Here is a 42055-nt window from a genome sequence, read left to right on the forward strand (position 1 = left end):
CGTGCTCGACCGGAAGAGTCCCACCCTGCCCGTCGCGCTCTCGCTGCTGCAGTCCAACTACTTCGTCGACTACTCGATCGTGCTGGCCGGCGTGCTGCTCGCCACGATCCCGCTGCTCATCCTGTTCGCCTTCGCGGGCAAGCAGCTGGTCAGTGGGATCATGGCCGGTGCCGTCAAGGGCTAGGCCTTCCGCCTCTGCCTCAGTCATCCTGAACTCAATGCATCCAGAGAGGACCTTCCCCTCATGACGACCGCGATCCCGCGCGCCTTCCCGTCGGACTTCCTGTTCGGCGCCGCGACCGCCGCCTTCCAGATCGAGGGCGCCGCCCACGAGGACGGCCGCCGTGACTCCATCTGGGACGCTTTCTGCCGGGTGCCGGGCGCCGTCATCAACGGCGACAACGGCGACGTGGCGTGCGACCACTATCATCGCTACGCCGGCGACGTGGCGCTCATGAAGCACCTGGGTCTGCAGACGTACCGCTTCTCGACGTCCTGGTCGCGCGTGCGGCCCGACGGCGGGGCGGTCAACCCGCAGGGCATCGACTTCTACAAGCGGCTGACCGACGAGCTGCTGGATGCCGGCATCCTGCCGTGGCTGACGCTGTACCACTGGGACCTGCCCCAGGCGCTGCAGGAGAAGGGTGGCTGGGCCAACCGCGACACCGCCGACCGGTTCACCGAATATGCGCTGACGATGCACGACGCGCTGGGCGACCGGGTGAACGTGTGGACGACGCTCAACGAGCCGTGGTGCTCGTCGTTCCTGAGCTACACCGCCGGCCTGCATGCGCCGGGGCACTACAGCGTCGAAGAGGGTGTGCTGGCCGCGCACCACCTGCTGCTCGGTCACGGGCAGGCCGTGCGCGAGCTGCGCGCACGCGACGCGTCGCTGAAGCTCGGCATCACGCTGAACCTCACGGTCGCCGAACCGGTCGACGCGAGCGACCCGGCCGACGCCGACGCCGCGCGCCGCATCGACGGCCAGTTCAACCGGTGGTTCCTCGACCCGATCTTCCGGGCCGAGTACCCGGCCGACATCGTTGAGGACATCCGGAAGGTGGATGCCGCAGCCGTCGCCGCGTGGGAGTCCGCCGTGCGTCCGGGTGACCTCGAGACGATCGCGACGCCGATCGACACGCTCGGCGTCAACTACTACCACGGCGAGTACGTGGGCGGCCACGAGCCGGTGAACCCGCCGATCGGCGGAGACGCGCCGACCGACCGCCCCGGCCGCTCGCCGTACCCGTCGCACGAGGGCATCTTCTGGCACGAGCGCGGCCTTCCTCGCACTCCCATGCAGTGGGAGGTGCAGCCCGAGGGCCTCACCACGCTGCTGCACCGGGTGTGGGACGAGTACGCGCAGTCGGCCGGCACGGTGCTGTACGTCACCGAGAACGGCGCCGCGTACGACGACGAGCTCGTCGTCGAGGGCGACGAGAAGCGGGTGCACGACGCCGATCGTGTGGAGTTCCTGCGCGGCCACCTCGGTGCGATCCTCGATGCCGCGGACGCGGGCGTCGATGTGCGGGGATACTTCTATTGGTCGCTCCTCGACAACTTCGAGTGGGCGTGGGGGTACGAGAAGCGGTTCGGCATCGTGCGCGTCGACTACGACACGCAGGAGCGCACGCCCAAGGACAGCGCTCTCGAGTACCGCCGGATCATCGGCGCCCGCGCCCTCGACCTGGAGCCCGCGCGCGCGGCGGCCGTCACGTCGTAGCGTCCCGGACGTAGCATCCGGGAGGAGGAAGAGATGAGCGTCGAGGCGATGCGTTCGGCAGTAACGATCGAAGAGGTCGCCGCAGCGGCGGGGGTCTCGCGGTCCACGGTGTCGCGCGTGGTGAACGGCTCGACGGCGGTGAGCCCCGAGGCCCTGCAGGCGGTGACGCGGGCGATCGCCGAGCTCAACTACGTCCCGAACCGGGCCGCGCGGTCGCTGGCGAGCCAGAAGACCCACGCGGTCGCGCTGATCGTTCCCGAAGACACCACGCGGTTCTTCGGCGATCCCTTCTTCGCGGCCATCGTCTCGGGGATCAACTCACGCCTGAGCCGCTCGGACTACGTGCTCAACCTCTTCATCGCGAGCGACGACCCTGGCGACAAGACCACGAGCTACGTCCGCAGCGGGGCGGTCGACGGCGCGATCGTCGTCTCGCACCACACCAGCGACACCTTCATCGACCGCATCGCGAGCGTCGTCCCGGTGGTCTACGGCGGCCGCCCGGTGCGCGAGCGCGAACGCGACTACTACGTCGACGTCGACAACGTGCGCGGGGCCTACGACGCCACCGTCTACCTGATCGAGAGCGGTCGCAAACGGATCGCGACGATCACCGGTCCGCGCGACATGCCCGCCGGCGTCGACCGGCTGCAGGGCTACCGCGACGCGCTGGCCGCGTGGGACCTCGGTGAGATCGCCGTCGAGGACGGCAACTTCACCGCCGACGGTGGTGCGGATGCGATGCGCCGCGTGCTGGCCACCGGCGCGAAGCCCGACGCAGTGTTCGTCGCCAGCGATCTCATGGCCCGCGGGGTGCTGACCGTGCTCGCCGCGGAGGGCCTCCGCGTTCCCGAAGACATCGCGATCATCGGCTTCGACGACTCGCCGGTGGCGACGTCCGTCATCCCGCAGCTCACGACGGTGCGCCAGCCCTCCTTCGCACAGGGGGAGCGCATGGCGACGGTGCTGCTCGACCTCCTCGCGGGGCGGCATCCGCGCCACGTCACGATCCTCGAGACCGAGCTCGTCGTCCGCGACTCCGTCTAGCGCGGCGTCGCCGGCCTGGGTCAGCCGCGGCCGGGGACGGTGGCCTGCAGGAGATTTCGCCAGGGGTCGTCGAACGACAGGGTGCGACCGTCGTCGCGCACCTCGAGGCCGTGGTGCCGCAGGCGCTCGGCGAGCGCGCCGAGCGCGTCGGCGTCGGGCAGGGCGAGGTCGACGCGGCCGAGGCCGAGCGCCGGCATCCGTGGTCCGGCGCCGCGCGAGTTCCACACGTTCATCGCCATGTGGTGGTGGTAGCCGCCGGCGCTCACGAACAGCGCCTGGTCGCCCATCGCGGCGGTCTGGTCGAACCCCAGCGCGTCGACGTAGAACGCCCGGGCGCTCGCGACGTCGCCGACCGAGAGGTGCACATGACCCACGGATGCCGCGTCCTGACCGGTCGCGCCGCTCGCGGCCCGCTCGGTCAGGTGCTCGCGCAGGAAGGTGTTCGGGTCGAGGTAGAGCGTCGCCATCTCGATGCTGCCGTGCGTCCACGACCACTCCGTGCGGGCGCGGTCCCAGTAGAGCTCGATGCCGTTGCCCTCGGGGTCGGTCAGGTAGAACGCCTGACTGACCAGGTGATCGGCTGATCCGGTGAACGTCTGCGGGGCGTGCTGGGCGACGCTGTACAGCGCAGCCGCGAGGGCCTCCTGCGTCTCGAACAGGATCGCGGTGTGGAAGAGTCCCGCCGCACCCGGCGTCGCGTGCCGCAGCGCCGGCTCATGCCGCAGTACGACCACGGCGCGGCCGGCTCGTCCGAGCACGACCTCGTCACCGGCGGCGGTGAGCACTTGGAGCGTGATGACGTCGCGGTAGAACGCCGTCATGCCGTCGAGATCGCCCACGAGGAGGGTGACCGCCCCCATGGACGTGTCGGCGGCGAGACGGTCGGGCACCGCGGCTACTTCATGCATACGAATACATAACCCCGCGGCATCCGTCTGTCTTCCCTCCCTACGGTCGCCATGTCCCACTTTCGCGCCGAACCGAGTGTTCTTGCGGGCGAAAGTGGGACACGAAGGCCAGCAATCGGGACATCTGCACTCACGCCCGATGCGGAGACACCCGGGGGCGGGAGGGCAAGGCGGGCGGGCGGACGGGCCGGCGGGCTCAGCGAGGCTCGTCGATGTCCTGCGGGTCGCCGCCGAGCTGGCCGACGGCCGGGATCGGGCCGCCGTCGTCGGCGCCGGTCTTGCGCCAGCGCGCGATGGCGTTGCCGAGGTGGTAGATCAGCAGGGCTGCCGCCGCGCCGATCACGATCGCGCCGAGCTGGAAGTCGCCCCACTGCATCGTGAACCCGGCGATCGCGATGACGAGCGCGACGGCGCCCGTGTACTGGTTCACCGGCCGTGAGAAGTCCACGCGGTTGTCGACCCAGATCTTGATGCCGATGATGCCGATCAGGCCGTACAGCGCGGTGGTCACGCCGCCGAGCACGCCGGCGGGGATCGAGTTGAACACCTCGCCCACCACCGGCGAGAGCGACAGCAGGATCGCGAACAGACCGGCGACCCAGTAGGCGGCCGTCGAGTAGACGCGGGTCGCGGCCATGACGCCGATGTTCTCGCCGTACGTCGTCGTGCCCGAGCCGCCGAAGGTGCCGGCGAGCACGGTGGCGGCGCCGTCGGCGATCAGGGCGCGACCCGTGTACTGGTTGACCGACGACTCGGTCATCGTCGCGACGCCGCGGACGTGGCCGACGTTCTCGGCGATGAGCACGAGCACGACCGGGAGGAACATCGCGATGACGCTCCAGGTGCCCGGGTCGCCGAACGTGGGGAACGAGAAGGTCGGCAGGCCGGCCCACTGCCCGTTCGCGACGAGCTCGTCGACGGCGCTGAAGTCGACCTCGCCGCGCAGCAGCGCGACGACGTAGCCGACGATCACGCCGAGGAAGATCGAGATGCGGCCGAGGAAGCCGCGGAACAGCACGCTGAACAGGATGACGGCGACCAGCGTGATGGTCGCCGTGATCGGCGCCTGCTGGAAGTTGGTCCAGGCGACCGGCGCGAGGTTGAAGCCGATGAGCGCCACGATGGCGCCGGCGACCACCGGGGGCATCAGCTTCTCGATCCAGCCGAGGCCGGCGAACTGGACGATGAAGCCCACGGCGGCGAGCAGCACGCCGACCGCGACGATGCCCGCGAGCGCCGAGCCCATGCCCTGCGATGCGGTGGCGGCGGTCACCGGCGCGATGAACGCGAACGACGAGCCGAGGTAGCTGGGGAGCCGGTTCTTCGTGATGAGCAGGAACAGCAGCGTGCCGATGCCAGAGAAGAGGAGCGTCGTCGAGACGGGGAAGCCGGTGATCGCCGGCACCAGGAACGTGGCGCCGAACATCGCGATGACGTGCTGCGCGCCGATCGCGACGGTGGCGGGCCAGTTCAGGCGCTCGTCGGGCTTCACCACCTTGCCCGGTTCGACGGTCCGGCCGTTGCCGTGAAGGGTCCACGTAGGCATGTGCGTTCCTTGCGCTCGGGGGATGGTGCGAGCATCACCCTAGCGATCACCGGCGCCCCGGTGAGTTGCCCCGGCGACGCGGCATCCGAGAGGCTGGGGCGAGGCCTCGGCGCCTCGTCCGCGAAACCGATGTGACGGAGAGATGTGACCGACTCAGCGATTCCCCCCACGCCCCCTGCACCGGCGGTGGCGGCCGATGCCGTCGGGAACGGGTCTGCGATCCCCGGCGGTCCTGCAGCACTCGAACTCCGCGGCCTTCACAAGCGGTTCGGTCAGAAGGTGGCGGTCGAGAATCTGAGCCTGCGGGTGCCCGCCGGATCGTTCTACGGACTGGTCGGGCCGAACGGCGCCGGCAAGACCACGACGCTGTCGATGGCGACGGGCCTGCTCGCACCCGACGCCGGCCAGGCGCTCGTGCACGGTGTCGACGTCTGGCGGGATCCTGTCACGGCGAAGGCGATGCTCGGCAACCTCGCCGACGGCGTCAAGCTGTTCGACCGCCTCACCGGCGAGCAGCTCGTCACGTACAACGGCCTGCTCTTCGGCATCCCTCACGACGAGATCGCCCGTCGCACGGCGGATCTGCTGGCCCTCATGGACATGACGGATGCCGCGGGCGCGATGGTCGTGGACTACTCGGCCGGCATGACCAAGAAGATCGCGCTGGCGTGCGCCCTCGTCCACGCGCCGCGGCTGCTCGTGCTCGATGAGCCGTTCGAGTCGGTGGATCCCGTCTCGGCCGCCAACATCCAGGACATCCTCACCGGCTACGTGGCGGGCGGCGGCACCGTGATCGTCTCGAGTCACTCGATGGACCTCGTGCAGCGCATGTGCGACCACGTCGCGATCGTCGCCGCCGGCCGCCTGCTCGTAGCCGGGACAGTCGACGACGTGCGCGCGGGGCAGCCGCTGCAGGACCGCTTCGTGGAGCTCGTCGGAGGCCGCCGCCACACGGAAGGCCCCGAATGGTTGCGACGCTCCTGAGGCTGCGGTTCCGGGTCCTGGGCAATCAGCTCGCGCGCAGCCCATGGCAATTGGTGGGCTTCATCTTCGGCGCCGTGTACGGGCTCGGCCTGCTGGCCGGCATCGTCGTGGGGCTCGTGCTGCTCGGATTCGGCGACCTACGACTGGCGAGCAACGTCATCGTCGGCGTCGGGTCGGTCGTGACGCTGGGATGGGCGCTCGTTCCCCTCGTCGCCTTCGGCGTCGACACCACGCTGGATCCGGCTCGCCTCGTCGTGTTCCCCATGTCGCTGTCGCGCATGATGGTCGCGCTGACGCTCGCGGGGGTCTGCGGGATCCCCGGCATCGTCACCTCGGCTGCGGCGATCGCGACGATCGCGACCTGGGCCCACTGGCCGGCGGCGATCGTCGCGTGGCTCGTGAGCACCCCGCTGGCGGTGCTGACGGCGGTCGTCGCGTCGCGCACCGTCGCGTCGCTCGCGTCGGGACTGGGCAGCGGCCGCCGATTCCGCGAGGTCTCGGGCATCGTCATCTTCATCCCGCTGATCCTGGCCGGCCCGATCATCGCGGGCGTGGCGACCGGCTTCGCCGTGAACGCCGACACGCTGGCGTCGACGGTTCCGGTGCTGGGATGGACCCCGCTCGGCGCCGCCTGGGCGGTGCCGGCCGATGCCGCGGCGGGGGACCTGCCCGCGGCGGCGGCCAAGCTGCTGATCGCGCTCGTGACGCTCGCGGTCCTCTGGCTGCTGGGGCGCGCATCGCTCGGCCGCTCCCTGGTGCGACCCAGCCAGACGTCGGCGGCCCCGGTGAGGTCGGGCTCCATCGGCTGGTTCGGGCGCGTGCCCACCGGCGCGGCGGGCGCCATCTTCGCGCGGGCCCTGACGTACTGGACGCGCGACCCGCGCTACCTGCGCCAGCTCATCGGGGCGCCGCTCGTGCCGGTGCTGCTGTGGTTCTACGCCCGCGGCGGCGATCCGCTGATCGCGTTGACGTTCTCGGGCCCGATCATCGCGATGGTGATCGGCATCGTCGTCTACGCCGACATCTCGTACGACGGCACGGCGTTCGGCACAGAGCTCATCACGGGAGCATCCGGACGCGCCGACCGGGTCGGCCGCAGCCTCGCCGCGGCCGCGGTGGCGCTGCCCTTGGTGCTGCTCGCCGTGATCGTTCCCTTCGTCCTCCGGGGCGACTGGGCACAGTTCCCCGGCATCCTCGGCATGTCGGTCGGCATCCTGCTCACCTGCTACGGCGTGTGCGCGTTCACCTCCGCGCAGCTGGTGGTGCCCGTGGCGGCCTCCGGCGACAACCCGTTCAAGCGCGTGCCGGGCACCACGTTTCTCCAGGGCATGGCGTTCTTCGGCATCTGGCTCGTCGCGCTGGTGCTGTCGGCACCCGTCGTGATCGTCGGGCTGATCGGCTACTTCACGGGCAACGCGACGCTCAGCTGGGTCGCGTGCGCTCTCGGGATCGTGCTCGGCGCGGCGGTGCTCACGGGCGGCATCCTCATCGGCGGGCGCGCGCTGGACCGCACGGCACCCGTCCTGCTGTCGCGGCTGAAGGCGATGAAGAACGCGTGATCCCGGATGCCGCATCCGCGCGCATCCGCAACCGAGGCGGTGCGGCCTCGGCCGCGGGCGAGTGCGGGTTCAGGCGGCGGTGAGGCGCTCGAGTAGCTCGCGGTAGCGCGCGGTGGTGCGCGCCACGATGTCGGCGGGAAGCGCCGGCGGCTCGCCCTCACGCGGCGCGGGCCAGTTCGCCGCGAGCCAGTTGCGCACGATCTGCTTGTCGAAGCTCGCCATGCGCTCGTCGGGGGTGGTGCCCGACGCCCAGGCCGCGGCATCCCAGTACCGTGACGAGTCGCTGGTGAGCACTTCGTCGGCGAGGGTCATCACGCCGTTCTCGTCGAGCCCGAACTCGAACTTGGTGTCGGCCAGGATCACGCCGTGCGCCTCAGCCGTCGCCGCCGCGCGGGAGTAGATCTCGAGCGACAGGTCTCGCAGCTCGGCCGCGCGCTCGGCGCCGACGAGCTCGACCGTGCGCTCGAACGAGATGTTCTCGTCGTGCTCGCCCATCGGCGCCTTGAAGGCCGGGGTGTAGATGGGCTCGGGCAGCCGGTCGCCGTTCGACAGCCCGCCGGGCAGCTCGATGCCGCATACCGTGCCACTCTCGCGATATTCCGCCCACCCCGAGCCGGTCAGGTAGCCGCGGACGACGCACTCGATCGGCTGCATGTCGAGGCTCTTCACGACCATCGCACGGCCGATGACGGCATCCGGGATCAGGCTCTTGAGGTCGTCGGCGGTGTTGGCCTCGCCGTCGGCGCCGCGCGTGAGGGTGTGCGACGCAGCGAGATGGTTCGGGATGCCGCGCCCGCCGTCCGCGCCGGCGAGCTGGTCGAACCACCACAGGCTCAGGGTCGTGAGCAGCTCCCCCTTGCCCGGGATGCCGGGCGAGAGCACGTGGTCGAACGCGCTGACGCGGTCGCTCGCGACGACCAGGAGGCGCTCGGGCTGCGTCCCCTCCGGGGTGTCTTCCGGCACGTAGAGGTCGCGCACCTTGCCGGAGTAGGCGTGGCGCCAGCCGGGGAGCTCGGTCGTGGGGGTGGGGGTAGCCGTCACCCGTCCATTATCCCGGGTGGGTCCCGCGGAGTGCGGGCCGGCGTCATGAACACCCGGGATCGCATCAGGGTGTGATCGCGTCGACGTGCGCGAACGCCTCGCCGACGAGCGGAGCCCACCGCTCCGCGGCATCCGTCCCCACCGTCGCCCACTCGCGCATCGGCCTGCCGCGCATGACCGCGGGCTGCGCCTCGTTCGCCTGCGCCAGCTCGCCGACCCGGCTCTCGGGGAGCTTGACCATCAGCTCGCCCGCGAACGTCACGAAGGCGAACACCTTGCCGCGGACGTTCAACCCCTCCGAGCCGAACATCGCGCCGAGCGCGACGTCCGGACGAGCGGTCCATTCCGCCACGAGCGGGTCGAAGATCGCGTAGGCCTCGGGGAACTTCTCACGGCGCACGACGGCCTTGTCTGCCATGCGCTCACCGTACGACGCACCGCCGACACCCGCCAGGGAACCGGCATCCGGGTGGTGCGCGTCTCGACGTCCCGCGGGTGCGAATCAGCGCGATCAGGCGTATAGTCCACGTGGACTAATCGACATGGAGGGATCATCGTGACCGTCCCCACCACCCCCTCTCCGCGCGTCGCCGGCGCGACGGCCGAGGCCTCCGGGCCCGCTGGATCCGCCGTCGCGCGCCTCACTCCGCTCGGGGTGGCTGTCCTCGCGCTCCTCAGCGAGGGCGACATGCACCCGTACGAGATGATCCGGCTCATGCACCTGCGCCGCGACGACCGCCTGGTCACCATCACCAACGGCACGGTCTACCACACGGTCGCCCGCCTGCAGCGCGCGGGACTCATCGCCGAGGTCGGCGTCGACCGCGGGGGCAATCGCCCCGAGCGCACCACCTACACGCAGACGGATGCCGGAGCCGCCGCCGTCCTCGAATGGGTGCGGCGCGAGCTGCCCCGCGTCGACCGGCCGGCAGAGTTCCGCGTCGCGCTCGCCGAGGTCCACGGCCTCGAGCGCGAGGAGGCGATCCCGCTGCTGGGCGATCGCCGTGCGGCGCTCGAGGATGCCCTCGAGTCCCTCACCGCCGGCCGCCGGCACGCGCTCGACAAGGGCGTGCCGGAGCAGTACCTCCTGGAAATCTCGCGCGAAGAGGCGCTCCTGCGGGCGGAGCTCGCCTGGATGGACGCGACCCTCTCGCGCATCACCGATCCCGACTTCGCCTGGGGCCCCGACGCGACCCCGTCGGAACGCTACCTCGCCCAAAGAAAGGCAGCACGCCAGTGACCACCCCCCACACCCCGGACACCACCCGCACGGCGGGGGCGGCGACCGGAACCGCATCGGCGGCCCACCCGCCGACCGGCGCGTACGCCGCCGGACACAAGCCGCGCAGCCCGTGGCCCGCCCTCTGGGCCCTCGTCATCGGGTTCTTCATGATCCTCGTCGACACCACGATCGTCTCGGTCGCGAACCCGGCCATCAAGGCGGCGCTCGACCCCGATACCAACAACCTCGACAACGTCGTGTGGGTCACCTCCGCGTACCTGCTCGCCTACGCGGTGCCGCTCCTCATCACGGGGCGCCTCGGCGACCGGTTCGGCCCGAAGAACATCTACCTCATCGGCCTCTCGGTCTTCACGCTCGCGTCGCTGTGGTGCGGCCTCTCGGGAACGCTCGAGATGCTCATCATCGCGCGCGCGGTGCAGGGACTCGGCGCCGCGCTCATGACCCCGCAGACGATGGCCGTCATCACCCGCACCTTCCCGCCGAACCGACGCGGCGCCGCGATGGGCCTGTGGGGCGCGACCGCGGGGGTCGCGACCCTCGTCGGACCGCTCGCCGGCGGTCTGCTGGTCGACGGGTTCGGGTGGGAGTGGATCTTCTTCATCAACATCCCGGTCGGCGTCATCGCCTTCGTGCTCGCCTGGATCCTCGTGCCCAAGCTCGAGACCCACCCGCACCGCTTCGACATCGTCGGCGTCGTGCTCAGTGCCGTCGGTCTGTTCCTCATCGTCTTCGGCCTGCAGGAGGGCGAGAAGTACGACTGGGCGCCGTGGGTATGGGCGATGATCGCCGGCGGTGTCGCGGTGATGGCGCTCTTCGTCTGGACTCAGGCGCGCACGAAGAGTGAACCGCTCGTGCCGCTGCCGCTCTTCCGCGAGCGCAACTTCTCGGTCTCGAACCTCGCCATCTCGCTCGTCGGGTTCACGGTGACGAGCATGTCGCTCCCGCTGATGTTCTTCATCCAGCTCGCGCGCGGCCTCACGCCCACCGAGTCTGCTCTGCTGCTCATCCCGATGGCGGTGCTGTCGGGCGTGCTCGCCCCGTTCGCCGGGCGCCTGCTCGACCGGACCGATCCGCGCTTCCTGCTGGTCCCCGGGCTGCTGCTCGTCGCCGGGTCGCTCTTCTGGTACTCGTCGCTCATGAACACTGACACCCCCATCTGGATGTTCCTGCTGCCGTCGGCGCTCATGGGCATCGGAAACGCCGGCATGTGGGGGCCGCTCGCCACGACGGCCACGCGCAACCTGCCGCCCCGACAGGCCGGAGCCGGTGCAGGCATCTACAACACGACCCGCACGATCGGGTCGGTCATCGGCTCCGCCTCCATCGCGGCGTTCATGCAGGCCCGCCTCGAGGCGAACCTGCCGGGAGCGTCCGAGGCCACGGGCGGATTCGGCGGAGGCACCCTGCCGCCCTTCGTCGTCGACGGCTTCTCGCAGGCGATGGCCCAGGCGATCCTGCTTCCCGCCGCGGTGATGCTGGTCGGCGTGGTGGTCGTGCTGTTCCTGCGTCGCCCCCAGACCACCTCGACCGAGGACTGGCAGGCCGCTCACGCCGCAGACGCGGCCGAGTAGGAGTCGGCGTCTCGCGGAGCGGCCCTGATCGCTGATCCGCGAGACGCGGCATCCGCGCTCAGTCCGGGTCGGACGGATCGATCGGCGCGTGGTGGTCGAAGCCCGACGTGCCCCGCTTCCAGTACCCGCTGAGCGCCACCTGCTCGGCCGGCAGCGCGAGCGTGCGGCGCAGGTGACGGCGGAGGGGAATGAGAGCGGATGCCTCACCCGCCGCGAACACGAAGGTCGAGGCATCCACGCCGACTGCGTCGACCGCCGCGATCACTGCCTCGGGGTCTCCGGCATCGAGGTGGCGCACGGTCACGTCGTCGCGCCCGGACGTCGCGGCGATGTACGGTCCCACCCACGACCCGTCGTCCGCGGTGATCGCGAGGAGATCGACGGACGTGGCGGCGGGCACCTCCGCCGCCCAGCGCGTCGCCGAGGGCAGCGCCGTCTCGTCGCAGACGAGCACCAGGCGCGCTGCGCCCTGGGGCGCGCCCCGCGAACCGCGTGGGCCGACGATCACGAGCTCGTCGCCGACGCCCGCCTCGCCGGCCCAGCGAGACGCCGGGCCGGGCGAGGGGTGCAGGTAGAAGTCCAGGTCCACCGTGACCTCATCTGCCTCCGTGTGGACGCGCAGCGGGGTGAAGTCGCGCGCGTGCATGGGCCCGTCCGGCCGCACGATGCCGTCCTCTCCCGGGCCGGCGGCGATCGGCGCGACCAGTTCACCGGTCTCGGGATCCGGGAAGAACACCCGAACGTGGTCGGCGGGCCCGCCACTGGAGAAGTCGGCGAAGTCGGGACCGGTCACACGCACCCGCAGCAGCACCGGCGCGACCTGCTCGACCGAGACGACGCGCGCGCGACGGGCTGTGAAGCGGTTGCGGCCGCCGGCGCGGAAGAAGGGGGACGCGGGCGCGGCGCCCGGCGCACTCGCCGCGGCCACCGCCGAGGGCGTCGGAATCGGGGCATCCGTCATTTCGGTCTCCTCACGGTCGCGGTCGAGTTCCGCCGTCCCAGCCAACCACGGGACGGACGTGGTCCGCGCGATCGCGACGCTGCGGGACGCCACCTTGCGCGGTCGTGCCGGCTTGTCAACCCATTGGTGAGCGCACGGTGGTGGGCCAGGATCAGAGCATGACCGGACTCGCAGTGATCCTGCTCATCGTCGGAATCGTCCTGCTGCTGCTGGGCGTGTTCATCGAGGCGGCGAAGTTCCTGCTGTGGATCGGCCTCGTGATCATCATCATCGCGGTGATCGCCTGGCTGATGCGCTTCATCCGCCGCCAGACCTGATCCCGCCTGTGAACCCGCCCGGGCACTGCCGCAGTGCCTGACATCGGCGTAGCCTGGCCGGTAGGGACGTCCCAGACCCCGACATCCGCGGACCGCGCACGCGTGCGGCCGGAGGATCGGGGACGAGCACATGACCGACCAGTTCACCGGCGGCGTCCGCGCCACGGTGGCCCGAACGCCCCGAGCGGGCAACGACTTCACCGACCTCGCGAAGATCATCGGCAGCAGCGGTCTGATGCGCCGCCGCTACGGGTACTACTGGACCAAGCTCATCGGTGCCGTGGTGGTGCTGGCCGCAGCCCTGGTCGCCTTCCTCCTGATCGGCGACACCTGGTGGCAGCTCTTCACGGCCGCAGGTTTCGCAATCCTGTTCACGCAGATCGCGATGCTCGGGCATGACGCCGCGCACCGGCAGATCTTCGTCTCAGGCCGGTGGAACGACTGGACGTCGATGGTGCTCGGCAACCTGCTGGTCGGGATGAGCTACGGCTGGTGGCAGCACAAGCACACCCGCCACCACGCGAACCCGAACAAGATCGGCTCCGATCCCGACATCGAGCTGCCGGTGGTGTCGTTCACCCCCGATCAGGTGGAGCAGCGCGCGAAGCAGTACGGACCCGCGCTGGCGTGGGTCATGGCCCACCAGGGGATGTTCTTCTTCCCGATCCTCCTGCTCGAAGGCCTGTCGCTCCACGCGTCCAGCGTGCGCCGCGTCGTCGCGCGTGAGCCGCTGCGCCGCCGCAGCGTCGAGATCGTCTTCCTCGCCCTGCGCATCGGCGGCTATCTCGCCCTGGTGTTCTTCGTCCTGTCGCCCGGCATCGCCGCCGTGTTCCTGGCGGTGCAGCTCGGCCTCTTCGGCGTCTACATGGGCATGGCCTTCGCCCCCAACCACAAGGGGATGCCGCTCGTGCCCGCCGCGGTGAAGGTCGACTTCCTGCGCCGGCAGGTGCTGATGAGCCGCAACATCCGGGGGAGCCGGTTCCTCGACGTCGCGATGGGCGGGCTGAACTACCAGATCGAGCACCACCTGTTCCCGTCGATGCCGCGTCCTCATCTGAGGAAAGCGTCCGGTGCGATCAGGGACTATTGCGTCGCCCATGACGTGCGGTACACCGAGACGGGGCTGTGGGAGTCCTATCGGATCGTCACGCGCTACATCAACCGCGTCGGGCTCGGCGAGCGCGACCCGTTCGAATGCCCCCTGCTGCAGCAACGGCAGGCGGTCTGACCGGCCCTGGGGTCGGGTGCGTGAGCTCGGGCGTCGTCCGCGACCTGTCCGGGGGCCAGGTCGCGGACGACGGGTCGGTCTCCCGCCCGAAGCGCCGGCTCAGGCGTCGTCCGCGACCCGTGTGGGGTCGGGTCGCGGACGGCGGGTCGGCTCGGCCTGGAGCGGCCGGGCGGTCGCCCCGCCGCGAAACCGCGCCGCGAGCCCGTACTGTCGACTGCCGATCCGGTGCGCTGACCCGAGCGTCCAGGGCGCCTTCGCGGGTCAGAGCCCTTCGGCGACCCGGGCGGCGATGTCGGTGCGGTGCTGACCGCCGTCGAGCCGGATCTCGCCGAGAGCGCGGTAGACACGCTCGCGGGCCCCGGCGAAGGTCGTGCCGACGCCGACGACGTTCAGCACGCGACCGCCGGTGGCGACGAGCCCGCCGTCGGTCTCGGCCGTCGCCGCGTGGGCGAGGTGGACTCCGGGCACCGCCTCCGCTTCCCGCAGGCCCGACAGGGCCCGGCCCGTCACCGGCGCGGCGGGGTAGCCCTCGCTCGCGAGCACCACGGTGACGGCGACATCGGTGGCGAATGCGGGGACGGGGAGGTCTTCCAGACGACCGGATGCCGCGGCCAGCAGCAGCTCCGACAGCGGATCCACGAGACGGGGCAGCACGACCTGGGTCTCGGGGTCGCCGAAGCGCGCGTTGAACTCGATGACCTTCACGCCGTCGTCGGTCAGGATGAGGCCGGCGTAGAGCAGCCCGATGAACGGCGTGCCCTCGGCATCCATCTGTCGGATGACGGGCTCGGCGACGTCGCGCGTGACGAGTTCGACGAACTCGCGCTCGCTGCCGAAGCGGCCGTCGAGCCACGGCAGCGGCGAGTACGCGCCCATGCCGCCGGTGTTGGGGCCCTCGTCTCCGTCGAGCAGGCGCTTGTAGTCCTGGGCGGGGCTGAGCGGCAGGACGTGGTCGCCGTCGCTGAGGAAGAAGAGCGAGACCTCGGGGCCGGCCAGGAACTCCTCGATGAGGACAGGACCGGACGGCAGGTACTGATCGGCGTGGGCCAGGGCCGCTGTCCGGTCGGACGTGACGATGACGCCCTTGCCGGCGGCGAGCCCATCGGCCTTGACGACGTGCGGGGCGCCGAGCTCGTCGAACGCGGCCTCGACCTCGGCGCGGCTGGCGGCGCGCCTCGCGCGTCCGGTCGGCACGCCGGCAGCATCCATGATGCGCTTGGCGAACGCCTTCGATCCCTCCAGCTGCGCGGCCGCCTTGCCCGGCCCGAAGACCGGGATGCCGTGCTCACGCACCGCATCGGCGACGCCGGCGACCAGCGGCGCCTCGGGGCCGATCACGACGAGGTCGATGTTGTTCTCGTTGGCGAAGACGGTGACGGCCGCGGGATCGTTCACGTCGAGGGCGACGAGCTGCGCGTCCTGCCCGATGCCGGCGTTGCCGGGAGCCGCGAAGATCTCGTGCGCGGTCTCCTCCGACCGCAGCGCCAGGATGATGGCGTGCTCCCGCGCGCCCGAGCCGAGAACCAGGATCTTCACGCGCTCCAGCCTACCGACGCGCCCGGCCGGGTTTCGGGCGGTCGGCGTACGGTGGAGGCGTGGCCCGCAAGATCTCGACCGACGACGGTCGCGCCGCTCTGAGCGCGGTCGCGGCGGCGGCCGCGGCATCCGTCCCTCCCGCCCGCACCGACAACGCGACCGCCGTGCGCTACCTGCTGCAGCTGCTCGCCGAGAAGGCGCCGGGCAACTCCGTCGAGGTGCGGGTGCCGCCGTTCGGCGCGGTGCAGGTGATCGAGGGGCCGCGGCACACGCGCGGCACGCCGCCGAACGTCGTCGAGACGGATCCCGCGACCTGGATCGCGCTCGCCACGGGCGCCGAGCGATGGGCGGATGCGGCCACGGCCGGCCGGATCAGCGCCTCGGGCACACGCGCCGACATCTCCGACCTGCTGCCCCTGCGCCCCTGACCGCGCCGGCCGTGCGCCACCCACGATCGCCGAGACCCCAGCCGACGGACGAGACCCTGGGTGAACCCCGCCGTCTCGTCCGTCCACCGGGGTCTCGCGGAGAAGGTGCGCCGGGCGGGCTCAGCGCCGGGGCATCACGACCGGCGTGCCGGTGCGGGGGTGGGGGAAGACGTCCACGGGCTGCCCGTACACCTCCTCGATGGCTGCGGCGGTGAGCACGCGGGGCGGCGCACCCGAGGCCACGACGCGCCCCTGCGACAGCAGCGTCACGCGATCGGCCACGTCGAGCGCGGCGTTGAGGTCGTGCAGCACGACGGCCACCGCCGCGCCCTCGTCCGCCCGGACGCGCGCGATCCGCAGCACGTCCTCCTGATGCTTGAGGTCGAGGGCGGCGGTCGGCTCGTCGAGCAGCAGCACGTCGCACGTCTGCGCGAGCACCCGCGCCAGTGCGGCCCGCGCGCGCTCGCCGCCCGACAGTGATGTGATGCCGCGACCGGCGAGACCGACGAGGTCGGTGGCCTCGAGCGCCCGGGCGACCGCGGCGTCGTCGTCATCCTCGGCGGGCGTGCGCGCCCACGGCGCCCGCCCCATCCGCACCACCTGCTCGACCGTGAACGGGAACGACACGGCGTTCTGCTGCAGCAGCACCGCGCGCTGCCGCGCCAGCACGCGGGGTGGGATGCCGCCGAGCGGCGCACCGTCGAGGCTCACGTCGCCGGCATCCGGCGTGATGTCGCCCGCGAGCACCCCGAACAGCGTCGACTTGCCGGCGCCGTTCGGGCCGACCAGGGCGTGGAGCTCACCCGCGCGGACGTCGATCGCGGCGTCCGCCAGCACCGGTCCCGGCGCTCCCGCCGGGGTCACGGTCACTCCTCGCGCCGCCAGCCGTACGCCGCCCGGCACGCGCGCCACTTCCGAGTCCGGTCCGCCGCGGCGTCGCGTGGCCGGATCGAGCGCGCGCCCTGTCGGTGCAGCGAGTTCGTCCGTCCCGCTCATCCCCAGCCCCCCGCCCGGCGACGCGTTCGCAGCAGCAGCCACAGGAAGAACGGCCCGCCCACCAGCGACGTGATCATGCCGATCGGCAGGTCGGCGAGGGGCACGGCCGTGCGGGCGATGAGGTCGGCCATGGCGATGAGCAGCGCTCCGCCGAGCGCGCTCGAGATCACGAGCGGCAGGTGCGCCGGACCGATCGCCATGCGCATGAGGTGCGGCACGACGAGCCCCACGAAGCCGATGATCCCGGCGAAAGCCACCGCCGCGCAGACCAGAAGCGCGACCATCACGATCACCGTGACGCGCAGTAGCTCGACACGCACGCCGAGGTGGCGTGCGGTGCGCTCGCCGAGGGCGAAGAGGTCCAGCCGTCGCGCCACGGCCACGGCGGCCACGACGCCGATCGCGACCAGCGGTGCCACGAGCGCGATGTTCTGCCATAGCGCGCCGTTGAGGCTGCCGAGCTGCCAGAACACGATCTGCTCGCGGCTCGCAGTCGTGCCCAGGAACGTGAGGAACGCGAGGCCGGCGCCCGCGATCGCGTTGATCGCGATGCCGGTGAGCAGGAGCGTGACGACCTCGGTGCGCCCGCCGGACCGGCTGATGAGGTAGACCGAGAACACCGCGACGAGCCCGCCGGCGAACGCGAAGGCCGGGGTCGTCCACATGCCGAACACCGCGAGCCCGAAGGTGAGGCTCGCGGCCGCGCCGAACGCGGCGCCGGACGAGACGCCGACGACGGCCGCATCGGCGAGCGGGTTGCCGAAGATGGCCTGCATCAGCACCCCCGAGACCGCGAGGGCGGCGCCGACCAGCAGCCCCAGCACGATGCGGGGGAGCCGGATGTCGAGGATCACGCCCGCCGCCATCGGCGCGTCGGGCGCCCACGACGTGTCGACGCCGACGGCTTGCAGCAGTACGCCCGCCACCTGGGCAGGCGCGAGCCAGAATTGGCCGAGGCCGAGCGACACGATGACGACGAGCGCGATCGCCGCGGTGAGGGCCGCGACGACGATCGCGAACCTGCGACCGCGGTGCGTCGTGGGGACCGCGGTGACGACCTCGGCCGTCGCGACGTCGGCCGTCACGATGCAGGGTCTTCGGTCTGCGTCGCGGCGGTGGACGCGGATACCGGAGCGTAGACCGCTCGCGCGAGGGCGCGGATGACGTCGGCGGTGCGCGGTCCGAAGCTCAGGATCTCGGCATCCGCCATGTCGACCACCCGGCGGTTCGCGCCGGCAGGGGTCTGCTGCAGAGCCGGAATGCGCTCGAGCAGCCCGTCCACCCCGCCGACCGACGCGAGACCGTCGGTCATCATCACCAGCACGTCCGGCTGCGCCGCGACGAGCGCCTCAGCTGTCATCGGCTTCATGCCCTCCCAGCCGATCTCGCTCGCGACGTCGACGCCGCCGACCGCCTCGATGAGTGAGTCCGCCCCGGAGTCCCGGCCGAAGATGTAGTAGACGTTCGCGCTGCCCCGCACGTAGAGGAACAGCATGCGCGGACGATCGGATGCCGCACCCGGTGCCACCTCGCCGACCTCTGCCACCGCGGCCGCGACGTCGGCGGCGAGCCGGGCCGAGAGGTCGTCGCCTCGCTCGGGAACGCCGAGCGCCGAGGCGATCTCGTCGACCAGTTCGGCGACGGTGTCGGCCCGGCGCTCGCTCGAGACGACCACGACGGCGATGCCGGCATCGCGAAGCTGCTGGCGCACCTCCTTCGGGCCGATCGAGGTGTCGGTCAGCATCACCGTCGGTGCGAGCTCGAGGATGGCCTCGGCGTTGAGAGTGTGGCCCGACTTCGTCACCAGCGGGAGGTCCTCGGTGCCGTCGAACGACGTCGACGAGTCGCGTCCGACCACGGCATCTCCGAGTCCGAGCCCGAACACCGTCGCCGCGATCGTGCCGGAGATGTCGACGGGCAGGATGCGGCTGACATCGGTCACCTCGACCTCCCGGCCTTCGGCATCCGTCACCGTGACAGGCAGTTCGGGCGCCTCGTCGCCGGCAACGGGCTCGATCGCATGCGAGGCCAGGCATGCCGTGGACGGACCGGTCGCGGTGCGGGGGTCGTCCGCCAGGGCGAGGGACGCCAGCGGCTGGTCGGCGGCGGGGCAGTCCGTGCGGGCGGGCTCGGCGGCGGCGGCGGCGCAGCCCGACAGGATGACGGCGGCCGTGAGCAGGGCGATGCCGCTCACGAGACGTGCGGGGGCGCGGCGAAGAGAGGTGGTGAAGAACATTAGGTGAGCCTTACCTTAGGCTTGACGTCGGCTGGGAGAGTGCCCTACGTTCGGATCGATATTAGGTTAGCCAAACCTAAGTAACCAACCCGAATCGCATTGATGCGCCGGAGCGCTTCGGCGACCGGCGCCGGAGAACACCGTGAACACGCAGCCGTTCCTCGAACGCAGCCGGGCGCCGCTGGCCGCCCTCCTCGCCTTCCTCCTCGTCGTCGCAGGAGCACTGACCGCCGTCCCCGCCTTCGCCGCCGGGCCTTCCGTCTCCGCATCGGAAGCCCCCCGGGCCGGAGGTACGGTCACCGTCACGGGCTCCGGCTTCGCCGGCACCGCGCCGGGCGTCTACCTCGGGATCGGACGGGCGGGTCTCGCCGGCTTCTATGCCGGCTCCTCGCAGATCACCGACGTCGTGTGGATCGCTCCGGGCAATGCGGACGGCTCGTCCGGGATGGGCCGCACGGCACCCATGACCCCGGACGGAAGCTTCAGCGTGCAGGTCGCTGTCCCCGCCTACAGCGAGGGTGCGCAGTACGCGGTCTACACCTCGAAGGCGCACGGACAGGGCTTCGCCGACCCGAGCCAGAACACGACGACCTCGCTCGAGTGGGAGGCGCTCCCCGCCGTCGCCACAGCGACGACGCTGACGGTCGACCCCGCCGGATCGAGCCCGGTCGGTGCGAGCTTCACGCTCCGCGCAGGCGTGGAGCCTGCGGCATCCGGAACCATCACGTACTTCGACGGCGAGAAGGCCCTCGGAACCTCCGCCGTGGGTGGAACCCTCACCGCGAGCATCCCGACCGCCGGCACGGCTTTGCTGAAGGCCGTGTTCACGCCGTCCGACGCGGCGGCCTTCCTCGGGTCGACGTCGGCTGTCGTGCCGTACGAGATCACCACTCCACCGGTCGAGCCGGAGCCCGGAGTGCCCACTCTGTCGGTGTCGAAGACGGCGGATCTCGCGCGCACCGGCGAGACGCTGACGATCACGGCGGAGAACTACGACGCGAGCGCCGCATCGAGGTACACGACAGGCAAGGCGGGCTTCTACCTCCAGGTCGGCTGGATCTCCGAGACCTGGCGCCCGTCGGCAGGCGCACCGTCGTCCGCTCGCACGAACGCCTACAGCACCTGGGTCGCGGACGCCGCGAATCCGGCCGCTCCCACGAAATGGATCGACAACGGCGACGGCACCGTCGACGTGACCTGGAGCGTCACCGTCACCGCCGAGGATGTGGGTGCGAAGAAGATCCCAGGCGGCACGCTCGCCGTCTTCTCGGTGGGTGCCGGCGGTGTCGTGCAGGCCGGGGCAGAGCTCGCGGTGCCCATCTCCTTCGCGACGGCCGCCCCCGTGCTGTCGGTGTCGCAGGCGACGGGCCTCGAGCCCGGCGGCCAGACCCTCACGATCACCGCAGAGGACTTCGACGGCTCGGCGGCGTCGAAGTACACGGCGGGCAGGGCCGGGTTCTACTTCCAGGTGGGCTGGCTCGCCGACACGTGGCGCCCCTCCGACGGTGCGCCCTCGTCGGCTCGCACCAACGCGTTCAGCACATGGGTGGCCGATGCGGCAAATACCGCCGCCCCCACGAAGTGGACCGAGAACTGGGACGGCACCGTCGATGCCACGTGGACCGTCGACGTGACCAAGGCCGCGCTCGATGCGAAGGCACTGCCGGCCGGCACGCTCGCGGTGTTCTCGGTCGGAGCCGGCGGGGTGGTTCAGGCAGCGGTCGAGCACGCGGTGCCGATCTCCTTCGCCGATTCCGAGACCCCCACCGACCCCGAGACGCCGGTCGACCCTGAGCCACCGGTCGATCCCGGCACGCCGGCGACCCCGCCGCCGGCGGCACCCGGCGGGGGCTCGCTCTCATGGGCGATCTCGTCGAGCTTCGCGAGTTACATCACGGGTGACATCGCGCACGGCAGCATCGCCGTCACGGGCGGCGCGACGCGCGCCGGCGGGGTGTTCCAGTTCGGCCAGGCGACCGGCAGCACGTACGACGCCGCGACCGGCACGGGCACCGTCTCGTACAACGGCTCGGTCCGCTTCGCCGGCCACGCCGGCGTGCTCGACGTCACGATCGCCAACCCGCAGGTGCGCGTCACGTCGGTGGACGCGGCGACACTGTACGTGACGAGCGGCGGCTCGCAAGTCGCGTTCGCGACGCTCGACCTCTCCGCCGCCGTGCGCACCACGGCGAACGGCACCGTCACCTACTCGCGCGTGCCCGCGGCCCTCACCGCGTCGGGACGCAGCCAGGTGTTCCAGGGCTATACGACAGAGCTCGACGCGTTGACGTTCACCATCGGCGTCGCCGCGGCCGCCCCCGCGGGGTCGACCGGCACCGTCGCGACCGCATCGGCCACCACGACGCGGACGACGTCGCTTCCTGCGACGCCGCCCGCCGCCACGGGCATCGAACTCGACGACGACGTGCTCGCCGCCCTACGGAAGGGCGAGCCGGTCACGGTGTCGGCCTCGGGTTTCGCGGCGGATGAGAAGGGCATCCAGGTCGTTGTGTACTCGACGCCGACCCTCCTCGGCGAGGTGACAGCGGACGCCTCGGGCACCGCCACGTGGACCGGCTCGCTGCCGGCGACCCTGCCCGACGGAGAGCACACGTTGACCTTCCAGGGATCCGTGGACCGCGGCATCCGCTTCACCCTCGCGCGTGCCGCGGTGGCCGCCGGCTGCGTCGTCGACGCGGCGAGCCTCGATTGGGGCTTCAAGGAGAGCTTCCGGACGTACATCGAGGGCATCGCGGCGGGCGGTTGGGAGCTGGCCGGCGTCGCCTACGAGTACCCCGGGTTCGTCTGGAGCGCCGGCAAGGGAGCGGTGGATGCCGAGGCCCGCACCGGGCTGGTGACCTACGGCGGCAGCATCCGCTTCACGGGGCATCAGGGTGCGCTCGACACGACGCTGGCGAACGCGAGGGTGGAGCTCGCGGGCGACACCGGCTACCTCGTGTTCGACGTCAGCGGCACGACGCAGGCCGGCGAGCCGGTCACGGCGGCCGGCATCCGGTTCGCCGAGTTCTCGGTGCCCGACCTCGAGGTGACCGACGACGGGCTCGTGCTCGACGCGCTTCCCGCGACGCTCACCGAGGCAGGCGCCGCCGCCTTCGGCACGTACGCGGCGGGCGAGGTGCTCGACCCCGTGTCGGCCGTGCTCCCTGTGGCGGCGGACTGCGCTGTCGCTCCGGTCGCCGTCGAGGAAGAGACCCCGGTCGCCGAGGCCACCGAGGCCGAGGCGATCTCCGCCGACCAGACGGCGGCGCCCGTGTGGCCGTGGGCGGTCGGGGGGATCGCCCTGGCCCTCGGCATCGGCGCCGTGGTCTGGATCGTGGTCACCCGCCGCCGTGCGACGGCAGGCGGCAGTGGAGACCAGACGGCCGCGTGAGGTCGGCCGTCAAGGGGACGGTGCCCGCGCGGCTTCCGCGGGCGCCGTCCCTTTCTCATCCCCCGGCGCGATCCGGCGCGCCGAGTGGGACAATGGACGCATGCCCGAGCACAGCCAGGACCACATCGAGACCGTGCGCGTACGTCGTGCACCGAAGATCTCGGTGTTCCTCGTCCTCGGCGCGGCGCTCGGCGTGCTGGTCGCGATGATCCTCACCTTCGCCTTCAACGGCACCGCAGAGGCCAGCCCCAACACCGGCGTCGAGTACACGCAGGGTCAGGTGTTCGGGTTCCTCGTGCTGATCTGCGCGCCCATCGGACTCGCGCTCGGCGGCATCGTGGCGCTCATCTTCGACCGCCGTTCGCGCCGTCACACGCACGAGGTCGCCGTCGGCCACTCGTCGGTGCATGTCGACCCCGAGCCCGGCACGAACGGCCACGGCTCGGCGCACTGACGCCGCGCTACGCCAGCTCGGCGATGATCGGGTGGATGGCGGTGTCGAAGGCCGCGACATCCCCCCGCAGTCCGTCCGTGACCGCGACGGTGAGGGATCCGATCCACCACACGCCCCGCTGACTCAACGGCAGCACCTGCACGTTCAGCTCGAACGAATGCGCCCGCCGCCCGACCTGTCGCTCGTGCTCCGCGATCGCGCCCGCGTACGCCCGGTACGACGTGCCCGTGCTGTGCGAGGCCTCCTTGCGGTACCGCTGGTTCGCCGCGCGCGCGAACGCCAGCGCCTCGGAGGCGTGCGGGATGAACGCGGCCCGCAGCTCGTCGCAGCCTTCGATCGGCAGTGCCAGCACGGTGTCGAATCCGTCCACGAGATCGAGGGGGACGGTCGACGGATGCGCCTGGGGCTCGACGGTCATCGCCCAGTACTGTCGCCATTGCCGTTCGAGAGTCGCCTGAGCCTCATCCGACCGGTCGTTCGCCCGCGGCGGGATCCCGCGCAGGTGCGGCAGCTCCTCCGGAGAGCGGATGCCGAGCACCTGCCGCAGATAGAGCGCAAGAAGCACCGGCTGACCGGCGTCTTCGCGGATCAGCCACTCCGGTGCACCGGCGCCGCCCATGCCGTCCATTCTAGTTCCGGCCTTCGCGCTCGCGCCCGTGCGCGCCGCATCCCTATGCCCGGGATTCGGCGCATCCGTCCGCCGGCCGCAGCGTAACGACCGGGACCCCCGGCGTCCGCTCAGCCACGCCGCCGGTAGGCTGGTGACCGTGGCCTCATCCGAACGCGATGCCCCCTCCCGTCCCGCACAGCCCGTGAACCCGTACACGGCTGCCGGCGTCGACACGGCGGCGGGCGACCTCGCCGTCGAGTTGATGAAGTCCGCGGTGCGTCGCACCCACGGCCCCGAGGTCCTCGGGGGAGTCGGCGGGTTCGCCGGGCTCTTCGATGCGACCGCCTTCAAGGCGTACGACAAGCCGCTGCTGGCGACCAGCACCGACGGCGTCGGCACGAAGGTCGCGATCGCCCAGGCCATCGACAAGCACGACACGATCGGCCAGGACCTCGTCGGCATGGTCGTCGACGACATCGTCGTGGTCGGCGCGAAGCCGCTGTTCATGACCGATTACATCGCGTGCGGCAAGGTCTTCCCCGAGCGCATCGCCGACATCGTCCGCGGCATCGCCGCCGGCTGCTCGGCGACCGGCACCGCCCTGGTCGGCGGCGAGACCGCCGAGCACCCCGGTCTCCTCGGGCCCGCCGACTACGACGTGGCGGGCGCCGCGACCGGCGTCGTCGAGGCGTCGCGCGTGCTGGGCGCCGAGCGGGTGCGAGAGGGCGACGTCGTGCTCGCGCTCGCCAGCTCCGGCCTGCACTCCAACGGCTACTCCCTGGTGCGGCACATCGTCGCCGGCTCCGGCATCCAGTACGGCGACAACGCCGCCGAGTTCGGCACGACGTGGGGCGAGGCCCTGCTCGAGCCCACGCGGCTGTACACGCTGCCGCTGCTGCGCCTCATCGCCGAGACCGGCGACGCGGTGCACTCCCTCAGCCACGTCACCGGCGGCGGCATCGCCGCCAACCTCGCACGCGTGCTGCCGCAGGGCACCTGGGTCGAGGTCGACCGCTCGACGTGGTCCCCCTCGCCGGTGTTCCGCGTGCTCGCCGACCTCGGACACCTCGAGATCGAGGCCACCGAGGGGACCTGGAACCTGGGCGTCGGGTTCCTCGCCGTCGTGTCCGCCGACAAGGCGGCGGCCGCGGCATCCGCTCTCTCCCGCGAGGGCATCGCGACCTGGCAGGTGGGCATCGTGCAGAGCGGAGAGCGCGCCGACGGCCACTGGGAGCAGGGCGCCAAGGGCGTCGACGGCGGCGCCGTGCGCCTCGTCGGCGCGTACGCAGACCACTCGGCTCACTGAGCCGGCAGAACGACACAACGGAGCAAGCGACACCCATGTGCGGAATCGTCGGAGTGGTGGGCCGTGGGTCCGCCAACCAGGAGATCTACGACGCCCTTCTGCTCCTGCAGCACCGGGGACAGGATTCCACCGGCATCGCGACCGCCGAGCGCAGCGGGGTCGTGCACCAGCACAAGACCCGCGGCCAGGTGCGCGAGTCGTTCCGCACCCGCGACATGCGGGCGCTGCTCGGCGAGATCGGCCTCGGTCACGTGCGCTACGCGACGAAGGGCACGGCCTCCAACGAGGAAGAGGCCCAGCCCTTCTACGTGAACGCGCCCTACGGCATCGTGCTCGTGCACAACGGCAACCTCACCAACACCCGCGAGCTCACCGAGGAGCTGTTCCACAAGGACCGCCGCCACCTCAACACGTCGTCCGACACCGAGCTGCTCGTCAACGTGCTGGCGAACGAGCTGCAGGCGTCGATCTCGGGGCTCGAGCTCGACCCGACGCAGGTGTTCCAGGCGGTGAGTCGCGTGCATGAGCGCGTCGAGGGCTCGTACGCGGCCATCGCCCTGATCGCCGGCTACGGTCTGCTGGCGTTCCGCGACCCGTTCGGCATCCGTCCGCTCATCCTCGGCACGCGCAAGCACGCGGACGGCCACTACGAGTGGGTCGTCACGAGCGAATCTCTGGTGCTCGAGAACGGCGAGTTCGAGATCGTGCGCGACGTCGATCCGGGCGAAGCGGTCTTCATCGACCTCGAGGGCAACCTCCACACGCAGCAGTGCGCCACCGACCCCCAGCTCGTGCCGTGCTCGTTCGAGTACGTGTACCTGGCGCGTCCCGACTCGGTCATGAACGGCATCTCGGTGTACGAGGCGCGCCTGCGCATGGGCGACCGGCTCGCCGACACGATCGCGAAGTACACCCCGCGCGAGGCGATCGACGTGGTCATGCCCATCCCCGACTCCTCCCGCCCCGCGGCTATGCAGGTGGCGCGCAAGCTGGGCGTCGAGTACCGCGAGGGCTTCTACAAGAACCGCTACGTCGGCCGGACCTTCATCATGCCCGGCCAGGCGGTGCGCAAGAAGAGCGTGCGCCAGAAGCTCAACGCCATGTCGAGCGAGTTCAAGGGTAAGAACGTGCTCCTCATCGACGACTCCATCGTGCGCGGCACGACGTCGAAGGAGATCATCCAGATGGCGCGGGATGCCGGGGCCAAGAGCGTCACGTTCGCCTCGGCGGCGCCGCCCGTGCGCTACCCGCACGTGTACGGCATCAACATGCCCTCGCGCCACGAGCTCGTCGCCCACGGCCGCACGATCCCGGAGATCGCCGATGAGCTCGGCGCCGACTTCGTCGTCTACCAGGAGGTCGAGGACCTCAAGGCGGCGATCCTCGAGGGCTCCGATGTCGAGGACCTCGACATGAGCTGCTTCGACGGCCGCTACATCACCGGCACCGTCACCGACGAATACCTCGCCTGGGTCGAGGGCTCGCAGGAGAGCTGACGCTGGATCCCGCAGACGAGCGGTGACGCTGACCGGTCGCGCGGCGGTGCGGAGTCAGGCGTGGAGGAGCACCCGCACCTGACGGCGGATGTCGTCCACGATCTCGTCGACCGTGAGGGCGATGTTCACGGTGGCCGCCATGCTGACGAACATGACGGCGGAGATCACGTGGGCGAGCGTGGCCGCGTCTTCGGGGGTGCTGCGCCGGTCGCGCTGCAGGACGGACGCGACCGCCTCTTCGGTCTGCACGGTGAGGGCGAGAGCTTCACGGTGGTGAGGCTCTTCGGGGTCGCCGAAGACGATCTCGCGCAGATAGGTGCGCCCGTTGTCGATCTGCACGCGGTTGCATTCGACGACCGCCCGGATGATCGCGATCACAGCCTCGAGCGGATCCTCGACGCCTTCGGCGGCGGCTCGCCCTTCGGCGAGTGCGTCGACGTAGCTGGAGTTCTGCACGAGCAGGAGCAGCTCGCCCTTGTTCTTGGCGTACAGGAACAGCGTCCCCGTGCCGATGTCGGCCTTGTCGGCGACCTGCTGGGTGGTGACGTCGTCGACGCCGTGCTCGGTGAAGAGCTCGCGGGCCGCGGCGGTGATGCGCTGGAGCTTGTCCTGCTTGTTGCGCTCGCGTCGACCGACCGGCTGGGTGTCGATGGCCACGTGATCCTCCGGGAATAGACTCTGACTGACTTCAGTTCTGATTATAGTCAGAAATGTGTGGACTCGGATGAGCCTCGGTTCATTGTCCCACGGACGATCCGCACCACCCCGGTGCCGGTCTCGCTCAGCAGAGAAGAAGGAATATGAACATGCCCTCACTCAACGGAGCCGTCGTGCTCGTCACCGGCGCCAACGGCGGGATCGGGACCCACTTCGTCCGCGACGCCCTCGCGCGGGGCGCGAGCAAGGTGTACGCCACCGCCCGCCAGCCGCGCGCCTGGGACGATGACCGCATCGTTCCGCTCGCCCTCGACGTCACCGACGCGGCATCAATCCAGGCGGTTGCAGAGACGGCCGGCGATGTCACGGTGCTGATCAACAACGCCGGCGCGCTCCCGGAGACAGCCAGCCTCCTGACGGCCACCGCCGCCGACATCCGCGCGACCATGGAGACGAACTTCTTCGGGCCCGTCTTCGTCGCCCGCGCCTTCGCACCCATCCTCGCCGCCGCCGGGCAGGGATCCGTCCTCGTGGACGTTCACTCCGTCGCCAGCTGGTACGCCATGGGCGGGATCTACAGCGCCTCCAAGGCCGCCCTCTGGTCGGCCACCAACTCGCTGCGCGTCGAGCTCGCCGCGGCCGACGTCCACGTGATCGGCGTGCACATGGGCTACGTCGACACCGGCATGGCGGCACACGTGGAAGGACCGAAGATGCTCCCCGAGGAGCTCGTCGCCCAGGTCTACGACGGCGTGGAGGCGGGTGCGTACGAGATCGTCGCCGACGGCATCTCCGCCCACGCGAAGGCGGCACTGAGCGGCCCCGTCGAGGCGCTCTACCCGGAGCTGCACGCCCCGAAGGTCGAGACTCGCTGATGGCCGCGACCGCGCCGGTCGTGATCGGCGGAAGCCGGATGCCGAGCTGACAGTCGTCGGATCGAGCGCGCGAACCGGGGGCCCCAGCGGATGCTGCGGCCCCCGGTCTCGGTGTCTGCTGCCGGGCAGCAGACGGCGGCCTACTGCCGGTAGTGGGGCAGGATGACGCCGCCGCTGACGTAGGTCAGGGCTGCCGACACGTCGTAGGCGTGGATCGCCGAGACATGCGGTGCGAGCGCGCTCGAGAGCCTGTCGACCTCGCGGCTCGCGAAGAACGCGGCGCGGGCCCCCAGGTCGTCGAAGCCGAGCATGACGGAGGCGTGGAAGCGCTGATCCGAGGGGTTGTCGTGGGCGACGTCCGGCGTGTCCCAGAGCTTCTCGTTCCAGGGCAGGAACGTCTGGGTCCGCAGCTCCCGGAGCGCGCCGGTGCCGGCGAGCGCGGGCGCGAGCTCTCGGGTGACGAACGTGCGGAAGGCGCGTCCGCCGACGTCCGGCCGCCTCCGCAGGTAGACGAGGGCGCGCGCACCCGGCCTTCGGCCGGGCTCCGCCACGTCGTACCACCGGGCGGAGTACGGCGGCCCCGCATACAGAAGCGTGCGCCGGAAGACGTTGATCTCGTCTGTGAACGCCAGCCTGGTCTGCGCGCGACCCCGCAGCGGCGAGAGGACCGACCGGAACGTGACCTCGGCCACGCCGTCGATCCTCCGGTCTGCGGGGATCGCCGTCTCGACGCCTCGCGTCTCGGGCCAGAGTCCGGGATTGCGCTCGGCGAGGTGGATCTGCCGGTATTCCTCGAGCCCCGGGGTCGCCGAGATGATCCCGGAGTGCGGATCCCTCCAGTAGTCCATGCCGGTCTGGCGCGGCTGGTCGGTGCGGACCCACAGCAGGATCGATGACGCGAGGGGCTTCCTCTGATAGGGGGCGCTCATGTGGTCATTCCTCTCAGTGACTCGGGATGCCGGTCAGTGGGCGAGGAAGCCGACGGCGACGGGCGCGAACTGCTGGTGGAACTGGAAGATGCCGCCGTGTCCGGAGTCGCGGTAGATGACCAGCTCGGATCCCTCGATACGGCGGTGCAGGTCTTCCGAGAGCACGGAGGGCACCATGCGGTCGTTGTCGCCGTTCGCGATGAGGGTGGGCTGGGTGATCTTCGAGAGGTCGGCCGGCGCCGAGCGCCCCCACCTCTTGATCGCCTTCAGCTGCGTGCGGAACGCCTTCGTCGTGATGGAAGCGTCGCGGTCGACGGTGCGCTCCTGGAGACGCTTCACGAAGGCCTTGGCCGCGGGCTTGCCGGTGGCGTTGCGGTTGAAGAAGAGGAATTCCTTCGGGTCGGACCGCGTCAGCGTGGCGCGCAGGATGTCGTAGTACGTGGTGCCCGCCACCTTGTCGATGTCCTTGCCGCCGGCGGGGCCGGTGCCGGTGAGGACGAGCTTGCGCACGAGCTCGGGGTGCGCGACGACGAGCGCCTGTGCGACCATGCCGCCGAGCGAGAAGGCGAAGACGTCGATCTTGTCGAAACCGAGTCCGCGGATGAATGAGTAGGCATCATCGGCCATGGCTTCGACGCTGTCGGGCACCTCGCCGGTCGAGGCGCCGACGCCGCGGTTGTCGAAGGTGATGACGTGGTGATCCTTCGCGATGGGATCGACGATGCGCGGATCCCAGTTATCGAGGGTCGCGGCCAGATGGACGAAGAAGACGACGGGGACACCGCCCTTCGGCCCCAGCTCGCGGTAGGCGAACGTGACCCCGCCCGCGGAGAGGGTGCGGGTCGGTGCCTGCGCATACGACGTGATGACCGGGTCGCTGCTCGTGGTGCTCATGATGGTCTCCTTCGGAATCCTGCGAAGTCGGGTGCGTCGGCGCCGGATCTGACGTCGAGTTCACTCAAGTATGAGTGCACTCAGTAATAATGTCAATGGCTGCCCGAACGTGCGGGAGTCGGGGGGCCGGCTCCGGGTTCGCGAGCTTGTGTCTTCCCGGGCCGCCTAGGGTTGTTGGGTGAGCTCCCCCTCGTCCCGACCCCTCTGGCAGGGGCGAGCGCTCGCCCTCGTGGGCATCGTGCTGTTCGCCTTCTCATTGCGCTCGGCGGTCGCCTCACTGTCGCCCCTGTACGACCACATCGCGGTCGACTTCGACGTCCCGGCAGCGGTGATCGGCCTCATCGGCACCGCACCGCCGGTCTGCTACGCCGTGTTCGGACTCCTCACGCCGGCCCTGGAACGGCGGTTCGGGCTCGAACGGCTGGCGGTCGTGGCGATGGTCGTCGTGGCGATCGGGCTGGTCGTCCGCAGCCTCGCACCGGGCGCCGGACTGCTGCTCGCCGGCACGGCTCTGATCTTCGCCGCCGTGGGCGTGGGCAACATCCTGCTCCCGCCGCTCGTGAAGCGGTACTTCCCCGACCGTGTCGGTCTGATGACGACCGTCTTCTCGACGACGATGGCGCTCGCGACGTTCCTGCCTCCCCTCGTGGCGGTGCCGGTCGCGGATGCCACGGACTGGCACGTCTCGCTGGGGCTCTGGGCCTTCTTCGCGCTGGTGGCCACCGTGCCCTGGATCGGGCTGGCCCTGCGCCACGCGGCCGCCGAGAAGAGCCGCGCTGCAGCGGCCTCGGACGACGACATCGAGCAGCCGAGTCCGCGTGTGTTCGGACGCATGTGGCGGTTGCCGATCGCCTGGGCGCTGCTCGTGGGCTTCGCCGTGTCGAGCACCCTCGCCTACACGGCGTTCGCGTGGTTGCCGACGATCCTCGTCGACATCGCGGGCGTCACGCCCGCGATGGCCGGCGTGCTGCTGGCGCTGTTCGGGTTCATGGGCCTGCCTGCGTCGCTGGCGGTGCCCCTGCTGGTCACGCGGGCCCACGCGACGCGCGTGCTGTTCGGCGTCGCTGTCGGGACGGGCTTCGCCGGCATCGCCGGGCTGCTCTTCGTCCCGACCGTCGCCCCGTGGCTGTGGGTCGCGCTCTTCGGCCTCGCCCCGCTGCTGTTCCCCATGATCCTGGTGCTCCTGGGCCTGCGCACGCGCACGCACGAGGGCGCGGTCGCGCTCAGCGGCTTCGTGCAGAGCGGCGGCTACGCGATCGCGGCGCTCTTCCCCGTCGGCATCGGGCTCCTCCACGATGCGACCGACTCGTGGACCGTGCCGCTCATCGTGCTCGCCGCCGTGGTCGCCGCGGCGATCCCCGCCGGCGTCGTGGCGGCGCAGCCGCACACCGTCGAGGATGACTGGGAGCGGCGACACGGCGCCTGGTGAGGCATCCCGTGGCCGGCGTCGGGGCCGCGTTCGTACGGCCCCACCCGCGCTCGCACACTCTCCGCGCGAGCGCGGAGAGTGCAGGGCTCGCCCGCGCACTCAGCGCACGGCGAGAAGTCGCGCACGCACGAGCGCACGGCGAGAAGTCGCGCACGCAAGAAGCGCACGGCGGAGTGCAGCAGACCTCGATCGGTCAGATCACCGAAACGGTGACCGCGGTGCGAGCGGTTACGCCTGCGACGACGAGACGGGCGAGGTCTCGTCCTCGTCTTCGTCGTTGTACTGGTCGGCCCACTTGTCGACGAACTCGTCGTCATGGTGACCGAGCTCGCGCTCGAGTGCCGAGTAGTTCACGTTGTACGTGTCGTACTTCAGCTCACGGGCGATCTTGGTGTGCTTCGCCTTCTGACGGCCACGCCCCATGCGAGACCCCCTCATTTAAGGTCGCGGGCTATTCTGCGGGCTCTGGGCCGCGCAAACCCGGGCATTCACGAATCCGGCTTCGAACCGGTAAGAGTAGCATTCAGGATAACACGGAGCCCCGGTAACCCGGCGGCTGCGGCCCCACCGGCGTAGGAGGAGTGCGGACATATGACCGATGAGGCATCCGAACCCGAAGGCGATGCGACGAGCAACGAGAGCCTCCGCGGCGCCGTGATCGCGGGAGTGATCCCCGACCAGTCGCCGCGCGTCCTCAAAGAGGCCGCCCGCTACGCGAAGCTGTTCCAGGCGCCGCTCGTCGTCGTCCACGTCGACGTGACGCGCTTCGTCACCTACGAGGACCCCGACGGGTACGTCCACTCTGCGCCGATCGACATCAACATCGCGGCGGGCGAGGGTGAGCTGGCGAAGGTGCAGGATGCCGCGGCATCCGTTCTCGGCGATGCCGGGCCGCACTGGACCGTCCGCCAGCTGGTCGGCGACCCCGCGATGGCGATCAAGCACTTCGCCGACGAGATCGACGCCCGGTTGATCGTCGTCGGCACGCGCAAGCGCGGCTTCGGCGAGTCGGTCCGCGAGTTCTTCACCGGCTCGGTCGGCGCGCGCCTGGCGCACCGGCAGCACCGCTCGATCCTGATCGTGCCGCTCGGTGAGCCTGTGCCCGACGACGAGGAGATCTGGCCCGCCTGAGCAGGCAGCCGCACGACGCAGAAGGGTGGTCCCGCCGACGGCGGGACCACCCTTCGCGCTTCCGAGGAGACTGCGGAGCAGGATGCCGCGGCTCAGCCGCGCAGCGTGCGCGTGATGTCGCGGGCGACGCGGTCGAGTTCGCTCGCGACCTGGTCGACGAGGGAGGCGGCGAGCTCGCCGCCCCGCGCCACGTGCACACGGACGTCGCCGCGGACGTTCGCGCGGAACTCGTTGACCGCGGCGTCGAGCCGCTGCATCTGCTCGCGGCTCTGCACGCGCGGGTCGTCCTCGCGGGACGGCTGCGGCGTCGTCTTGCGCTCCTCGCGAGAGGCCGCAGCCAGGTCGGCGCGCAGGCTCTTCATCGCCTCGCGGACGCTTCCGCGCACCTCGTCGGCGATGAGCCGCACCGAGTCGGCCAGCCCGGCCTCGATGCCCTCGAGGTCCCCCGCGCGCGACTGCACCTCGGCGTGGCCGGCCTCGGTGATCGCGTACACGGTCTTGCGGCCCTCGACGGACTTGGTCACGAGCCCCTCCTCTTCGAGCTTGGCCAGACGTGGGTAGATGGTGCCGGCGCTGGGCGTGTACGTGCCCCCGGTGCGGTCGGACAGGGCCTGCATGATGTCGTAGCCGTGGCGCGGCCCTTCATCGAGCAGGTTCAGCAGGTACAGGCGCAGATCGCCGTGCGAGAAGACCGGAGTCATCACACTTCTCCTCGGTCGAAGCCGGCCGCCGCTTCGCGCGCGGTCGACTCGTCGACCGCGGCCGCGCCGGGAGCGGCGTCGGGTGCGGACGTGGTGACGGGCTCGACTGCCGGGGCGTCGGCCTCTGTCACCGGGGTGGCCGCGCGGCGCAGCACCGTGATGTCGCCCGACACGCTGTGCGCGCGGACGTCGGCGAAGCTGCCGCTCAGCTCGCCGACCGAGCCGGCGTAGTTCGTGGTCGGTCCCGTCCCGTTGCCGCGGCGCACGACGCCGTCGACCTGGACGCGGCCGCTGACGCTGCGGATGACGTAGTTGGCCGGGTAGCCCTCGTCGAGCCGCACGGTCGCGCTGCCGCTCACGGTGTTGATGCCGACCGAGAGGATGTCGCCGGTCGAGTCGACCAGCACAGCGCCCGACACCGTGTCGATGGTGGCCTTGCGCAGCGTGCCCGTCGCGGCGACGTCGCCCGAGACGCTGTTGGCATTCAGTGCGCCGACGAGTTCGCGCACCTGCACGTCGCCCGACACCGCGTTGACCGAGAGGTCGCCCGTGAGGCCGTCGACGATGATGTCGCCCGAGACGGTGTTGAGCGACGCGTCGCCGCGCAGGCCCGAGACGAGGGCGCTGGCGCTGACGACTCCGAGGGTCAGCGCGACATCACGGGGGACCGCGACGCTGATCTCGGCCTTGGGGCCGCCGGCACCGAAGTTGCGGAACACCTCGAGGAAGTTGTCCCAGCGCAGCTGCGGGTGGTCGATCTCGACGTGATCCTCGGCGACCTCGATGCGGAGGTCCTTGACGGTGACGTCGTGCACTTCGATGCGGATGCCGGGCTCGTCGTGGGCGATCACGTCGATCTGTCCGCCGACGAGTCCGATCTTGAGCGTGCGCACGGTCTCGATGTCGATGACGCGCGTCTCGCCCGGGTGGATGATCCACTTCTCCAGGGTCATGACTGTTTCTCCTGCGTATCTCTGGGGTGATCCATGTCGCGATATATCGCGTATCAGGAGAGTAACACGATATATCGCGACTGCGTCAAGCGTGGAGTGGATTTCCAGGTTGACATTGCCGCTACGTCAACCTTTAGCGTGGTGAGCGAACCACGAGAGGAGGAGTGACATGGACGAGCAGGAGTGGTCGATCCAGCAGATCGCGAAGCTGGCGGGCACCACCAGTCGGACGCTCCGCCACTACGGCGACATCGGGCTGCTCCCGCCCTCGAGCATCGGCCACAACGGCTACCGGCACTACGACCGGACGGCGCTCGTACGGCTGCAGCGCATCCTGCTGCTGCGGGAGCTCGGACTGGGGCTCCCTCAGATCGCCGACGTGCTCGAGCGCGAGACCGGCGAGGAGTCGGCTCTCGAGGCCCATCTGGCATGGCTCCGTCAGGAGCAGGACCGGCTGACGCGACAGATCGCGTCGGTGCAGAACACCATCGATGCACTGAGAGGAGGTGAAGGACTGATGGCAGAGGACATGTTCGACGGCTTCGACCACACGCAGTACAAGGACGAGGTCGAGCAGCGCTGGGGAAAGAAGGCGTACGCCGACAGCGACCGCTGGTGGCGCGCGATGAGCGCCGACGAGAAGGCCGCGTGGCAGCAGCGCGTCGCCGACCTCGGCCGGGATTGGATCGCGGCCGCGGAGGCCGGGATCGCCCCCGACAGCGACGAGGCCCAGGCGCTCGCGAAGCGCCACGTCGAGTGGCTGACCGGGATCCCGGGAACGCCGGCCGCTGCGGCCGGCTCCGGCGGCGGAGACATCAAGGGCTACGTGCTCGGTCTCGGCGAGATGTACGTGGCAGACCCCCGCTTCGGCGCGAACTACGCGACGAGCGAGGGCGGCACCGGCGGCGCCGAGTTCGTCCGCGACGCGCTCCGCGTGTACGCGGAGGCGCAGCTCTAGTTTCGCAGAGAGCCCCCACAAGACAGACGGATGCCGCGGCCCACTCCGGCCGCGGCATCCGCTGTCTTCACATCTGTGGTGCAGATCAGGTGTTGCGGTTCCCGCTGATCACTCTGAACAGGAATGCGATCAGCGCGATGACTCCGACGATGATGGCCACCCACAGCAGCCAGCTCAGTGCGGAGTTGAGGCCGCCGACGATCGCGAGCACGATCGCGACGACGATGATGATGATCAGGGCGAGGTTCATAGGAAGTTCTCCTTCTGCGTCGTCGATGCACGGGATGCATCGCATGCCTCGTGGGCATGAACCGAGATTGGCACCACGCCGTCGCCGCCCCCAGGGGGTTGACGACGCTGCTTTTCCGGTGATACGTGGGGCGGCCGCACGGCGGGTGAGGCGGAGCGGCGAGGATGTCAAGCCCCATGAGAGCATTCGTGCCCACCCGTATTTTCGCCGTCATGAGCACATCCCCGTCCACTGATCCGACGACCGCCCATCACGACGGCTCCTTCCCCCCGCAGGAGCAGGAGCAGCCCGGCCTGACGGACGAGACGAGCCCCGAACCGGACCACGGCGAGCGCTCGTATCGGGGCTCGCTGCGCCTCGCGGAGCGCCGGGCCCTCATCACGGGCGGCGATTCCGGCATCGGCCGCGCCGTGGCCATCGCGTTCGCGCGGGAGGGTGCCGACGTCGCGCTGACGTACCTCCCCGAGGAGCAGGAAGACGCCGACGAGACCGCCCGCTGGGTCACCGAGGCCGGTGCTCGTGCTCTGCCGATCTCGGGCGACCTGCGCGAGGAGGACTTCTGCGCCGACATCGTCGATCGTGCCGTCGGCGAGTTCGGCGGCCTCGATGTGCTCGTGCTCAACGCGGCATACCAGAAGGACCGCGACGGCATCGAGAAGATGGAGACCGCCGAGTGGGACCGCGTGTTCCGCACCAATCTGTATGCGCAGATGTTCACCGTGCGCGCGGCGGTGCCGCACCTCGAGCCCGGGTCGTCGATCATCGTGACGACCTCGATCCAGGCGTTCAACCCCTCGCCGGGGCTGATCGACTACGCCATGACCAAAGCCGCGCAAGTCGCCTTCATCAAGGCGCTTGCGCAGGAGCTGGGCCCGAAGGGCATCCGCGTGAACGGCGTCGCCCCGGGACCCATCTGGACACCGCTCATCCCGGCGACGGGGTGGGATGCCGAGCGCCTCGAGTCGTTCGGCCAAGACACGCCCCTGGGCAGGGCGGGACAGCCCGCCGAGCTCGCCGGTGCCTACGTCTACCTGGCGAGCGACGACGCGACGTACACGTCGGGCGCGATCCTGCCGGTCACCGGGGGCAAGGGCCTGTGACATCCGCCCACGAGGCGGTGACCGAAGGAGGAAGCCATGCCAGGACGACGCGGGTCCAGCCTCAAGGACCGCGACATGTACGAGGAGCTCCGCGACGAGGGCGCCTCGAAGGAGAAGGCCGCCCGCATCTCGAACGCGGCGGCCAGCCAGGGCCGCAAGACGGTCGGCCGGCGGGGCGCGAACGCGAAGGACTACGACGACCGCACCGTGCCCGAGCTGCGCAAGCGAGCCAAGGAGCTCGGCCTCAAGGGCTACTCGGGGAAGAAGAAGTCCGAGCTCATCTCGATGATCCGCAACCACTGACGACGTGGTCGCCGGTCCCGCCGCCGAGCCGGTCGAGGGCCGCTCCGGCGGGACCGGCGATCCGGGTAGCGTGAGCGGATGGCGAAACTCGTCCGCTCGCGGCCTTACGAGGATCCGGGTTTTCGCCGACTGCGCGCGGGATCCGGCTTCCGCTACGTCGATGCGAAGGGCCGCGCTCCGGGGCCCCGGCATCTCGCCCGCATCCAGGCGCTGGTGATCCCGCCCGCCTGGCAGGACGTCTGGATCAGCGCGCGCCCCGACGGGCACATCCAAGCCGTCGGCGTCGATGACGCCGGCCGCCGGCAGTACCTCTACCACCCCGACTGGACGGCGGGCCGGGACCGCGGAAAGTTCTCGCGGGCGCTCGCGCTCGCCGAGGCGCTACCGCGCGCGCGAGCGCGGGTCACGACCTCCCTGCGGCGCGACGCCCTCGACCGCGAGCGGGTGCTGGCGGTCGCGTTCCGGCTCCTGGACGACGCGGCGCCGCGTATCGGATCCGAGCGCTACCTCGCCGCGCACGGCAGCCGCGGTCTTACGACGCTGCAGCGGCGCGACGCCTCGGTGCAGGCATCCGTCGTGTCGCTGTCGTTCCCCGGCAAGAGCGGCAAGCGGCAGCTGCTCGAGATCGACGACGCCGACCTCGCCCCCGCCATCGAACTGCTGGCCGCGGGGCGCTCCCGCTCACCGCTGCTCGCATGGCAGCGCGGCGGGCGCCGGGTGCCGCTCACGCCGGCCGAGGTCAATGCGTACGTGCGATCGCTCACCGGAGGCCGGTTCACGGCGAAGGACTTCCGCACCCTTCGCGGCACCATCCTCGCGGCCGACGCTCTGGCGCGCATCGGCACGGTCGACACGAAGACCGACCTCAAGCGGGCCGAGATGCTCGCAGTGCGGTCGACGGCCGAGGCGCTCGGCAACACACCGGCGGTCGCGCGCGGCTCGTACATCGACCCGCGCGTGTTCGCCCGTTATCGCGACGGGCACCTGCTCGATCTGTCGATCACCCCCGAGTCCGCCATCCGCGGCCTGCTCCGCCCCGGCCGCTGAGCCCCGGTCGCGGTCGCTGAGCCCCGGTCGCGGTCGCTGAGCCTGTCGAAGCGCCGTTCGACAGGCTCAGCGACTTCGGGCGCCGGAGTAGCGTGAGGGGATGCCGCAGCCCGTCGACCCGCGCGTGCTCGGAGTCACCGTGGCGGGTGGGGCGATCGGCGTCTTCGCGCGTGCGCTCGTGGTCGCACCCGTCGACGATCCCGCTGCGGTGCCGTGGGTGACGCTGGGCATCAACGTCGCCGGATCCCTGATCCTGGGGATCGTCGTCGGCTGGCTCGACGACCGCAGTCCACTCGCCCGTGCGTTCCTCGGCACAGGGATCATGGGCGGGTTCACGACCTACAGCGCGTTCGCCGTCGCGACGGCGCTGTGGGTCACGACGCCGTGGCTCGCGGTGGGGCTGGCCGCGGCATCCGTCGTCGCAGGTGTCGGGGGAGCGCTCGCCGGACTCTTCCTCGGACGCCGGATCTCGGACCGGCCAGGCGCGATCGAGCTCCCCGAGGACGCCGAGTGAGCCTCTGGCTGCTGCTCGCCGCGCTCGCCGGCGGCGTGGGCGCCGGACTCCGCTATGTCGTCGACCGGCTGCTCACGCCGGCGAGCGGCATGCGGTTCCCGTGGGGCATCCTCGTGGTGAACGTCTCGGGGTCCTTCGCCCTCGGGGTGATCACCGGGCTCGGTGCCGCCATCGCCCCCGAGCTGTCGCTGGTGCTCGGGCTCGGCCTGCTCGGCGGCTACACGACCTTCAGCACGGTCTCCGTCGAGACGGTGCTGCTCGCCCAGCGGAAGCGCCGGAGGGATGCCGCCCTCAACCTGTTCGGCACCCTCGCGCTCGCGGTGCTCGCCGCGGGCCTCGGACTCCTGCTCGGCGGGGGGATCGCGGCGCCCTGAGCGCAGGCGGGTTCAGGAATCTCATATGAGAACCGCATGAAATACTGACAGCCGATACATCTCCGTATCGTGCGGGCTCCCGCATCCCTTGCACCACCACACCAGCGAAGGCCTCCGTGTGTCGAACCTCGCCGTCCTGAGTCTCAAGAACCGCGCTCTGATCGCTCTGATCACGATCGTCGCCGCCATCTTCGGCGGACTCGCGCTCACGAACCTCAAGCAAGAGCTCATCCCCTCGATCGAGTTCCCCGCACTCATCGTCGTCTCCACCTACCCGGGGGCGTCGCCCGAGGTCGTGAGCAACGACGTGTCGGTGCCCATCGAGACCGCGATCCAGGGTGTTCCTGGGCTCGAGTCGTCGAGCGCCACGAGCACCACGAACGCCTCGATCGTGCAGGCGTCCTTCACCTACGGCACCGACCTCGCGACCGCCGAGCAGAAGATGACGCAGGCGATCAACCGCATCAAGAGCCAGCTGCCCGAGGGCGTCGATCCGAACGTCATCTCGGCGAGCATCGACGACTTCCCGGTGATCCAGCTGGCGGTGACCGGCTACGACGACGAAGCGACGATCCAGGCACAGCTCGAGGCATCCGTCGTCCCCGATCTCGAGGATGTGGAAGGCGTCAACGCCGCCCAGATCGTCGGCGGCGTCGGCCAGCGCGTCACGATCACGCCCGACCAGGCCGAGCTCGCCGCCTCCGGCTACACCCAGCAGGCGATCCGCGATGCGCTCGACCAGAACGGCGTGCTCTTTCCCGGCGGTGAGGTCACCGAGAACGACGAGACGCTCACGGTGCAGACCGGCTCGAAGATCACGTCGGTCGACGAGATCGCGGCGCTGCCCCTCGTGCCCTCGACGGCCGACCAGTTCCAGGGCGGCGCGGCGACGATCGCAGATGTCGCGACCGTCGTCGAAGAGGCCGACCCGGTCACCACGGTCTCGCGCGTGAACGGCGAGCCCGCCCTGACCATCGCGGTCACGAAGCTCCCTTCGGCGAACACCGTCGACGTGTCGCGCGGCGTGCTCGCGATCCTTCCCGACCTCGAGGACTCGCTCGACGGTGCCGAGTTCACCGTCGTCTTCGACCAGGCCCCCTACATCCAGGAGTCGATCGACACGCTCGCGAAGGAGGGCCTGCTCGGCCTCGTCTTCGCGGTGCTCGTGATCTTCGTCTTCCTGCTGTCGGTGCGCTCGACCCTCGTCGCGGCGATCTCGATCCCGACGAGCCTGCTCATCACCTTCATCGGCCTCCAGGCGTTCGGCTACTCCTTGAACATCCTGACGCTCGGTGCGATCACGATTGCGATCGGGCGCGTGGTCGACGACTCCATCGTCGTGATCGAGAACATCAAGAGGCATTACGTCGGCGATGCCGGCAAGATGACCGCCATCCTGCGCGGCGTGCGCGAGGTGGCCTCGGCCATCACGGCGTCGACGATCGTGACCGTCGCGGTATTCCTGCCGATCGCGTTCGTCGGCGACGTCACGGGCGAGCTCTTCCGCCCCTTCGCGATGACGGTCACGATCGCCATGACCGCGTCGCTGTTCGTCGCGCTGACCATCGTGCCGGTGCTCGCCTACTGGTTCCTCAAGCCCGGCAAGCCGATCCTCGACGCCGAGGGCGTCGCCATCGACCCCGAGGACCCGGCCGCCCCGCCCAGCCGTCTGCAGAAGGCGTACCTGCCGATCCTCCGGTGGACGCTGCGGCACTCGTGGATCACGCTCGGACTGGCGGTGCTGGTGCTCGTGGGCACGATCGCCGCGGCCCCGTTCATGAAGACGAACTTCCTGGGCGACTCGGGCCAGAACACCTTCACCATGACGCAGGACATCGGCGCCGCGCCCTCGCTGGAAGCCGAGAGCGCTGCCGCAGAGCAGGTCGAGGAGGTGCTCCTCGGCATCGACGGCATCGAGACGGTGCAGGTGTCGATCGGCTCGAGCGGCTCCGCCCTGCGCGACGCGTTCTCGGGCGGCGGCAGCGGCATCACCTACTCGATCACGACCGACCCGGATGTCGACCAGGTGGCGCTGCGCGAAGAGGTGCAGGCGGCCGTCGCCGACCTCGACGACGCCGGTGAGATCACGGTCGCCGCCGGCGGCGGCGGCTTCGGCTCGACGGACATCGCGATCGACGTGACGGCCCCCGACTCCGACACGCTGCAGACGGCGACGGATGCCGTCATCGCGGCCGTCGACGGCCAGGAGGGCGTCGGCCAGGTCACGAGCAACCTGGCGGCGTCGCTGCCCTACATCGCCGTGACCGTCGATCGCGACAAGGCCGCCCAGCTCGGCCTGTCGGAGGTCGCCGTCGGCGCGCTGGTGTCGAACACGATGCAGCCGCAGTCCATCGGCACGGTCGAGATCGACGACACGTCGCTGACGGTCTACCTCGCGGCGTCCGAGACGCCCGCGTCGCTCGACGAGCTGCGTCAGCTGCAGGTGCCGAGTGCCACCGGCCCGATCGCGCTCGAAGAGGTCGCGACGGTCGAGGAGAGCGAAGGCCCCACGTCGATCACGACCGAGGCGGGCAAGCGCACGTCGACCGTCACGGTCACCCCGTCGACCGACGACCTCGCGACCGCGTCCGCCTCGGTGACGACCGCCCTGGCCGACGCCGACCTGCCCGCGTCGGCCGACGCGACGCTCGGCGGCGTCGTGACGCAGCAGCAGGATGCGTTCTCGCAGCTCGGCCTCGCCCTGCTCGCCGCGATCCTCATCGTCTACATCGTGATGGTGGCGACGTTCAAGTCGCTGCGCCAGCCGCTGCTGCTGCTCGTCTCGGTGCCGTTCGCGGCGACGGGAGCGATCCTCCTGCAGATCATCACGGGCGTACCGCTCGGCGTCGCCTCGCTCATCGGCGTGCTGATGCTCATCGGCATCGTGGTGACGAACGCCATCGTGCTCGTGGACCTCGTGAACCAGTACCGCGAGAAGGGCCTCACGGCGCACGACGCGACCGTCGCCGGGGGCTCGCGGCGTCTGCGCCCCATCCTCATGACGGCCCTCGCCACGATCTTCGCCCTCACGCCCATGGCGCTCGGGATCACCGGCCAGGGCGGCTTCATCTCGCAGCCGCTCGCGATCGTCGTGATCGGCGGCCTGGTGTCGTCGACCGTCCTGACGCTGCTCGTGCTGCCGACGCTGTACAACCTCGTCGAGGGCGCGAAGGAGCGGCGCGCAGCGCGTCGCCGCGGCACCGACGGCGGTGCCGACGGCGGGACGGCTCCCGAGGGTGAGGGCCCGGGCGACGGGACGGATGCCGAGACCCAGCGCGAGCTCGTCGGCGCCGGTGTCGGTGCGGGCCTCGGTGCGGCTGGCGTCGGCGAGGCGGGTGCCGGTGCCGCCGGTGCCGGTG

General features: G+C 70.7%; 40 protein-coding genes and 1 pseudogene. 24 read left to right on the forward strand and 17 right to left on the reverse strand.

Features of this window, described 5'->3' with window-relative positions; genetic code table 11:
• The 3 genes and pseudogenes from VIP82_RS02245 to VIP82_RS02255 all read left to right on the forward strand — a co-directional run.
• Positions 1-184: pseudogene (locus VIP82_RS02245) on the forward strand (carbohydrate ABC transporter permease); the annotation flags it as partial.
• 60 nt (positions 185-244) lie between these two features.
• Complete coding sequence (locus tag VIP82_RS02250; RefSeq protein WP_331905668.1) at positions 245-1723, forward strand: glycoside hydrolase family 1 protein; 1479 nt, start codon at positions 245-247, stop codon at positions 1721-1723.
• A 33-nt stretch (positions 1724-1756) separates the two neighbouring features.
• A complete protein-coding gene (locus VIP82_RS02255) occupies positions 1757-2770 on the forward strand; it encodes a LacI family DNA-binding transcriptional regulator (RefSeq protein WP_331905669.1) in 1014 nt (337 codons plus the stop codon).
• 20 nt (positions 2771-2790) lie between these two features.
• Here VIP82_RS02255 and VIP82_RS02260 read toward each other — a convergent pair whose 3' ends face one another.
• Both VIP82_RS02260 and VIP82_RS02265 read right to left on the reverse strand, forming a co-directional pair.
• Complete coding sequence (locus VIP82_RS02260; protein WP_331905670.1) at positions 2791-3678, reverse strand: VOC family protein; 888 nt, start codon at positions 3676-3678, stop codon at positions 2791-2793.
• A gap of 196 nt (positions 3679-3874) precedes the next feature.
• Positions 3875-5224 (reverse strand): uracil-xanthine permease family protein, encoded by a 1350-nt coding sequence (locus tag VIP82_RS02265; protein ID WP_331905671.1) that lies wholly within the window; start codon positions 5222-5224, stop codon positions 3875-3877.
• A 186-nt stretch (positions 5225-5410) separates the two neighbouring features.
• On the opposite strand from VIP82_RS02265, the gene VIP82_RS02270 reads away from it, so the two are divergent.
• Together VIP82_RS02270 and VIP82_RS02275 are read left to right on the forward strand one after the other, a co-directional pair.
• A complete protein-coding gene (locus tag VIP82_RS02270) occupies positions 5411-6208 on the forward strand; it encodes an ABC transporter ATP-binding protein (protein ID WP_331905702.1) in 798 nt (265 codons plus the stop codon).
• Positions 6190-7767 (forward strand): hypothetical protein, encoded by a 1578-nt coding sequence (locus VIP82_RS02275; RefSeq protein WP_331905672.1) that lies wholly within the window; start codon positions 6190-6192, stop codon positions 7765-7767. The genes VIP82_RS02270 and VIP82_RS02275 overlap by 19 nt, the downstream gene beginning before the upstream one ends.
• 69 nt (positions 7768-7836) lie before the next feature.
• On the opposite strand, the gene VIP82_RS02280 is transcribed toward VIP82_RS02275, so the two are convergent.
• Positions 7837-8808, reverse strand: coding sequence for a phosphoribosylaminoimidazolesuccinocarboxamide synthase (locus VIP82_RS02280; protein WP_331905673.1), 972 nt, complete (start codon positions 8806-8808; stop codon positions 7837-7839).
• A 64-nt stretch (positions 8809-8872) separates the two neighbouring features.
• Positions 8873-9226 carry a hypothetical protein gene (locus VIP82_RS02285; protein WP_331905674.1) on the reverse strand — a complete coding sequence of 118 codons (354 nt, stop codon included), beginning with the start codon at positions 9224-9226 and terminating at the stop codon, positions 8873-8875.
• 138 nt (positions 9227-9364) lie between these two features.
• On the opposite strand from VIP82_RS02285, the gene VIP82_RS02290 reads away from it, so the two are divergent.
• Positions 9365-10048 (forward strand): PadR family transcriptional regulator, encoded by a 684-nt coding sequence (locus tag VIP82_RS02290; protein WP_331905675.1) that lies wholly within the window; start codon positions 9365-9367, stop codon positions 10046-10048.
• The gene (locus tag VIP82_RS02295; protein WP_331905676.1) at positions 10045-11622 is read left to right on the forward strand and encodes a DHA2 family efflux MFS transporter permease subunit; all 1578 of its coding nucleotides are present in this window, start codon (positions 10045-10047) and stop codon (positions 11620-11622) included. The genes VIP82_RS02290 and VIP82_RS02295 overlap by 4 nt, the downstream gene beginning before the upstream one ends.
• Positions 11623-11680: 58 nt before the next feature.
• On the opposite strand, the gene VIP82_RS02300 is transcribed toward VIP82_RS02295, so the two are convergent.
• Complete coding sequence (locus VIP82_RS02300; protein WP_331905677.1) at positions 11681-12583, reverse strand: siderophore-interacting protein; 903 nt, start codon at positions 12581-12583, stop codon at positions 11681-11683.
• 158 nt (positions 12584-12741) lie between these two features.
• Between VIP82_RS02300 and VIP82_RS02305 the strand changes: the two genes are divergently transcribed.
• Positions 12742-12900 (forward strand): hypothetical protein, encoded by a 159-nt coding sequence (locus tag VIP82_RS02305; protein WP_308866175.1) that lies wholly within the window; start codon positions 12742-12744, stop codon positions 12898-12900.
• A 130-nt stretch (positions 12901-13030) separates the two neighbouring features.
• Positions 13031-14128 (forward strand): fatty acid desaturase family protein, encoded by a 1098-nt coding sequence (locus VIP82_RS02310; protein WP_331905678.1) that lies wholly within the window; start codon positions 13031-13033, stop codon positions 14126-14128.
• Between the two features lie 261 nt (positions 14129-14389).
• Here the strand turns inward: VIP82_RS02310 and purD are convergent, their stop codons facing one another.
• A complete protein-coding gene (gene purD / locus VIP82_RS02315; RefSeq protein ID WP_331905679.1) occupies positions 14390-15664 on the reverse strand; it encodes a phosphoribosylamine--glycine ligase in 1275 nt (424 codons plus the stop codon).
• A 59-nt stretch (positions 15665-15723) separates the two neighbouring features.
• Between purD and VIP82_RS02320 the strand changes: the two genes are divergently transcribed.
• Positions 15724-16092, forward strand: coding sequence for a sterol carrier family protein (locus tag VIP82_RS02320; protein ID WP_331905680.1), 369 nt, complete (start codon positions 15724-15726; stop codon positions 16090-16092).
• A 120-nt stretch (positions 16093-16212) separates the two neighbouring features.
• Here the strand turns inward: VIP82_RS02320 and VIP82_RS02325 are convergent, their stop codons facing one another.
• The 3 genes from VIP82_RS02325 to VIP82_RS02335 all read right to left on the reverse strand — a co-directional run bounded on the left by VIP82_RS02325 (position 16213) and on the right by VIP82_RS02335 (position 19324).
• The gene (locus VIP82_RS02325) at positions 16213-16956 is read right to left on the reverse strand and encodes a heme ABC transporter ATP-binding protein (protein WP_331905681.1); all 744 of its coding nucleotides are present in this window, start codon (positions 16954-16956) and stop codon (positions 16213-16215) included.
• 128 nt (positions 16957-17084) lie between these two features.
• Positions 17085-18173, reverse strand: a complete 1089-nt coding sequence (locus tag VIP82_RS02330) for a FecCD family ABC transporter permease (protein WP_414684605.1) — start codon at positions 18171-18173, stop codon at positions 17085-17087.
• Positions 18170-19324, reverse strand: coding sequence for a heme/hemin ABC transporter substrate-binding protein (locus VIP82_RS02335; RefSeq protein WP_331905682.1), 1155 nt, complete (start codon positions 19322-19324; stop codon positions 18170-18172). Before VIP82_RS02335 ends, VIP82_RS02330 begins: the two co-directional genes overlap by 4 nt.
• 142 nt (positions 19325-19466) lie before the next feature.
• Here VIP82_RS02335 and VIP82_RS02340 point away from each other — a divergent pair, with 142 nt between their 5' ends.
• Entirely contained in the window at positions 19467-22715 is a 3249-nt protein-coding gene (locus VIP82_RS02340) for an HtaA domain-containing protein (RefSeq protein WP_331905683.1), read from the forward strand.
• 100 nt (positions 22716-22815) lie between these two features.
• Positions 22816-23169, forward strand: coding sequence for a potassium transporter Trk (locus tag VIP82_RS02345; protein WP_308866171.1), 354 nt, complete (start codon positions 22816-22818; stop codon positions 23167-23169).
• A 7-nt stretch (positions 23170-23176) separates the two neighbouring features.
• On the opposite strand, the gene VIP82_RS02350 is transcribed toward VIP82_RS02345, so the two are convergent.
• Positions 23177-23788 carry a zinc-binding alcohol dehydrogenase gene (locus VIP82_RS02350; RefSeq protein WP_331905684.1) on the reverse strand — a complete coding sequence of 204 codons (612 nt, stop codon included), beginning with the start codon at positions 23786-23788 and terminating at the stop codon, positions 23177-23179.
• Positions 23789-23936: 148 nt separating this feature from the next.
• Here VIP82_RS02350 and purM point away from each other — a divergent pair, with 148 nt between their 5' ends.
• Positions 23937-25085 (forward strand): phosphoribosylformylglycinamidine cyclo-ligase, encoded by a 1149-nt coding sequence (gene purM, locus VIP82_RS02355; RefSeq protein ID WP_331905685.1) that lies wholly within the window; start codon positions 23937-23939, stop codon positions 25083-25085.
• 35 nt (positions 25086-25120) lie between these two features.
• Positions 25121-26581 carry an amidophosphoribosyltransferase gene (gene purF / locus VIP82_RS02360; protein WP_331905686.1) on the forward strand — a complete coding sequence of 487 codons (1461 nt, stop codon included), beginning with the start codon at positions 25121-25123 and terminating at the stop codon, positions 26579-26581.
• A 54-nt stretch (positions 26582-26635) separates the two neighbouring features.
• On the opposite strand, the gene VIP82_RS02365 is transcribed toward purF, so the two are convergent.
• On the reverse strand, positions 26636-27238 hold the full coding sequence (locus VIP82_RS02365; RefSeq protein WP_331905687.1) for a TetR/AcrR family transcriptional regulator: 603 nt from the start codon (positions 27236-27238) through the stop codon (positions 26636-26638).
• 149 nt (positions 27239-27387) lie between these two features.
• On the opposite strand from VIP82_RS02365, the gene VIP82_RS02370 reads away from it, so the two are divergent.
• Positions 27388-28113 carry an SDR family oxidoreductase gene (locus tag VIP82_RS02370; protein ID WP_331905688.1) on the forward strand — a complete coding sequence of 242 codons (726 nt, stop codon included), beginning with the start codon at positions 27388-27390 and terminating at the stop codon, positions 28111-28113.
• A 140-nt stretch (positions 28114-28253) separates the two neighbouring features.
• Here VIP82_RS02370 and VIP82_RS02375 read toward each other — a convergent pair whose 3' ends face one another.
• Both VIP82_RS02375 and VIP82_RS02380 read right to left on the reverse strand, forming a co-directional pair.
• Positions 28254-29042, reverse strand: a complete 789-nt coding sequence (locus VIP82_RS02375) for a strictosidine synthase (RefSeq protein WP_331905689.1) — start codon at positions 29040-29042, stop codon at positions 28254-28256.
• A gap of 33 nt (positions 29043-29075) precedes the next feature.
• Positions 29076-29936: an alpha/beta fold hydrolase gene (locus VIP82_RS02380; protein WP_331905690.1), complete on the reverse strand. Its 861-nt coding sequence runs from the start codon at positions 29934-29936 to the stop codon at positions 29076-29078.
• A 178-nt stretch (positions 29937-30114) separates the two neighbouring features.
• Here VIP82_RS02380 and VIP82_RS02385 point away from each other — a divergent pair, with 178 nt between their 5' ends.
• Complete coding sequence (locus VIP82_RS02385) at positions 30115-31365, forward strand: MFS transporter (protein WP_331905691.1); 1251 nt, start codon at positions 30115-30117, stop codon at positions 31363-31365.
• Positions 31366-31593: 228 nt separating this feature from the next.
• Here the strand turns inward: VIP82_RS02385 and VIP82_RS02390 are convergent, their stop codons facing one another.
• The gene (locus VIP82_RS02390) at positions 31594-31788 is read right to left on the reverse strand and encodes a DUF3073 domain-containing protein (protein ID WP_163616007.1); all 195 of its coding nucleotides are present in this window, start codon (positions 31786-31788) and stop codon (positions 31594-31596) included.
• Positions 31789-31956: 168 nt separating this feature from the next.
• Between VIP82_RS02390 and VIP82_RS02395 the strand changes: the two genes are divergently transcribed.
• A complete protein-coding gene (locus VIP82_RS02395; RefSeq protein WP_331905692.1) occupies positions 31957-32496 on the forward strand; it encodes a universal stress protein in 540 nt (179 codons plus the stop codon).
• A gap of 92 nt (positions 32497-32588) precedes the next feature.
• On the opposite strand, the gene VIP82_RS02400 is transcribed toward VIP82_RS02395, so the two are convergent.
• Together VIP82_RS02400 and VIP82_RS02405 are read right to left on the reverse strand one after the other, a co-directional pair.
• Positions 32589-33197, reverse strand: coding sequence for a PadR family transcriptional regulator (locus VIP82_RS02400; RefSeq protein ID WP_331905693.1), 609 nt, complete (start codon positions 33195-33197; stop codon positions 32589-32591).
• Positions 33197-34150 carry a DUF4097 family beta strand repeat-containing protein gene (locus VIP82_RS02405; protein ID WP_331905694.1) on the reverse strand — a complete coding sequence of 318 codons (954 nt, stop codon included), beginning with the start codon at positions 34148-34150 and terminating at the stop codon, positions 33197-33199. The genes VIP82_RS02400 and VIP82_RS02405 overlap by 1 nt, the downstream gene beginning before the upstream one ends.
• 169 nt (positions 34151-34319) lie before the next feature.
• Here VIP82_RS02405 and VIP82_RS02410 point away from each other — a divergent pair, with 169 nt between their 5' ends.
• Entirely contained in the window at positions 34320-35108 is a 789-nt protein-coding gene (locus tag VIP82_RS02410) for a MerR family transcriptional regulator (RefSeq protein WP_331905695.1), read from the forward strand.
• Positions 35109-35193: 85 nt separating this feature from the next.
• Here VIP82_RS02410 and VIP82_RS02415 read toward each other — a convergent pair whose 3' ends face one another.
• Positions 35194-35358, reverse strand: coding sequence for a hypothetical protein (locus VIP82_RS02415; protein ID WP_194412039.1), 165 nt, complete (start codon positions 35356-35358; stop codon positions 35194-35196).
• A gap of 212 nt (positions 35359-35570) precedes the next feature.
• On the opposite strand from VIP82_RS02415, the gene VIP82_RS02420 reads away from it, so the two are divergent.
• The 6 genes from VIP82_RS02420 to VIP82_RS02445 form a co-directional block, all read left to right on the forward strand.
• On the forward strand, positions 35571-36458 hold the full coding sequence (locus tag VIP82_RS02420; protein ID WP_331905696.1) for an SDR family oxidoreductase: 888 nt from the start codon (positions 35571-35573) through the stop codon (positions 36456-36458).
• A gap of 36 nt (positions 36459-36494) precedes the next feature.
• Positions 36495-36761 (forward strand): DUF7218 family protein, encoded by a 267-nt coding sequence (locus tag VIP82_RS02425; RefSeq protein ID WP_331905697.1) that lies wholly within the window; start codon positions 36495-36497, stop codon positions 36759-36761.
• 78 nt (positions 36762-36839) lie between these two features.
• Entirely contained in the window at positions 36840-37808 is a 969-nt protein-coding gene (locus tag VIP82_RS02430; protein WP_331905698.1) for a DNA topoisomerase IB, read from the forward strand.
• Between the two features lie 100 nt (positions 37809-37908).
• The gene (locus VIP82_RS02435; RefSeq protein ID WP_331905699.1) at positions 37909-38322 is read left to right on the forward strand and encodes a fluoride efflux transporter FluC; all 414 of its coding nucleotides are present in this window, start codon (positions 37909-37911) and stop codon (positions 38320-38322) included.
• Positions 38319-38696, forward strand: coding sequence for a fluoride efflux transporter FluC (locus tag VIP82_RS02440; RefSeq protein ID WP_331905700.1), 378 nt, complete (start codon positions 38319-38321; stop codon positions 38694-38696). The genes VIP82_RS02435 and VIP82_RS02440 overlap by 4 nt, the downstream gene beginning before the upstream one ends.
• Positions 38697-38814: 118 nt before the next feature.
• Positions 38815-42055 (forward strand): efflux RND transporter permease subunit (locus tag VIP82_RS02445; RefSeq protein WP_331905701.1); only part of this gene is annotated, 3241 nt, incomplete at its 3' end.

It is taken from the genome of Microbacterium sp. (genome assembly GCF_036566905.1).
GTDB lineage: Bacteria > Actinomycetota > Actinomycetes > Actinomycetales > Microbacteriaceae > Microbacterium.

Bases quoted from the DNA above. Each gene is read 5' to 3' on its own strand.
- VIP82_RS02250 (WP_331905668.1), top strand. From the start codon at position 245: ATGACGACCGCGATCCCGCGCGCCTTCCCGTCGGACTTCCTGTTCGGC.
- VIP82_RS02255 (WP_331905669.1), top strand. From the start codon at position 1,757: ATGAGCGTCGAGGCGATGCGTTCGGCAGTAACGATCGAAGAGGTCGCC.
- VIP82_RS02260 (WP_331905670.1), bottom strand. From the start codon at position 3,678: ATGCATGAAGTAGCCGCGGTGCCCGACCGTCTCGCCGCCGACACGTCC.
- VIP82_RS02265 (WP_331905671.1), bottom strand. From the start codon at position 5,224: ATGCCTACGTGGACCCTTCACGGCAACGGCCGGACCGTCGAACCGGGC.
- VIP82_RS02275 (WP_331905672.1), top strand. From the start codon at position 6,190: ATGGTTGCGACGCTCCTGAGGCTGCGGTTCCGGGTCCTGGGCAATCAG.
- VIP82_RS02285 (WP_331905674.1), bottom strand. From the start codon at position 9,226: ATGGCAGACAAGGCCGTCGTGCGCCGTGAGAAGTTCCCCGAGGCCTAC.
- VIP82_RS02300 (WP_331905677.1), bottom strand. From the start codon at position 12,583: ATGACGGATGCCCCGATTCCGACGCCCTCGGCGGTGGCCGCGGCGAGT.
- VIP82_RS02305 (WP_308866175.1), top strand. From the start codon at position 12,742: ATGACCGGACTCGCAGTGATCCTGCTCATCGTCGGAATCGTCCTGCTG.
- VIP82_RS02310 (WP_331905678.1), top strand. From the start codon at position 13,031: ATGACCGACCAGTTCACCGGCGGCGTCCGCGCCACGGTGGCCCGAACG.
- VIP82_RS02335 (WP_331905682.1), bottom strand. From the start codon at position 19,324: ATGTTCTTCACCACCTCTCTTCGCCGCGCCCCCGCACGTCTCGTGAGC.
- VIP82_RS02345 (WP_308866171.1), top strand. From the start codon at position 22,816: ATGCCCGAGCACAGCCAGGACCACATCGAGACCGTGCGCGTACGTCGT.
- VIP82_RS02350 (WP_331905684.1), bottom strand. From the start codon at position 23,788: ATGGGCGGCGCCGGTGCACCGGAGTGGCTGATCCGCGAAGACGCCGGT.
- purF (WP_331905686.1), top strand. From the start codon at position 25,121: ATGTGCGGAATCGTCGGAGTGGTGGGCCGTGGGTCCGCCAACCAGGAG.
- VIP82_RS02370 (WP_331905688.1), top strand. From the start codon at position 27,388: ATGCCCTCACTCAACGGAGCCGTCGTGCTCGTCACCGGCGCCAACGGC.
- VIP82_RS02375 (WP_331905689.1), bottom strand. From the start codon at position 29,042: ATGAGCGCCCCCTATCAGAGGAAGCCCCTCGCGTCATCGATCCTGCTG.
- VIP82_RS02380 (WP_331905690.1), bottom strand. From the start codon at position 29,936: ATGAGCACCACGAGCAGCGACCCGGTCATCACGTCGTATGCGCAGGCA.
- VIP82_RS02390 (WP_163616007.1), bottom strand. From the start codon at position 31,788: ATGGGGCGTGGCCGTCAGAAGGCGAAGCACACCAAGATCGCCCGTGAG.
- VIP82_RS02395 (WP_331905692.1), top strand. From the start codon at position 31,957: ATGACCGATGAGGCATCCGAACCCGAAGGCGATGCGACGAGCAACGAG.
- VIP82_RS02400 (WP_331905693.1), bottom strand. From the start codon at position 33,197: ATGACTCCGGTCTTCTCGCACGGCGATCTGCGCCTGTACCTGCTGAAC.
- VIP82_RS02405 (WP_331905694.1), bottom strand. From the start codon at position 34,150: ATGACCCTGGAGAAGTGGATCATCCACCCGGGCGAGACGCGCGTCATC.
- VIP82_RS02410 (WP_331905695.1), top strand. From the start codon at position 34,320: ATGGACGAGCAGGAGTGGTCGATCCAGCAGATCGCGAAGCTGGCGGGC.
- VIP82_RS02415 (WP_194412039.1), bottom strand. From the start codon at position 35,358: ATGAACCTCGCCCTGATCATCATCATCGTCGTCGCGATCGTGCTCGCG.
- VIP82_RS02420 (WP_331905696.1), top strand. From the start codon at position 35,571: ATGAGCACATCCCCGTCCACTGATCCGACGACCGCCCATCACGACGGC.
- VIP82_RS02425 (WP_331905697.1), top strand. From the start codon at position 36,495: ATGCCAGGACGACGCGGGTCCAGCCTCAAGGACCGCGACATGTACGAG.
- VIP82_RS02430 (WP_331905698.1), top strand. From the start codon at position 36,840: ATGGCGAAACTCGTCCGCTCGCGGCCTTACGAGGATCCGGGTTTTCGC.
- VIP82_RS02435 (WP_331905699.1), top strand. From the start codon at position 37,909: ATGCCGCAGCCCGTCGACCCGCGCGTGCTCGGAGTCACCGTGGCGGGT.